The sequence below is a fragment of the Cupriavidus sp. GW821-FHT02F09 genome (assembly GCF_059421605.1).
This window is the reverse complement of record NZ_JBWKVH010000014.1, coordinates 116,620-173,273: the sequence shown is the minus strand read 5'-3', so window position 1 is coordinate 173,273 and position 56,654 is coordinate 116,620. Positions and strand designations below refer to the sequence as shown.

Here is a 56,654-nt window from a genome sequence, read left to right as displayed (position 1 = left end):
TGCCGCCGCCATCCGTTGCAGCCGCGCTCGCGCCGTCGCGGTGACGGCGCCCTTCACCGTGCGCACCCGAGGCACCCGGCACGCCGGAGGCGCCGGCCGCGCCGCTGGCGCCACCATCGCGGCGCCGTCCGCGCCCGCGCGGCGCGCTGGCCGGTACCAGCGCGGCTGCGCGCGCTGCCGGGTCCACGGTTTCCACCGTCATGCCTTCCTTGAGCCGGTCGGCACCGTCGACCACCACGCGCTGGCCGGGCTGCAGGCCCTTGGTCACCACGGTGCGATCGCCGTCGCTCGTGCCGAGCGCGACCACCTGGACCTTGACCTTGCTGCTGTCGTCGACGACATAGACAAAGGTGCCTTGCTGGCCGCGCTGGATTGCCGCCACCGGTACCACGGTGGCGTCCTCGATCGTGTCCACCTTGGTGCGCATGTTGACGAACTGGTTCGGGAACAGCAGGCCGTCCTGGTTCTGGAAGATCGCCTTGAGCTTGACCGTGCCGGTGGTGGTGTCGATCTGGTTGTCGGTGGTCAGCAGCGTGCCATCGGCCAGGCGGTTGCGGGCCTGGCGGTCCCAGGCCTGGACGGGAATGGTCTCGCCCGCGTGCAGCCGCTTGAGCACCGACGGCAGGTTGTCTTCAGGGATGGTGTAGAGCACCGCGATCGGCTGGATCTGGGTGATCAGGGCGATGCCGTTGGTGTCGCTGGTGCTGATGATATTGCCCGGGTCGACCTGGCGCAGGCCGATGCGGCCGGAGGCCGGCGCCATGATGCGGGTGTAGCCCAGTTGCAGGCGGGCGCTGTCCACGTTGGCCTGGTCGGTCTTGACCACGCCTTCATACTGGCGCACCAGGGCGTCCTGGGTGTCTACCTGCTGGCTGGAGATGGAATCCTGGCCGAGCAGCGTGCGGTAGCGCTTCTGGTCCAGGCGGGCGTTCTCCAGCAGGGCGCGGTCGCGCGCCAGCGTGCCCACGGCCTGGTCCAGCGTGGCCTGGAACGGGCGTGGGTCGATCTCGGCAAGCACGTCGCCGGCCTTGACCATCTGGCCCTCCTTGAACAGGACCTTGAGCAGAGGACCCGACACCTGGGCCCGCACGGTCACATTGGCCACGGGCGTGACATTGCCCAGGCCGTTGAGGATGACGTCCATATTACGCTTGGCCACGGTGCTGACCACCACCGGCGAGCGCTGGCCGCCGGGACCCCCAGGGCCGCCGGGGCCGCCAGGGCCACCACGGCTGCCGTTAGTGCCGCCGGGCGCGCCTGCGGCACCGGCTGCGGGCGTACGATGCTTGTACCAATACCAGCCGCCGCCGGCCAGCAGCAGGATCAGCGCGGCGGCGATCAGTTTGCGGCGGCGCGAGGCAGCCTTGGGCGGCGGTGGCAGCTTAGCCGGTTGATGTTCTTCGGGGTTGGCCATGACCGGATCCTGGGAGCGACGCGTCAACAAAAACGCGTTTGAACGATTTTCGGGGTATGAGAGGCAGAAGTATGCCGCAACGCCGTCGGCACGTGCCGCTGGCAGCACGCGGCTTCATGCGCGATTACGCGCTGGCCGGGCGGCGTCGGGCGGGGCCGTCCTGACCGGCGACCGCCGGCAACGGCAACATAAGCGAAGCATAATGCGCGCTGGCGGCACTCATGTTTCAGCGCGGGCGGCCAATCTTACAGATCATTACCAGCAGCCCGGGTGTAATGCCCTGAAACAATTCGCCCGGATTGCCGCGCCCAGCCTAGCTATCATCTGCCTATGCGAGCCAATCAGCCTACCCAGATCCTCGTCGTGGACGACGATCCCGAACTCCGCGACCTGCTGCGCGAATACCTCACCCAGCAGGGCTTTGCCGTGTCCGTGCTGCACGATGGCGAAGGCTTGCAGGCACGCCTGGAGCGCGAGCGCCCCGCCCTGATCGTGCTCGACCTGATGATGCCCAAGGTGGATGGGCTGACCGCATTGCGCAACCTGCGTGCCAAGAACGACGACATTCCCGTGATCCTGCTGACCGCGCGCAGCGACGAGATCGACCGCATCGTGGGGCTGGAGATCGGCGCGGACGATTATCTCGGCAAGCCATTCTCGCCGCGCGAGCTGCTGGCGCGGATCAATGCCGTGCTGCGCCGCAAGCTGGCCCGCCCCGCGGCCGCGCCGGAAGACCGCGAGGGCATGGCCTTCGGGCCATTCCGCGTCAACTTCCGCCAGCGCTCGCTGGTGCGCAGCGGCGACCCGGTGGCGATCAGCGATACCGAGTTCGCGCTGCTCAAGCTGCTGTTGATGCACCCGCTTGAGGTACTGTCGCGCGAGCGCATCGTGGAGCTGATGTATGGCACCGCGAGCGGCATCAGCGACCGCGGCATCGACGTCCAGATCTGGCGCCTGCGCCGCCTGCTCGACGAAGACGCCCAGCGTCCCCGCTACATCCAGACGGTACGGGGGCGCGGTTACACCTTCGTGCCCGACGAAGCCGAAGACATTGCCCAATGAAGCTGCGCATCGATACGCTGTTCGGACGCATCGCGCTGCTGATCGCAGCGGTGCTGGTGCTGAGCCATTTCTCCTGGCTCGCGATCCTGCGCATGGATCGCCGCCAGCAGCAGGTGGATTACTCCGTCGAGCAGATGATGTTCCAGTTCGAGAGCATCCAGCGCGCGCTTGCCGCTCAGCCGCCCATCAAGCTGCCAAGCCTGGTGGAAGTGGCCAGCGAGGCCAGCGCGGCCGAGCACACCGTGGCGGCCAAGGGCCGCGCGCGCCGGCTGGTCGAGCAGTTCTCTCAGCGCATGCCGCCTGGGACCCAGGTACGGCTCGAGGAAGACCAGACCACGCGCATCTGGGTCAAGCTGCCGCACCGGCAGGACTGGATCGCGATGCCGGCGCTATGGGTGGTCAACCCGCCGCCCGACAACCGCCTGCTGCCTGGCGTGATCCTGGTGGTCGGCGTGGCCATGGCAGTGGCCTTGCTGATTGCCTGGCAGATCCAGCGCCCGGTGCGCGACATGGCGGCTGCGGCCGAGCAGCTGTCGCGCCAGCACACCGTCAAGCCGCTGCGTGAGCGCGGCCCGCACGAGCTGCGCCAGTTGATCGTGCGCTTCAACCGCATGATGGCTGACCTGACCCGCATCGACCAGGAGCGCAATACGATGCTTGCCGGCATCGCCCACGATCTCAAGACGCCGCTGGCGCGGTTGCGGTTGCGCGCGGAGATGCTGGCCGACCCCAAGGCCGCAGCCGGCGTCACGCGCGATGTCGAGTCCATGTCCGCCATTGTCGAGCAGTTCCTGACCTTTGCCCAAAGCGGCGAACCCGCGGCGCGGCCGGTGCCGGTCGATCGCCGCATCGGCGAGCTGGCCGCCTCGCTGGCCGAGCAGGACAAGCCGGTGGAGGTCTCGCTGATGGCAGGCGAGGGCTTCCGCATGATCGCCACCCAGCTCGACCGTATCGTCGGCAACCTGATCGACAACGCCTATGCCTACGGGGCAGCGCCGGTGCTGCTCAGCACCTCGCGCCAGGCCGACGGCTGGCACATGGTGGTGGAGGACCATGGCGAAGGCATTCCGCCTGACGCTATGGAAAAGGTCACCCTGCCGTTCGTGCGGCTGGACCCGGCGCGCGGCGGCAATGCGCACTCGGGCCTGGGCCTGGCCATCGTCGACCGGCTGGTGCGCCAGGCGGGCGGCCGCCTGGTGCTGGCAAACCGGGACGAGGGCGGCCTGCGGGTGGAAATGGTGTTTCCGTTCGCGGCGCTGGCACAAGCGGCCTGAGCGTCGGCCGCCGGACGGCGGCGTCCCGGCTCGTATCAGATCTGGAACACATTCAGGCGGTTTTCCCCTGCACGGGGGCTGCCTGCTGACGCCATGGCCACGCCGGCCATACGCTGGCTCGCGTGGTACGCAGCTTGCTGCGAGTAGTTGCTCTATGCGCTTTGGCAACGCGTAGCGCCAATCCAGTGGATCAGGAGACGCATCATGGCAACTTTCGTCACGCTTCTAAACTTCACCGACCAGGGAATCCGTACCGTCAAGGACACAACCAAGCGCGCCGCGGCTGTTCGCGAAATGGCAAAGGCAAGCGGCATCGAAATGAAAGATATCTTCTGGACGCTCGGGCAATATGACCTGGTAGCGACCTTTACCGCGCCCGACGATGCCACCATGACCGCATTCGGCCTGGCCCTGGGCATGGCGGGCAACGTCCGCAGCCAGACGCTGCGTGCCTTCTCCACTGACGAGATGAACGGCATCCTCAGCAAGCTGCCGTAGCCACTTGCCAGCCGGCATCAAAAAGCCCGCATCATTGTGCGGGCTTTTTACTGTCTGACACGGCGCTCAGGCGCCTGGCGCCTTTTTCTTCTCGCCGATGCGGCTTTCCTTGCCGGCCAGCAGCTTTTCGATGTTGGCGCGGTGCCGCACCACCAGCAGCACGCTGATCGCGAATACCGCGCCGGCGAGCACGTCCACACCCGACATCAGGACATAGAAGAAAGGCGCAAAGACCGCCGACACCAGCGCCGCCAGCGACGAGTAACGGAAGAAGAAGGCCACGATCAGCCAGGTCGCCATCGTGCCCGCGCCCAGCAGCGGGTCGATGGCAAACAGGATGCCGGCCGCGGTGGCCACGCCCTTGCCGCCCGCAAAGCGGAAGAACACCGGGAACAGGTGGCCCAGGAACACCGCCACCGCCACCAGCGCGATGCCCGTGTGGTCGACCCCGTACGCCGGGCCGAAGCGCTGCGCCAGCCAGACCGCCAGCCAGCCCTTCAGGGCATCGCCGATCAGCGTCAGGATGGCGGCCTTCTTGTTGCCGCTGCGCAGCACGTTGGTGGCACCAGGGTTGCCGGAGCCATAGGTGTGCGGATCGGGCAGGCGCATGGCCTTGCTGACCACGACGGCAAAGGAAATGGAGCCGATCAGGTAGGCGGCTAGTGCGAAGATCAGATTGGCCATGTGGGAATTGGGGGTTTTAGGCTGGCGGGATTGTAGCGTGGAAGGGGGGTAGGGGGGATGGGGGGCTTTGAGGGTGGTGGTGCTTTTGTGGGCGGTGTTGGCTTTTGGGCCCAAGGGCCATACGACATCGCCCTGCGGGGTTGGTTGCTGCTTATTTCATCGGCGTTGGTTTTTGGACCCAAGGGCCATACGACATCCCCCTGCGGGGGCTGCCGGTCACTTTTCTTTGACCGGCAAAGAAAACTAACGAAAAGAAAGCCGCCCTGCCGGGGGCAGAGCAATCAGGCTTAAGTGGGGCAGTGGTTGCGTCGTACGGCCCGGAGTGTTGGCTGGCCGATCCTACCGGCCCCAAGGACATCGTACTTGCATGACCCAATAGTCACGTGGTGGTGCCCCTGATTGCTTTGCTCGGTGCGCGTTCGGGCATCTGCCGTTCGCGGTGCGCAGCGCCACGATCCTGCCTGCCTTGGTGGTTTCGTGGTTTTGTCTCTAGCGGCGGGTGCCCGGCCATTTGATGCCCTGCCGTACCGGCGCGAGCGGCGCCTTGCTTCACCCCCCTCTGGTTTCGTGGTGGGCACCGTGGCCCGTGCGCGAGGGCCGCGCTCACACCCACGGCGCTCGTCCTCCGAGACAAAACCACGAAACCAGCCACACCCGAAACGGCGCGGCACTTCGCACCGCGAACGGCAGATGTGGGAACGGGCACCGCACACGAGGTCAGGGGCCGCACCACGTAACCCATGGGCCATGCAGAAACGATGCCCTTGGGGTCGGTAGGATCGGCTAGCCAACACTCCGGGCCGTACGACGCAACCACCGCCCCACATAAGCCTGATTGCTCTGCTCCCGGCAGGGCGGCTTTCTTTTCGTTAGTTTTCTTTGCCGGTCAAAGAAAAGTGACCGGCAGCCCCCGCAGGGGGATGTCGTATGGCCCTTGGGCGCAAAAACCATCGCCGCTGAAAGAAACAGCAACCAACCAAGCAAGGGCGATGTCGTATGGCTCTTGGGTGCAAAAGCCATCGCCGCTGAAGGAAACAGCGACTCACCCGCAGGGCAATGTCGTATGGCTCTTGGGTGCAAACGCCATCGCCGCTCAAAGAAACAGCGACCACCCCATCCTCACCCTCATCAATCCCTCAACCCACACTCCACCACCTCCGCCCCCACCAACGTCTTCAAAACCTGCGGATCAATACTAACCAGATACCCCCTGCGGCCCCCATTGATATAGATCCGCTCCAGCGCCAGCACACCGGCCTCAACAAAAACCGGCATCCGCTTGCGCGTCCCGAACGGCGAGGTCCCGCCCACCAGATACCCGCTATGCCGCTGCGCCACCTCCGGCTTGCAGGGCTGCACGCTCTTGTGCCCGGTTTGCCGCGCCAGGTTCTTGGTAGACACCGAACAGTCGCCATGCATTAGCACAATCAGCGGCTGCGCACGCTCGTCTTCCATCACCAGCGTCTTGATCACCGCGTGCTCGTCCACGCCGAGCTGGCGGGCGGACTCGCCGGTGCCGCCATGCTCGACGTAGTCATAGGCATGCTCGCCAAAGGCAACGCCATGCCGCTTGAGGAACTGGGTGGCCGGGGTTTCCGAAACGTGTTTGGTCTTGCTCATGATGGATGACGGATCGCAATGACCGCGCGGGCAACCTAGCCGCGCGGATGGTGGTGCTGGTGCAGCTCGCGCAGGCGCTCGCGCGCCACGTGCGTGTAGATCTGCGTGGTGGAGATATCGGCGTGCCCCAGCAGCAACTGCACCACGCGCAGGTCCGCGCCGTGGTTGAGCAGGTGGGTGGCAAAGGCATGCCGCAAGGTGTGCGGTGACAGCGGCGCGTAGATCTCGGCTTCGCGGGCGTGGCGCTTGATCAGGTGCCAGAAGGCCTGGCGCGTCATGCCGTCGCCGCGCTGGGTGACGAACAGCGCTTCGCAGGCACGCTCGCCCAACAGCGCGGGCCGGCCTTCGGCCAGGTAGCGGCGCAGCCAGTCGCCGGCTTCGGTGCCAAACGGCACCAGGCGTTCCTTGTTGCCCTTGCCGCCCACCACGCGCGCCACGCCCTCGTTCAGGCTGATCTCGATGGTCTTCATCTGTGTCAGCTCGGACACGCGCAGGCCGCTGGCATACATCAGCTCCAGCATGGTGCGGTCGCGCAGGCCAAGCGGCGTGGCGGTGTCGGGTGTCTCCAGCAGCGCCTCGACCTGGGCTTCGGTCAGGGTCTTGGGAAAGCGCGGCGGCTGCTTGGCCGGGCGCAGCAGCAGGCAGGGATCGGCCGTGATCATGTGCTCGCGCAGCGCCCACTGGAAAAAGCGCTTGAACACCGTCAGCCGCCGGTTGGCGGACGAGGCGCGGGTTTCCAGGTGGCGCGAGGCGAAGTAGCCGTTGAGGGCGCTGTCGTCCACCGCCAGCAGCGCGCAGGTGCCCGAGGCATGCAGCCAGCGCGACAGCAGCGCCAGGTCGCGCCGGTAGGCGTCGATGGTGTTCTGCGCAAGGCCGTCTTCGAGCCACAGCGCGTCGCAGAAGCGGTCGACCAGGGCCAGGTCGGCGAGCAGGGCGGGGCTGTCCTCGGTGTCTTCGGTGTCGATGACGGCGTTGCTGTCTTCCATGTCGTCGATATGGCCGCTGTCGCCGCCGTTGTCACCGTCGTCAATCTGCGCAATGTCGTTCATGCCAGCATCACCCCTTCATGGCGCAGCAGCCAGCGTTTGATATCAAGGAAGAAGCCGTCGCCGTCATGGTTGGCAAAGCCGCCGATGCCGCTGGCGCCAACCACGCGATGGCAGGGAATCACCAGTGGGAAGAAATTCGCCCCGCACGCCTGCCCGACCGCGCGTGGCGCGCTGGCGATCTGCCGCGCCACCGCGCCATAGGTGGTGACCTTGCCACGCGGCACGTTCGAGATCGCTTGCCAGACCCGGCGCTGGAACGCGCTGCCGACCGGCGCCAGCGGGATATCGAAGCGTGCATCCGGATCGACGTAGTAGGCCTCCAGTTGCCGCGCCAGGCGTTGCGTGACCGCGTTGGCCGGCTCGACGAGCCGCATGCTCGCGGGCAGGTACACGATCTCGCGGACGAATTCACCGTCGGTGCGCACGCCGATCTTGCCGAAAGGGGCTGGGAGGATGGCGTCGAAGATGGAGTCCATGGCAGGGGTGGGAAGCGCGAGCCTGGATTTTAGAGCATGGCGGCGGCGCCGGGATGCGCGGTGGCGTGTGGGGCGCACCGCAGAGGGCCATGCAACCACTTGACTGGGGTTTCCCCTTCCTTGAGTTCTGGTCTGGCTTATTATTTAATTCAATCTGAATTAATTAATGCCGCAGCTAGATGCACCGCCGTCGCCACTCAGCGCGCAACGTGATGCAGGCGGCACTCATAACAGCATTCGGAGACCACATGAACAGTGCCAAGGCCGGCCGCGGCGTGAATTCCGCCAGTTTGCGGCTGTACAACGAGCGCGCGCTACTGCTGGCGCTGCGGCATGCCGGGGAGGCGTCCAAGGCGGATCTCGCCCGCATCGCGCAGCTCACCAACACGGCGGTGGGCAGCATCGTGCAGACGCTCACCGAGGATGGCCTGATCCATGTGGCCGGCCGCCGCCAGGATGGGCAGCGTGGCCAGCCGGCCAGCCTGATCCGCCTGCAGCCCAAGGGCGCGTTCGGCATCGGGGTCCGGCTGGACCGTGGCAGCATCGAGTGCGTGATGGTGGACTTCGGCGGCGAGATCCTCGCCAGCCGCGCCCACCAGATGGTCCTGCCCCACCCGGAGCAAGCGCTGGCATTGGTGCGCGACGATGTGGCCGAACTGCGTGCGCTGCTTACGCCGGACGAGCGCAAGCGCCTGCTTGGCATCGGCGTGGCCCAGCCCTATAACCTCGGTGCCTGGCTGCGCGAGCTGGACTTGCAGGACGAGGCATCGCAGGCCACCTTCCGCGCCTGGGATGCCGTGGACTTTGCCGCAGCGCTGTCGGATGCCACCGGCCTGCCGGTGTTTGGCGAGAACGACGGCACCGCTGCTGCCGTGGCCGAGCTGTTCTACGGCAGCCACCACGCGCAGAGCTTCCTCTATGTCTTCGTCGGCCCGGCCATCGGCGGCGGCGTGGCGCTCAACGGAGACTGCGTGCGCGGCGTGTCGGGCAATGCCGGCGACATCGGCATGATGCCGGTGCAGCCCAGCACCCTGGCCTCCGCGCCGCGCACCGGCAAGCGGCGCGACATCCTGCTGGCGCGCGCCTCGCTCAACGCGCTGACGCGCCACCTGCGCCACCACGGCGTGACCATCGACGGCCATGCCGATCTGGAAGCGCAGGTGCGCGTCCAGCACCCGGCGGTGGCGCAGTGGCTGGACGACTGCATCGATGCGCTGGCGCCCGCCATGCAATCGGCGCTGGCGGTGCTCGACGTGCCGCTGATCATCCTTGACGCCGATATCGACGGTGGCCTGGTGCAGGCGCTGATCGAGCGCCTGCAAGGCGAGCTGGACGACGGCGCGCCCGAGGCTCGGCGAGCGCCACGCGTGGTGCGTGGCTGCTTTGGTGCCAACGCCGGCGCGGTCGGTGCCGCGTCGCTGCCGATGTTCATGAATTTCTCGCCGCGGGCCGACATGCTCAAAGGCGCATCCGCCATGATTCCGGAGGCCAACCATGCCATCGTCTGATCTGTCCGCTTCGTCTATTTCACCTATTTCGCCCATTTCGGCTGCTTCGTCCGATACGTGCGATACGTGCGATACGTCCACCAAGGCGCCGCTGCTGGCGCTGCGCAATATCTGCAAGACCTTCCCCGGCGTGCGCGCGCTGCGCAATGTCGAGCTCACGGCCTACGCCGGCGAGGTCCACGCCTTGATGGGCGAGAACGGCGCCGGCAAGTCGACGCTGATGAAGATCCTGTCCGGCGCCTACACCGCGGACCCCGGCGGCGAATGCCATATCGACGGGCAACGGGTGCAGATCGATGGGCCGCAATCCGCGCGCGACCTTGGCGTGGCGGTGATCTACCAGGAGCTCAGCCTGGCGCCCAACCTGAGCGTGGCCGAGAACATCTATCTGGGCCGTGCCCTGCAGCGGCGCGGGCTGGTGGCGCGCGGCGAGATGGTGCGCGCCTGCGCGCCCACGCTGGCCAGGCTCGGCGCGGATTTCTCGCCCGCGGCGAACGTGGCAAGCCTGTCGATCGCGCAGCGCCAGCTGGTGGAAATCGCGCGGGCCGTGCACTTCGAGGCGCGCATCCTGGTGATGGACGAGCCCACCACGCCGCTGTCCACGCACGAGACGGATCGCCTGTTCGCGCTGATCCGCCAACTGCGCGGCGAAGGCATGGCGATTCTCTATATCAGCCACCGCATGGCCGAGATTGACGAGCTGGCCGATCGCGTGACCGTGTTGCGCGACGGCTGTTTCGTTGGCACGCTGGACCGCGCGCACCTGTCGCAGGCGGCGCTGGTCAAGATGATGGTGGGGCGCGACCTGTCAGGTTTCTACACCAAGACGCACGGCCAGGCGGTCGAGCGTGAGGTGATGCTGTCCGTGCGCGACGTGGCCGATGGCCGGCGCGTCAAGGGCTGCAGCTTCGACCTGCGCGCCGGCGAGGTACTGGGGCTGGCGGGCCTGGTCGGCGCGGGCCGCACGGAGCTGGCGCGGCTGGTGTTCGGGGCCGACATGCGCACGCGCGGCGAGGTCCGGATTGCCGACCCGGCCAACCCGGCCGGCACTGGCGGGCTGGTCACGCTGCCGGCCGGCGGCCCGCGCCAGGCCATCGATGCCGGCATTGCCTACCTGACCGAGGACCGCAAGCTGCAGGGCCTGTTCCTGGACCAGAGCGTGCACGAGAACATCAACCTGATCGTGGCCGCGCGCGACGCACTAGGCCTGGGCCGCCTGAACCGGAGCGCCGCGCGCCGCCGCACGGCCGAGGCCATCGACACGCTGGGCATCCGCGTGGCGCATGCGCAGGTCAACGTGGGCGCGCTGTCCGGCGGCAACCAGCAGAAGGTGATGCTGTCGCGGCTGCTGGAAATCCAGCCGCGCGTGCTGATCCTGGATGAGCCCACGCGTGGCGTGGACATCGGCGCCAAGTCGGAGATCTATCGGCTGATCAACGCGCTGGCCCAGAGCGGCGTGGCGATCCTGATGATCTCCAGCGAGCTGCCCGAAGTGGTGGGCCTGTGTGACCGCGTGCTGGTCATGCGCGAGGGCGCGCTGGCCGGCGAGGTGCGCCCCGCCGGCAGCGCGGCCGAAACCCAGGAGCGCATCATCGCGCTGGCCACCGGCGCGGCCGCGCAGCCGGCGCCCGCATGGGCGGACGTGCCGCGCGCCGCCGCCGGCCATGCAACTAGCATCACGCTGCATTGAGGCAGGGCGCAGCCTGTACGCCGCCCGCAAGAGACAGAACCATCGACGCCGGCCCGCAACGCTGCGCAGCCGCCGGCGCAGGAGACAACCATGCATGAATCCATCACACGTCCCGCCGCTTCCACTGGCGCTTCGTTGCCCGCGGCCACTCTCGGCCGCCTCACCACCCAGGAGCGCCTGCGCGCGCTTGGCATGCTGCCCGTGCTGGTGCTGCTGTGCATCGGTTTCTCGGTGCTGACCGAGAACTTCGCCGGCTGGCAGAACCTGTCGATCATCGCGCAGCAAGCCTCCATCAACATGGTGCTGGCCGCGGGCATGACCTTCGTGATCCTGACCGGCGGCATCGATTTGTCGGTGGGCTCCATCCTGTCGATCTCGGCGGTGGTGGCGATGCTGGTGTCGCTGATGCCGCAGCTCGGCATGCTGAGCGTGCCCGCCGCGCTCTTGTGCGGCCTGCTGTTCGGCATCGTCAACGGCGCGTTGGTCGCTTTCATGAAACTGCCGCCGTTCATCGTCACACTGGGCACGCTGACGGCGGTGCGCGGGCTGGCGCGGCTGGTCGGCAACGACAGCACGATCTACAACCCGGATATCGGCTTTGCCTTTATCGGCAACGGCGAAGTACTGGGCGTGCCCTGGCTGGTGATCATCGCCTTTGCCGTGGTGGCGGTGTCGTGGTTCGTGCTGCGCCGCACTGTGCTGGGCTTGCAGATCTACGCGGTGGGCGGCAATGCCGAGGCGGCGCGCCTGTCCGGCATCAAGGTGTGGGTCGTGCTGCTGTTCGTGTACGCGGTGTCCGGGCTGCTGGCGGGGCTGGGCGGCGTGATGTCTTCCGCGCGCCTGTACGCGGCCAACGGGCTGCAGCTTGGCCAGTCGTACGAGCTCGATGCCATCGCCGCGGTCATCCTGGGCGGCACCAGCTTCGTGGGCGGCACCGGCTCCATCGTCGGCACGCTGGTCGGGGCGCTGATCATCGCGGTGCTGTCCAACGGACTGGTGCTGCTGGGCGTGTCAGATATCTGGCAATACATCATCAAGGGGCTGGTGATCATTGGTGCGGTGGCGCTCGACAGCTATCGCCGCAAGGGCTCGGCGCGCACGTGAAGCGTGCGTGACCTGACCACCGGCTACTGGAGACACGATATGTCCAAGCAATACCTGGCGGCACTGGCGATGGCGGCAATGAGCCTGCTGTGCGCCGGCGCCGCCGCACAGAACGCGCCGGACGCCGCACCGGCGAGCGCGGCCGCGCAACGGCCGCTGAAAAAAGTCGGCGTCACGCTCGGCTCGCTCGGCAACCCGTACTTCGTCGCGCTGGCGCACGGCGCCGAAGCCGCCGCCAAGAAGATCAACCCGGATGCCAAGGTCACGGTGCTGTCCGCCGACTATGACCTCAACAAGCAGTTCTCGCATATCGATAGCTTTATCGTGTCGAAGGTGGACCTGATCCTGATCAACGCGGCCGACGCGCGCGCCATCGAGCCCGCGGTGAAGAAGGCCCGCAAGGCCGGCATCGTGGTGGTGGCGGTGGACGTGGCGGCGGCGGGTGCCGACGCCACGGTGCAGACCGACAACACGCAGGCCGGCGAGTTGGCCTGCGCCTTTCTCGCCGAGCGGCTGGGCGGGCGCGGTAACCTCATCATCCAGAATGGCCCGCCGGTGTCTGCCGTGCTGGATCGCGTGAAGGGCTGCAAGACGGTGCTGGGCAAGCACCCCGGCATCCACGTGCTCTCCGATGACCAGGATGGCAAGGGCTCACGCGAGGGCGGCCTCAATGTCATGCAGCTTTACCTGACCCGCTTCCCCAAGATCGACGCGGTCTTCACCATCAACGACCCGCAGGCTGTCGGCGCCGACCTGGCCGCGCGTCAGCTGAACCGCCGTGGCATCCTGATCGCGTCTGTCGATGGCGCGCCCGATATCGAGGCCGCGCTCAAGGCCAACACGCTGGTGCAGGCCTCGGCCAGCCAGGACCCGTGGGCCATCGCCCGCACCGCGGTGGAGATCGGCGTGGGGCTGATGCATGGCCAGGCACCCGCAAACCGCATCGTGTTGCTGCCGCCCACACTGGTCACGCGTGCCAATGTGAACGCGTACAAGGGCTGGGCCGCGCCGCGCTAGCCGGGCAGCGGTCCGCGCTCAACTTACAACCGAATCCCCTGATAGCCGATCAACCGATCAACCGACCAACCGACCAACCGACCAACCGACCAACCGACCAACCGACCAACCGACTGGTGAAACCATGCCAAACAATGCTGTAGGCGCAGTCCCCGAATTCGACTTCGTGCTGTTCGGCGGCACCGGCGACCTGGCCACGCGCAAGCTGCTGCCGGCGCTGTTCGATGCGCACTGCGTGGGCTCGTTGCACGCGCGCGGGCGCATCCTCGCACTCGGCAGCCAGCCGCTCGGCCAGGAAGCCTACCTGGCCATGCTCGAGTCCAAGGTGCGTCCGGCGCTGCCCGCTGCCGCCGCGGCCGAAGTCTGGCAGGCCTTTGTCGCGCGCATCCTCTACCTGCAGGTGGACGCCAACGCGCCGGAGGGTTTCGATGCACTCGCCGAGCTGGTCCGTGCCCGCGCCGCGCCGGTGGTGGTGTTCTACCTGGCCACCGGCCCGCAGTTGTTCGTGCCGATCTGCGAGCAACTGGCGCGCACCGGCCTTAACCACGCAGGCGTGCGCATCGTGCTGGAAAAGCCGCTGGGCCACGATCTGGCCTCGTCCGATGCCATCAACTCCGCGGTGGCGCAACATTTTGCCGAAGACCAGATCTACCGCATCGACCATTACCTGGGCAAGGAGTCGGTGCAGAACCTGATGGCGATGCGCTTTGGCAACGTACTGTTCGAACCGCTGTGGCGGCGCGAATGGGTGCGCGATGTGCAGATCACCATCGCCGAGGAAATCGGCGTGGAAAAGCGCGGCGCATTCTACGACGGCATCGGCGCGCTGCGCGACATGGTGCAGAACCACCTGCTGCAACTGCTGTGCATGGTGGCGATGGAGCCGCCGGCCAGCCTGTCGGAGGACGCGATCCGCGACGAGAAGCTGAAGATCCTCAAGGCGCTCAAGCCCATCGAGTTGAACGAGGTCGCCGAGAAGGTGGTGCGCGGGCAATACTGCCGTGGCGCGGCGGCCGGCGACGCCGTGCCGGGCTATGTGAACGAGCCGGCCGTCGCGCCCGATAGCCAGACCGAGACCTTCGTCGCCATCAAGGCGGAGGTTGCCAACTGGCGCTGGGCCGGCGTGCCGTTCTACCTGCGCACCGGCAAGCGCATGCAGTCGCGCGTGGCCGAGATCGTGATCCAGTTCCGCGACGTGCCGTACTCGCTGTTCCCGCGCCCGCTGGACCACGAGCCCGGCAACCGGCTGGTGATCACGCTGCAGCCGGAGGAAAGCATCCGCCTGCATTTCCTGGTCAAGCATCCCGGCGACACGCAGGCGCTGCAGCCCGCCACGCTGGACCTGCAACGCATGCTGCCGCGCGGCCAGGGCAATCGCAATGAGCGCAAGACTGGGGCTTACGAGCGGCTGCTGCTGGACGTGATCCGCGGGCGGCTCGGGCTGTTCGTGCGGCGCGACGAGCAGGCGCAGGCCTGGCGGTGGGTCGCGCCGATCCAGCAGGCCTGGGCGCAGAGCAATCTCGCGCCCAAGCTCTACACCGCCGGCACTTGGGGGCCGGCGGCGTCGAGCGCGCTGCCCTCGCGCGATGGCGCGGTGTGGCATGAAGAGCTGTGAGACGCGTTGTGAAGCCAGTCTGAAGCATGGCGACGCGCCGGCGGTTGCCGGCGCGGCGGCGAGTACAGGAGTTGATTCGATGTCCACGATGTCCCCGAAGTCCGATTTCCCAAGCACCTGGCAACGGCTTGAAGAGCATGCGCAGGTCATCCGCCATGCCCACCTGCGCGACTGGTTCGACGGCCAGCAGGGCGAAGCCCGTGGCGCCGGCTTCGTGGCCGAGGCGGCCGGCCTGACGCTCGACTACGCCAAGAACCGCGTCACCGACACCACCATGGCGCTGCTCTTCGCGCTGGCCGACGAGGCCGGCGTGAGCGCGCGGCGCGATGCCATGTACCGCGGCGAAGCGGTCAACACCACCGAGCGCCGCGCCGCGCTGCATATGGCGCTGCGCGCGTGGCCGCAGGACGGCTTTCACGCGCAGGGCGTGGCGGTGGCCGGCGACGTGGCTGCGGTGCTCTCCCAGATGGAGCGCTTTGCCGACGCGGTGCGCGGCGGCACGTGGCGCGGCTGGAATGGCCGCCGGATCACCGACGTGATCAATATCGGCATCGGCGGCTCGGACCTCGGCCCGCGCATGGTCTGCCGCGCGCTCGCGCACCTGGACACCGAAGGGCCGCGCCTGCATTTTGTCGCCAACGTGGATGGCAGCGATCTTGCCGCCGTGCTGGCGCGGCTGGACGCCGCCAGCACGCTGGTGGTGGTTTGCTCCAAGACCTTCACCACGCTGGAGACCATGGCCAACGCGCACACCGCGCGCACCTGGTTCCTGCGCCACGGCGTGCCGCACGCACAGTTGGCCAGCCACTTCGTCGCGGTCTCCACCAACCGGCAGGCGGTGGCCGCGTTCGGCATCGACCCCGCCAATATGTTCCCGTTCTGGGACTGGGTGGGTGGGCGCTTTTCGCTATGGTCCGCGGTGGGGTTGTCGATTGCGCTGGCTGTTGGCTTTGCGCGCTTTCGCCAGTTGCTCGATGGCGCCCGCGCCATGGACCGGCATTTCGCCGAGGCCGACGCGCCGCAGAACATGCCGATGATCCTCGGCCTGCTCGACGTGTGGTATCGCAGCTTCCTGGGCACCGGCAGCCGCTGCGTGGCGCCGTACTGCGAGCCGCTCGAGCTGCTGCCGGCCTTCTTGCAGCAGCTCGAGATGGAGAGCAACGGCAAGTCCGTGCAGCTCGATGGTGCCGCCGCCGCGCAAGGCACCGCGCCGGTGGTGTGGGGCACCACCGGCACCAACGGACAGCACGCCTACTTCCAGATGGTGCACCAGGGCTCGCACTGGATGCCGGTGGATTTCATCGCCGCGCTGGAGCCGGTGCACCCGATGCCGGGTCACCACGGCAAGCTGCTCGCCAACTGCTTTGCGCAAGGCGAGGCGTTGCTGCGCGGACGTACCGCGCAAGAGGTCAGGGCGCTCGGCGTGCAGGACGAAGCGCTGGTGCCGCACATGGTGTTCGAGGGCAACCGCCCCAGCAATACGCTGTTGCTGCAGCGGCTCGATCCGTATCATCTGGGCGCATTGATCGCGCTTTCGGAGCACCGCACCTTCGTGCAGGGCGTGCTGTGGAATATCAACTCGTTCGACCAGTGGGGCGTGGAGCTGGGCAAGCAACTTGCCGCGCCGATCGCCTGCGAGCTCGACGGCGGGCCGGCGCGCCCGCATGATGCTTCCACCGCCGGCCTGATCCGGCGCGCATTGGCCGCGGCATCGGCCTGGCAAGGCTGACGCGCGGCAGCGCACGCATACGGAAAACCGAGAAAGAGGATGCAATGACAACGACATCATGGCCAGCCTACGTCGTCTTTGGCGAGGCATTGACCGATATGGTCCACCAGGGCGGGCAGGACTGGCTCGGCCTGCCCGGCGGCTCGTGCTGGAACGTGGCCCGCGTGGGCGCGCGGCTGGGCGTGCCTACCGCCTTTGCCGGTGCGATCAGCGCCGACACGCTGGGCGACCAACTGGCCGAGGCCAGTGCCGAGGCTGGCCTGGACCTGCGCTTCCTGCAGCGCGTGGAGCGCTCGCCGCTGCTGGCGTTTGTCGGCGCGCAGCACCCGCCGCAGTACTTTTTCGTCGGCGACGACAGCGCCGATCTCTACTTCGACCCCGAGCGCTTGCCGCCGGGCTGGCGCCAGGCCGCGCGCACCGTGCACTTCGGCTCGCTCAGCCTCGCGCGCCAGCCGCTCGCCGCGCGCCTGTGCACGGAAGCCACGCAGGCCAGGGCCGCGGGCAAGCGCATTGCCTTCGATCCCAACTTCCGCACGCCCATGCGTGCACCGGAGTATCAGGCCGTCTTTGCGCACATGGCTGGCCTGGCGGACTACATCAAGGTATCGGACGAAGACCTGCGCGGCCTGTACCCCGCGCTGGACGAACACGCCGCGCTCGCCGCGCTCAGGGCGCTGGCGCCGCAGGCGTGCGTGCTGCTGACGCGCGGCGCGGATGGCATGACGCTGTTGCATGGGGACGGTGCTTGTGAGCAGCCGGTTTTCGCCGTCGAGGTGGTGGATACCGTCGGCTGCGGCGACGCTGCAATGGGCGGATGGATGGCGGGATTGTTGCTGGACCCCGAGGCGACGCTGGCGCGGCAGGCGCGATGGGCTGCCGCTACCGCGGCGGTGGCGGCCACGCGTGCAGGGGCGTATTCGCCGGCGGTGGCCGAGGTGAGCGTGCTACTGCGCGAGGCGGTGGTTCTGGCCTCTTTGGCCTGATCGCGTTGGGTCGGCGTTGCCGTGCTTCCTGCCGTGTTCCCTGTCGTGCTCCCCTCTCCCGCGTGCGGGAGAGGGGCTGGGGGAGAGGGCGGGCGCTCGTTACGCCGTCGTGCTGGACAACACCACGGGCTTCGCTTCAGGTGGCTCCTAGCTAAGCCACCCCTCTCCCCGGCCCTCTCCCCCTGAGGGGAGAGGGAGAGACAGCCGTCGTCATGGCGCGCGGCTTTGGCCCGCTCGCCGGCTTCGGCTAGTGCCGCGGGCTTGCCGCCAACATCACTGCTCCAGCTTGATGTTCTGCACCTTCACCAGCGTCTTCATCTTCTCGAATTCCTTCTTGATCTCCGCCGCATGCTCCGCCGGGGTGTTGCCCGAAGGTTCCGCGCCGGCAGTGCGCAAGCGCTGCTGGAAGTCCTTGTCCTGCAGCGCCTTGACCGCGGCTTCGTTCAGCTTCTTGATGACTTCGTCAGGCGTGCCGGCCGGGGCCACCAGGCCGTACCAGGCCGGGTCGTTCGGCTCTTTCAGGCCGAGCTCGCCAAAGGTCGGCACGTTCGGCAGGGAGTCGATGCGCTTGTTCCATGCCACCACGATCGGGCGCAGCTTGCCGGCCTTGATGTAGGGCATCGAGGAGGGCAGGTTGTCGACCATGATCGGCACCTGGCCGGCCAGCACGTCGTTCAGCGCCGGGCCCGCGCCGCGGTAGGGGATATGGACCATGAAGGTCTTGGTCGAGACCTTGAACTGCTCGCCCAGCATGTGGCCGAAGGCGCAGGTGCCGGAGGTCGCGTACGAATACTTGCCCGGATTGGCCTTGAGCACAGCCAGGAACTCCTTGTAGTCCTTGGCCGGGAAGTTCGGGTTGACCGCGATGACGTTGGCCACGTTGGCCAGGTTGGTGACGGGCTTGAAGTCCTTGATCGGGTCGTACGACAGCTTGGGGTTGCAGGCCGGGTTGACCGCCATGGTGGAGACCGTGGAGATGCCGATGGTGTAGCCGTCGGGCGCGGCCTTGGCGATGGCGTCGGCGCCGATCGAGCCGCCCCCGCCGGCGCGGTTTTCCACCACCACGGGCTGGCCCAGGATGCGGCTCATCTGGTCGGCCGCGCCACGGCCCACGATGTCCGTCGTGCCGCCGGGCGCAAACGGGATGATCAGCCGGATCGGCTTGGTCGGGAAGCTTTGCGCCTGCGCCACGGAGGCTGCTGCTGCCAGGCCAAGGGCCAGGGCGATTTTGCTGGTTTGCATGAGATCGTGTCTCCCGTCAAAGGACCGGGCGGGGATATCCGCCCAAGGTAAAGAACGCCGGCGACGCTGCCGCGGTGGCGGGGCTTTGAAGCCGGCGGCGTGAGTTCTGGCGGGCGGGCCTGGAGGCCGCCCGGGGGCTAACCGCCCAGGAGCCCGCGCTTGAGATCCCGGTCGACCGGATGGTCGCCAAGGAAGATGCGCAGCACGGCCTGGTAGAAATCTTCGCCCGGGATCGGCTTGCCGCGCGGCGTGCCGTTGATGGCGACCACGGTGCCGCCATCGGGCGAAAAGTCAAAATTGATCACATCGCCCTTGCGGGCGGTGCCCATCTGCTCCATGGTCTGGCGCAACTGGAACAGGCGCTCGGACAGCCTCTGGAACTGGACCTCGCTGTGGTTTTCGCGGAGCCCTTCGTTCAGGGCCTTGATAAAGGCATCGGGTGGCACCTCGCGCAGCGGCCGGATCTGCAGGCGCTTGGGGCCGTGGGCGCCCAGCACCACGGTCGCGTTGCGCGCCTTCTCCTGCAGGTAAAGGGCGGCCACATAGCCTTTGATGATGAACATCGAGCGCAGGCCGGTGCCGTTGAGCTGCAGCTCCTTGCCGCCGACCCGGGTGGCGTCGTCGATCCGCATGCCCTCGATTTCGTTGGCGCGCGCGCGCTCCGGCGGCATGGCCAGGGCCGCGCCCACGCAGAGGGTGAGCGCCAGCAGGCTTGCGCGGCGGGCGAGCGGTTCGCACGCGAACGGGGTACGACGGGAAAACATAAAGGCTGGACGGTACGACGGAACGTGCCATAGTCCACGATTTCTGAAACAATACCAATTGGTATCTGCCCTAGGCTGCACTTGGCGTGCGCGGCGGCCATCACAATAACTAAAACCAAGCGATGTCTTCTGCTCTCTTGTTGGTGCCGGATTTCAGCCTGATCCTGATCGGCTGGCTGCTGGTGCGCTATTCCCCTTTCGACCGCGCGTTCTGGGCTGGGGTGGAGCGCCTGGTGTACTTCGTGCTCTTCCCCGCGCTGCTGTTGCAGTCCACCAACAGCGCCAAGTTCGATTTCTCCTCCACGTCGGCCATGCTCGGCCTGGCATTGTTGACCACCGCGTTCGGCATGGTTGGCGGCTATGCCGTCAAATGGGCGATGCGGCTGGCGCCGCTGGATTTCGCCTCCGGCCTGCAGACCGCATTCCGCTTCAATTCCTATATCGGGCTGGCGTTGGCCGCGCGCCTGGGCGGCAGCGAGGGCCTGGCCATGATGGCGGTGATCGTCGGCTGCACGGTGCCGCTGTGCAATGTGGCCGCGGTATGGGCGCTGGCCCGTCACGGCGAGACCCGGCTGTGGCGCGAGCTGGCGCGCAACCCGCTGATCCTCGCCACCGCAGGGGGCTTGCTGACCAACCTGGTGGGCCTGCACCCGCCCGAGGTGGTGGGCATGACGCTGGCCCGGCTGGGCTCCGCGTCCACCGCGCTGGGGCTGATGACAGTCGGCGCGGGTCTGCAGATGAGCGGGGTGACGGGGGCGGTCGGGCCGGTGGCGTGGTGGAGCGGTGTCAAGCTGGTGGCCATGCCCTGCTTTGCCTGGGCGGTGGGGCGCTTGCTGCCGCTGACCGAGCTGCAGTCGCAGATCGCGGTGCTGTTTGCCTCGCTGCCGACCGCGTCGAGCGCCTACATCCTGGCCGTGCGCATGGGCGGCAACGGCCCGATGGTGGCGGCGACGATCTCGGTCATGACCGTGGCGGCCATCGTCACCACGCCGTTCTGGCTGTCTCTCGTCAGTTAGCTCGTCAGTTAGCGGGCGCCTGGGCCAGCGCCCAGTCGATATGCTCGCGCACCAGCGGGCTGGCCTCGGCCTGGCGCGCGCCGAGCGCGGCGCGGATGCGCGTGGCCAGCGCCATATCGCCGCTGGCGATGGCCGCGCGCAGGCTGTTGCCCAGCCCTACCGCCAGGTTGCGCAGCCAGCGCTCATGGCCGATGCGGCGGATCGGGCTGCCTTCCAGCCGCTGGTTGAATTCCGCCTCCGTCCAGCCGAACAGCTCGGCCATGTCGGGCGCGTCGAAGCCATTGCGCACGTCGAAGTCCGGCAGGGTGGCGCGGTGGGCGAACTTGTTCCACGGGCACGCCAGCTGGCAGTCGTCGCAGCCGTACACGCGGTTGCCCATTGGCGCGCGCAGTGCCTCCGGGATCGCGCCCTTGTGCTCGATGGTCAGGTAGGAGATGCAGCGGCGCGCGTCGATCCGGTAGGGTTCCAGGATGGCCTGGGTCGGGCAGATATCGATGCAGCGGCGGCAATTGCCGCAGTGGCCGGGTTCCGGCGCGTCGGCGGGGAAGGGCACATCGACCAGGATCTCGCCGAGGAAGAACATCGAGCCGCCATCGCGGTCGAGCAGCAGCGTGTGCTTGCCGCGCCAGCCCAGCCCGCCCTGCGCGGCCAGCGCCACCTCCATCACCGGCGCCGAGTCGGTGAAGACACGATAGCCGAACGGGCCGATGGCGGCTTCGATGCGGCTGGCGAGCTGCTGCAGGCGGTTGCGCAGCACCTTGTGATAATCGCGGCCCCGCGCGTAGAGCGAGACCATGGCAGTGGCGGGGTCGTCGAGCCGGGCAAGTTCATGGGCGCGCCAGTCGTGCGGGCCCGCGGCGGGCAGGTACGGCATGCGTGCCACGATGGCGCGCACCGTGCCGGGCACGAGTTCGGCGGGACGGGCGCGCCGCAAGCCGTGGTTCGCCATATAATCCATGTCGCCGTGGTAGCCCTGCGCCAGCCACGCCAACAATCCTGCTTCAGCCCGGCTCAGATCCACGTCGGCAATGCTGAGCGCATCGAAGCCGAGCTCCGTGCCCCAGGCCCGGATCGAGCCCACCAGCGCCTCCAGCCCGGCAGCGTCCGTGCCTGCATGCACAACGGACGACGCCGGGGGCGGCGCAAGGCCAGGCGCTGCCCCGTGGGCGGCGCTGCTGGCAGGAGGGGGCGAGGCGGTTGGCGCCTGGGCTGCTCGGTCGATCATTCCCGAATTGTACGCAATGCCCCTGCTCCAAGAACGCACACTCAACCTGCCTGACGAAGCGGCCACCGCCCGGCTGGGCGCGGCGCTGGCCGAGGCCGTGCGCAACCTGCCGCCCCAGACCGTGCACCTGCAGCTCTCGGGTGACCTTGGCGCCGGCAAGACCACGCTGTCGCGCGCCATCCTGCGCGCGCTAGGCCACGCGGGCAAGGTGCGCAGCCCCACCTACACGCTGTGCGAGCCGTATTCGGTCACGCGCGCCGATGGCTCGCCGCTGACCGCCTACCACTTCGACCTGTACCGATTCGCCGATCCGGAGGAGTGGGCCGATGCCGGTTTTCGTGATTGTTTTGCCGAACCGGCCGTGAGCCTGGTGGAGTGGCCGGAGAAAGCCGGGCGCTTGCTTGGGGAACCGGACCTTCACTTGTTGCTCCAATCGGACATCAGCGACGCCGATGACGCGGCCGAACGCCGTATCGTTACGCTTCGTGCCTATACTCAGACTGGACTTACCCTGCTTTGCGCATGCTGATCAAGCGACTCGCCACCGACCGACCCGACGATATCCAGCTGGCCCGCCGCAAATGGCTGGCGCAGTGCCTCAAGGCCGGCGCCGGCAGCGTGGTGCTCACGCTGGCCGGGCCACAGATCGCCTTTGGCGCCGGCATCGTCGCGGTGCGGGTCTGGCCCGCCGAGGAATACACCCGCGTCACCATCGAATCCGATGAGCCGCTAGCCGCCGTCCACCAGATGATCCACGGCCCCGACCGGCTGGTGGTGGACATCGATGGCCTCGATCTCTCGCCCACCCTGCGCGAGCTGGTGGCCAAGATCACCTCCAACGATCCCTACATCCAGACCGTGCGCGTGGGCCAGAACCGGCCGCGCGTGGTGCGGCTGGTGTTCGACCTGAAGGAAAACGTCTCGCCGCAGGTGTTCACGCTGGCGCCGATTGGCAGTTACCGCAACCGCCTGGTCTTTGACCTGTACCCCGTCAATCCGCCGGATCCCTTGTGGACCCTGGTGCGCGACACCGAGGACAAGCAGCGCAGGTTTGCCGCCACGCAGCCCCCGGCCGGCGCGGACGGCGTGTCCGGCGCGCCTGCCTCCGGCGAGGAAGACGCCATTGGCGCACTGGTGCGCAAGTTCGAGGACAAGGGCGCCAACCCGGTGCCGGCCCTGCCACCGATGGCAGCCGTCAAGCCCAGGCCGCCGGCGCCTTCCTCACCAGCCGTGCCATCGGCACCGCCGCTGGCGCAGAACAACCCGCCTGCGGCCCTGCCTGCCAACAACCCGCCGGCGGACCGTTCCTTCAAGATGCGCCGCCTGCTGACCGTCGCGATCGATCCCGGCCATGGTGGCGAGGATCCCGGCGCCACCGGCGCGTCCGGCTCGCGCGAGAAAGACGTGGTGCTGCAGATCGCGCAGCGGCTGCGCGCCAAGATCGACTCCCAGCCCAATATGCGCGCCATGATGACGCGCGACGCGGACTTCTTCGTGCCGCTCAACGTGCGCGTGCAGAAGGCGCGCCGGGTGCAGGCCGACCTGTTCGTGTCCATCCACGCCGATGCCTTCCTCTCGCCGGAAGCCAAGGGCGCCTCGGTGTTCGCCTTGTCCGAGCGCGGTGCGTCCAGCACCGCCGCGCGCTGGATGGCCAACAAGGAGAACGCCTCCGACCTGATCGGCGGCGCCAACATGGGCAACAAGGATGCGCAGGTGGCGCGGGTGCTGCTGGACTTGTCCACGACCGCGCAGATCAATGACAGCTTGCAGGTGGGCAAGGCGGTGCTGGCGGAGATCGGCGGCGTCAACCGGCTGCACAAGGGCAGTGTGGAGCAGGCGGGCTTTGCGGTGCTGAAGGCACCGGATATCCCGTCGATCCTGGTCGAGACCGCTTTCATCAGCAATCCCGAGGAAGAGCGCAAGCTCAACGACGAGAGCCACCAGGAGCAACTGGCCAACGCCATCCTGCGTGGCATCAAGAACTACTTCGCGCGCAATCCGCCGCTGGCGAAGAATCCGTCGGTGTAAGAGTAAGAGGCGGCGCCTGAAAACAAAACGGCCGGCAACATCGTTGCCGGCCGTTTGCCATGCAGCGCGCTGACACTCTGACACTCAGGCGCGGGCGGTAGCCCCGTCGGGCAGCGCGTCGCGGCTGGCGTAGCGCGAGGCAATCACCGAGCACACGATTAGCTGCAACTGGTGGTAGACCATCAGCGGCAGCACCAGCAGGCCCAGCGCCGGATGGCCGGCAAACAGGATCTTGGCCATCGGGATGCCGTTGGCCAGGCTCTTCTTGGAGCCGCAGAACACCGCGGTGATCTCATCTTCCACCGAGAAGCCGAGGCGGCGCGCGGTGAAGGTGGTGGTGGCCAGGATCACCACCAGCAGCACGGCGGCGAGCGCCATCACGGCACCGATGGTTTCCCAGCTGTACTTGTGCCACAGGCCGGCGGCGGTGGCGTCGCAGAACGACGAATACACAATCAGCACGATCACGCCGCGGTCGATCTTGTTGGTGATCTGCTTCTTCTTGGCCAGCCAGCTGCCGATCAGCGGGCGGGCCAGCTGGCCGAGCGCGAACGGCAGCAGCAGTTGCAGCGCCACGCCGGTCAGCGCCTTGCCCAGCGGCATCGAGGCGCCGCTGGCGCTGATCACCAGGCCCATCAGCAGCGGCGTGACGGCCATGCCGATCAGGCCCGAGATGGTGGCATTGAAGATCGCGCCGGGCACGTTGCCGCGCGCCATCGAGGTCATCGCCACGGACGACGACACGGTGGATGGCAGCGCGCACAGGTAGAACACGCCCAGCAGCAGCTCGGCGGGCAGCAGGTTGCGCAGGCCGAACATCAACGCCAGCCCGACCACCGGGAAGACGATGTAGGTGAAGCTCTGCACGAAGGCATGCAGGCGCCAGTGGCGCGCGCCGGCCACCAGCTTGTCGCGCGACAGCGCGGCGCCGTGCAGGAAGAACACCAGGGCCACGCCCAGGTTGGTGACCATGCCCAGGTGCAGCGGGCCGTCGCCGGCGCCGATTTGCGGGGCCAGCAGCGCGATGCCGATGGCGCTCAGCATGATCAGCACGAACCCGTCGATCAGGTCGTAGATTTTCTTGAAGGGTGAGAGGATGGCGGACATGACGGCAAGGTTGGATTAGGGTTTCGCCTAGCATTGGACGTCAGTGACGCCTAGAATGCAAATTCATTTATCGCATCCATTCATCTCATAGACGCATGAATTACACGTTGCGCCAGTTGCGGGTCTTCCTCGCCGTGGTCGGGCATGGCAGTTTCAGCCGTGCCGCGGACGCTGTTGGCCTGACGCAGCCCGCGGTCAGCCGGGGCGTTGCCGAGCTGGAAGAGGCACTTGGCGTGCGCTTGCTAGACCGCACCACGCGGGAGGTGGTGGTGACCGACGCGGGACAGGCCCTGGCGCCTGCAATCGAGCGCCTGCTTGGCCAGTTGGACGATACGCTGGAAGAAACGCGCCAGCTTGGCGAGCGTTATCGCGGCCGGGTTGTGATTGCCAGTGCACCCACGATTTCCGCGCGGCTGATGCCGCTGTACGTGTCGACCTGCGCGCGCCAATATCCGGATATCCGCCTCAGCGTGCGCGACAACGTGCAGGCCGACGGCCTCGAGCAGATCCGCGCGGGGGCCGTGGACTTTGGCGTATTGATTGATCCGTTGGCGCCGGAAGGCTTGACCATCGCGCCGCTGGCGACCGATCCGTTTTGCTTCGTGTGCCGGCGTGATCACCCGCTGGCCAATGCCGACTCGGTGCCGTGGTCCGCACTGGACGGCATGCCGCTGGTGCTGCTGGATTTCGCCTCGGGCAGCCGGCCCCTGATCGACCGCATTTTCGCCAGCCATGGCGTGGCGCCGAGCGTGGTGCAGGAGCTGGGGCATTCGGCCAGCGTGTTTGGCATGGTCGAGGCCGGCATCGGCGCTTCGGTCCTGCCCTCGTTCTCGCTGCCGTTGCCGGCGGCGTCTCCTCTGGTCTGGCGGCCGCTCACGCCGCGCGAGGAGCGGCGCATCGTCATGGTCTGCCGGGAGGACCGCTCCTTGTCGCCTTCGGCCGCCGCCGTGTGGCAGATGGTACAGAGCCTGCCATTGCCGGCCGAGCCGGCCATGGCGCAATGAAGGGCACCCGCCTGGCTTGGCTGCTTAGCTGCTTAGCTCCTTAACGGCTTAACTGCTTAACTGCGCGTTGCCGTGACCATCACCGCTTCCAGCGCAAAGCTGCCGTCGGCCTTGACGAGGTAGTGGTCGCGTACTTCCGCCGACGCCAGTTGCCACAGGTGCTGGATGGCGGCTACCGCCACGGGCGGCGTGCGCATGCGCTGCACCCAGGTGGCGAACTCCAGCTCGATGCGCCAGGCCGGCGAGACGCTGGCCGTGAAGCCCGCAGCCTCCAGCATCGCTTTCCACTCGGTACCGGTGTAGTCGCGGATATGCGACGGGTCGCGCAGCAACTCCACCGATTGCAGCCAGGTATCGGGCAGCGGGTCGTCCGAGCCGGCGATATCGATCAGCACGACCTTGCCGCCCGGCTTGAGCACCCGGTACATCTCCGCCAGCGCCGCCGGCACATTGCGCCAGTGGTGAGCGCTCATGCGCGAGATCACCGCGTCGAAGCTGGCATCGTCAAAGGGCAGCGATTCCGCGGCGCCCTGGCGGGTGCGGATGTTCGCCAGCCCCTTGTCGCGCGCTGCGCCTTCCACAACCGCCAGCATTTCCGCCGACAGATCGTAAGCCGTCACTTGCGCTGCAACCCCCGCTGCGGCAAAGCTGGCGTGGCCCGCGCCGCAACCCAGGTCGAGCACCTGCGCCGCCGGCAGCGCCGCCAGTTCCTGTGCAAGCTGCTGCAGGTCCGCGCCCTGGGCGTGGACCGCGCTGGTGAGGTAGGCGCTGGCGGTGGCGCCGAACTGGGCGGCAACGAGTTCTTGTTGTTGCATGTGGCTCTCCTGGCGGCAATGGCCGCTAGTGGGTTCTGGTGACCGGGGACCGGGGGATTAGTGACGGGGGCTTGCCCGCGTAACGGGTTCGACGTACTGTAGCAGCCTGTTTTCCCGGTACAAGTCAGGGTTTTATCCTGGTATAAAACGCACCAGCTTTTTAGTTTTTAAGTTTTTGAGCTTTTACCTGGCTATCTGCATTGCCCGCTCAGCCCTCCATGACAGAATACGCGCCCCCCGATCCCGCCAAGCCACACGAACTCACGCGCGAAGCTGTGCTGGGCCGCTTCCTGCGGGCGCACCGCGAGCGCCTTGCCCCGGCCGAAGTTGGCCTGGCCCCCGGCCGGCGGCGGCGCACGCCCGGCTTGCGCCGCGAGGAGCTGGCGCAGCTCGCCGGCCTGAGCGCCACCTGGGTGACGTGGCTGGAGCAGGGCAGGCCGGTGGCGCTATCGGCCCGCGCGCTGGCCAGCCTGGCCGGCGCACTGCGGCTGTCGCGCGCGGAACGGGCCTACCTGTTCGAGCTGGCGGGCCGGCGCGACCCTATGCAGGCGCAGGACGAACACGCGCCAGCAGCTGTCCTCGCGAGCGTGGAGGCCATCAACGGCCCGGCCTACCTGCTGGACCGGCAATGGAGCGCGCTAGCTTGGAATGCCGCCGCCGCCGACCTGTTCGTGGGCTGGCTCGATCCCGCCAGCGAAGACCGCAACCTGCTGCGCAGCATGTTTTTATCGCCGGGTTTGCAGGCATTGGTGGAGGACTGGCCGCACCGGGCGGCGCGGCTGGTGTCGGAGTTTCGCGCGCACAGCATCCGCCATGCCGACGATCCGCCGATGCGCGCGCTGGTGGAGGGCCTCATTGCCCAGAGCCCGGTGTTCCGGGTCGACTGGCTGTCGCAGGATGTGGAAGAGCGGCAGGGCGGGCGCCGCGGCTTTCGGCATCCAGTGCGCGGGCTGTTGCATTTCGAGCAGCTCACGCTGGTGCCGGCTGCCGCGCCGGGCCTGACGCTGGTGATGCTGATGCCGGCGTGAAGGGCGGCCGGCAAAGGCCGGGACGGCGTTACTTCGGCTGCATGCGGATGGCGCCGTCGAGCCGGATCACTTCGCCGTTGAGCATGGGGTTGGTGATGATGGACCCCACCAGCTTCGCATACTCGGCCGGGCGGCCCAGGCGCGACGGGAACGGCACCATTTTGCCGAGCGCGTCCTGCACTTCCTGCGGCATGCCCAGCAGCATCGGCGTCTCGAACAGCCCCGGCGCAATCGTCATGCAGCGCACGCCGTCGCGCGACAGGTCGCGAGCGATGGCCAGCGTCATGGCGACCACGCCACCCTTGGAGGCCGCGTAGGCGGCTTGCCCGATCTGGCCGTCGAAGGCCGCCACCGATGCCGTATTGACGATCACACCACGCTCGCCTTCCGCGTCGGGCGTGTTCTGCACCATGGCCGCGGCAGCCAGCCGGATCATGTTGAAGGTGCCGATCAGGTTGACGCGGATGGTCTTGTCGAAGGCGTCGAGCGGGTGCGGGCCGTTCTTGCCCACCGTCTTGTTGGCGGTGGCAATGCCGGCGCAATTGACCAGCCCGGCCAGGCGGCCCAGCGCGGTGGCTGCCGCCACGGTGGCTTGCCCGTCGGCCTCGCTGCTGACGTCGCAGCGCACGAACTTCCCGCCCAGCTCGGCGGCCAGCGCGGTGCCGGCGGCTTCGTTAAGATCGGCGATCACCACCTTGCCGCCCGCGGCGGCCAGCATGCGGGCGCTACCCTCGCCGAGCCCGGAGGCGCCGCCGGTGACGATAAATACGTTGTCGCGGATTTCCATCGTTGTCTTCCTCGCTTGGATGTGTGGTCTCATGGTTTTCTGGCGCTGCAGATACGGCATGTTGGCATAACGTTTACGTAAACGTCAATTCGGCGATGCTATCTCCGCGGATGGCGGCGGCAATAAAAAAGGCGACCCGAGGGTCGCCTTTTTTACCTGCAGCGCTGAATGCGCGGCTTACTTCAGTGCTTCGAACACACGCGAAGTGATATCTTCCACGCTGCCAACGCCCGCGATCTTGCGGTACTGCGGCGGTGCCACCTTGGCGGCGGCGTCGCCATTGGCGGCCCACTTGGAGTAGTAATCCACCAGCGGACGGGTTTGCTGGGAGTAGACGTCGAGGCGCTTCTTGACGGTCTCTTCCTTGTCGTCGTCGCGCTGGATCAGCGCTTCGCCGGTGATGTCGTCCACGCCTTCCACCTTGGGCGGGTTGTACTTGACGTGGTAGGTGCGGCCCGATGCCACGTGCACGCGGCGCCCGCTCATGCGCTCGATGATGGCATCGAAGGGCACGTCGATTTCCAGCACGTAGTCGATCGCCACGCCCGCTTCCTTCATGGCCTCGGCCTGCGGAATGGTGCGCGGGAAGCCATCGAACAGATAGCCGTCCTTGCAATCGGCCGCCTGCAGGCGGTCCTTGACCAGGCCGATGATGATGTCGTCCGACACCAGGCCACCTGCGTCCATCACCTTCTTGGCGGCCACGCCTAGCGGCGTGCCAGCCTTCACCGCGGCGCGCAGCATGTCGCCAGTGGAGATTTGGGGGATGCCGAACTTCTCGCAGATGAACTGGGCTTGCGTGCCTTTGCCGGCGCCAGGCGCGCCCAACAGGATCAAACGCATTACGGGTCCTCAGAGTTTTGAATCTTGTATGGCAGGGGGAATGGAAGGAGGGTAACGCCGAAACTTGACGCGAGGCTTACCAACGCCGTCGGGACGGCGCGCCTCAGGTCGGAGTCTGGTCTGTTGACGACCGGCACGCTGACGCCTCTGCCGCTGGCGGCGGGCGGGTACCGATCGGGCTCACTTTTCATCTCCCCACCGAGCCTTGGCCGGGCGCCCGGGCGCCCGACGGCTCTGTATCGTCAAGCATTATGCCATGAGGCGGCGCGAAATCGGCTTGCCGCTGCGGTGACATCTGTCATGACTTATGTCGTAAGTCATGCGATGACCGCCGCAGCCGGCGGCCATCGCCAAGTGCGCTCAGGGGCCTTCCTGCGCCATGGCCTGCGCCCAAAGCGCACGCACGCGGTCCAGGTCGGCCTGCGTGTCAACGCCCGGCGCGGGCACAGCCGCTGTTTCCAGCACGCCGATGCGCTCGCCATGCCACATCGCACGCAGCTGCTCCAGGGCTTCCGTCTGCTCCACCGGCGACAGCGCCAGCGTGGGAAAGCGCCGCAGGAATCCGGCGCGGTAGGCGTACAGGCCGATATGGCGCAATACCGGCATGGCCGGTAATGCCACCTGGGCGGTGGCTGCCGCCGCGGCCGGCACGCCGGCCCAGGCGTCGCGGGCCCAGGGGATCGGCGCGCGGGAGAAATACAGCGCGCGGCCGGCGGCATCGCACACCACTTTCACCACATTGGGGTTGAACACCTCGGCAATCTCGCTGATCGGATGCGCGGCGGTGGCGATGGCGCAATCGGCATGGTGCGCCAGGTGCAGCGCCACCTCGTCGATCAGGCTGGGCTCGATCAGCGGCTCATCGCCCTGCACATTGACCACGATGGCGTCGTCCGGCAGGCCTAGCCATGTTGCCACTTCGGCCAGGCGGTCGGTGCCCGAGGGGTGGTCGGCACGCGTGATCACGGCTTCGATGCCATGCGCCGCGCAGGCTGCCGCCACTTCGGGCGCGTCGGTGGCGACCACCGTGCGCTGCGCCGACGAGGCATGGGCGCGCTCGGCCACGCGCACGATCATGGGCTTGCCGCCGATATCGGCCAGCGGCTTGTTGGGCAGCCGGGTGGAGGCCAGGCGCGCCGGGATGACGACGGTAAAAGCGGGCAGCGACATGGTGCGAGCCGCTTATTCCGGCGAGACCAGCCGGCCCGGCACGGTCTGGCGTGCCTCATCGGCCAGCATGATGGGAATGCCGTCGCGGATCGGATAGGCCAGTTTGTCGACCTGGCAGATCAGTTCCTGGGCGGCGCGGTCATGTTCCAGCTTGCTCTTGCACAGCGGGCAGACCAGGATTTCAAGCAGCCGGTTGTCCATCTTGCGTTTCCTTGGTGTGGCCGGCGGCGGTCGCGGCGCCCGGCGCTGTGGGAGCGGCCTGGGCATGCGCGGCGACGGCGCGGCGAATTTTTTCGATCAGGCCCGCGTCGATCACGGGCGTGGTGGGGACGACCCAGATCCGCGGGTCCAGCGGGTCACTGAGGCGCTCGCATTTTACGGCATCCTTCTCGGTGATCAGGATCGCATCGGCCGCTTGCGCGACAGGATCGCCGGCGAACGGGTCTTCGGCGAAGTCGTAGTGGTCCGGCAGGGGCATGGTGCCCGGCGCGAGGCCGGCTGCGCGCAGGCTGGCGAAGAAGCGCTCGGGGTTGCCGATGCCGGCCGCGGCCAACACGCGCTGCCCGGCAAACGCCGACAGCGGCTTGGCCATGGTCGGGTCGGCCAGCTGCCAGGCATCGTCCAGCACCAGGCGCATGCCATAGACATCCGGCTGGCTCGGGCTGGGGCGGAAGTCCGGGTCGTTGATCAGGGTGGCGTCGCGACGGCGCGAGAGCGATTCGCGCAGCGGGCCGGCCGGCAGCAGCAAGCCGTTGCCGCCCATGCGCGAATCGAACATCACGATCTCGAAGTCGCGTTGCAGCTTGTAGTGCTGCAGGCCATCGTCGAGCAGCAGCACGTTGACGCCGGGATGCGAGACCAGCATGGTCTGCGCGCACAGCGCCCGGTCGGGGAAGACCCAGACCGGCACGTCGGTGGCGCGCGCAATCAAGAGCGGCTCGTCGCCCACGTCCTTGGCCTGCGAGGTGGGCTTGACCCGGCGCGGATGCTTGAGCTTGACGCCGTAGCCGCGCGAGACCACGCCCGGGCGCAGGCCGGCCTCGGCCAGTGCATGGGCCAGCGCGATCACCGCGGGGGTCTTGCCGGTGCCGCCCACGGTCACGTTGCCGACCACCACCACCGGCATCGGCAGGCGCGTCGAGCTGTACCAGCCGCGCCGGTATGCCAGGCGCCGCCAGCCGCTGACCAGGCCGAACACCCACGACAGCGGCAGCATCAGCCAGGCGAACCAGCCGCGGCGTTGCCACTGGGCGGTCACGAAGTCGGCAAGTGTGTTGCGGGGAGCGGGCATGGGCGTGGTAAGCAGGGCTGGGCGGTAATGCTGCGTTGAAAAGAGCAGGCGTGGGGCCGGGGACGGTAGCACGGCGCGCCGGCACGATGGCCTCATCGCGTCATCGCGAGGCCGCGCAAGCGAGCTACCCAGTCATTATGGGCACCTTGCGGCGCCCGCCGCAAGGTGCGGCTCGCAGCGGGGGATTGCATCCCCGCGCCGGGCCGCTCAGCGCGCCTGCGAGCTCTGCGTGGCGAAGGTCAGGCGGGGCAGCCCGGCCAGGCGGGCGGCTTCCATGACGTTGATCACGGACTGATGCGTGGCCTGCGCATCCGCATTGACGATCAGCACGGGCGGCTGGCCATCGGCCGGGCCGGCTACCTCGCGCAGGCGCTGGGCCAGGCTGGTCACGTCCTGCTGGTCCATGACCTGCTTGTTGATCGAATAGACACCCTTGGCGGATACGGATACCACGATCTCGCCGGGGCGCTGCTGCGCCTTTTCGGCGTCGGCGGTCGGCAGCTGGATCTGCAGCTCGGTATAGCGCGAGTACGTGGTCGTGATCATCAGGAAGATCAGGATCACGAGCAGGACGTCGATCAACGGGATGAGGTTGATCTCCGGTTCTTCACGCCGCTGGCGGGATCGGAAGTGCATGGCGTATCAGGCGCGGCGCTGCGGCAGGATGGCGTCCAGGAAGGCGGTGGCGCGGAATTCCAGCTCAGCCACGTAATCGTCCACGCGCCGGCGGAAGTAGCGCCAGAAGATCAGTGCCGGAATCGCGATGATCAGGCCGAAGGCGGTGTTATAGAGCGCCACCGAGATGCCATGTGCCAGCTGCTCGGGGCTGGCGCCGGCGCCACCCTGGCTGCCGAAGATCTCGATCATGCCGATCACGGTGCCCAGGAGGCCCATCAGCGGTGCGACCGAGGCGATCGTGCCTAGTGCGTTCAGGTAGCGCTCCAGCTCGTGCGCCACGGCGCGCCCGGCTTCCTCGACCACTTCCTTGGCGGCATCGCGCGACGTCTGGGGCTGCAACACCACATGGCGCAGGCCAGCGGCCAGCACGCGGCCCAGCGGGGAGTTCTGCTCCAGCGTGTTGACCACCTCCGGCGTGGCGCGGCGCTGGTGCGCCACCGACAGAGCTTCGTCATACAGCTTGGGCGGCAGCACCTTGCTGCGCTTCAGGCTGAGGAAACGCTCGACGATCAGCGCCAGGGCGATGACCGAGGCGAGCAACAAGGGCCAGATCGGCCAGCCGGCAGCTTGAATGATGGAAAACACGTGGAACCCCGAGTCAACGGCTTGTGTGCTCATGCCAAGCGCCGCGGCCGTGCGCGCGCTGGCTATGTTCGAAAATGTTCGAAAAAATCAGGCGCCACTCTAACCCGCAGCACCGGGCGGGGCAAGACGCAGCATCGCGGTGTGTCTGCCGAGCATCGTGCGCGCAAGGCGCTGGAGGCGGCGACTGGCGGGATGTCCACATGGAACAGGGACAGTGCTGTGGATGAATTGTGGACAGAGGGCTGACAAGGCGGTCAAGTCACTGATTGATAAGGAAAAATTGTGTGCCGCTTAAAAAACGGGCAAACGGCGGGTGACGAGGACATCCTCCGCGCGCGCGCGAACCGCGCAAAACCGGAGTCCGCTCTATCCACATTAAAACAGGACAGTGCTGTGGACCGTTTGTGGACAGACGCCTGAAAAGAATGCTAAGTCATTGATTGGAAAGGTGAGTATACATAGTGCCTAAATAATGTGCAGGGCACGCCAGATGGGCTTCGCGGGGGCCTCCAACGCCCCGTGAATGAAAAAATCCCGCCATGTCTCCCCCTTTCCACATTCCGCCGGGACAGTCTTGTGGACGGGTTGTGGAAAACTATCTGAGAAGCTACTTAAGTCATTGATTGAAAAGCGCTTCATACGTGCTGATTAAAAAATGGGCAACAGCCATTTGTACGGTGTTTTCCAGTCTCCGTGCTCATGCTCAGGACATGGCCATGCCATGTCGCGACAAGGAGGCCTTGCGATCTCTTTTGGCTGCCGGATGGGCGTTTCCGGCGGGCAGGAAATAGTTCTCCACAGGCAGCGCGTTCTACCCAAGGTTGTCCAGAGTTCCTGTGGATAACTTTGTGAACAAGCCGGGGGTGCGGCCGGTAAGTGTTTGACGCATAAGGGGTTTGCTTACATTGCCTAAAAAATAAGACAGCCGAAAGCGCATAAGAATCAAAGGCTTGTGTCAAGTCATGGGGCTTTGCGGGGTTATTGCCTCCCCCACCCCAAGAGACTTGACAGACCAGTTATGCTGTGGACATGTCAATTCCACGCCGCTTGCCCGGCCGTGCGCCATGTCAGAACCGCTGAACTTTTCGCGTGAAACCCAGCCTATGGCCCCTCCCGGGGCGCGTGAGGCGATTCCCGTCGGAGAGCTGAACCACGCGATCGCCCAGGTACTGGAACGTAGTTTCCCGCTGACCTGGGTCCGGGGCGAAATCTCAAATTTCACACGCGCCGCCAGCGGCCACTGGTATTTCTCGCTCAAGGATGCGCGCGCCCAGATCCGCTGCGTGATGTTCCGCGGGCGCAACCAGCATGTCGACTTCACGCCGCGCGAGGGCGAGGCGGTCGAGGTGCGGGCGCTCGTATCCATGTACGAGGCGCGCGGCGAGTTGCAGCTCGGCGTGGAGGGCATGCGCCGCGCCGGCCTTGGCAATCTGTACGAGGCATTCCTGCGCCTGAAGGAAAAGCTCTCGCAGGCCGGGCTGTTCGCGCCCGAGCGCAAGCGGCCGCTGCCAGTCCACGCCCGCACCATTGGCGTGATCACCTCGCTGCAGGCGGCGGCCCTGCGCGACGTGATCAGCACGCTGCGCCGGCGCGCCCCGCATGTGCCCGTCGTGGTTTACCCGGTGCCGGTACAGGGCGCCGGCGCTGCGGCGAAGATCGCCGCCATGATCGACACCGCCAGCGAGCGCAACGAATGCGATGTGTTGATCCTGTGCCGCGGCGGCGGCAGCATCGAGGACCTGTGGTCGTTCAATGAGGAGAGCGTGGCGCAGGCCATTGCGCGCTGCGCCGTGCCGGTGGTCTCCGGCGTGGGCCACGAGACCGATTTCACCATCGCCGACTTCGTCGCCGACGTGCGCGCGCCCACGCCCACCGGCGCCGCCGAGCTGGTCAGCCCGGACCGCAGCCATATGCTGATGCAAGCCAGCCGCGCGCGCGACGCGCTGGCCCAGTGCATGCAGCGCCAGCTCGACCGGCGCGCCCAGAACCTCGACTGGCTGGCCCGCCGCCTGCGCAGCCCGCAAGCGCAGCTGCAGGAGCGCCGCCTGCAGGTCGACAACCTCATGCGTCACCTGCGCTCCGCGCTGCGCGATACCGTGGCCGCCCAGCGGCACCGCCAGCAGGTGCTGGCCATGCGCTGGGCGGCTGGCCGGCCCGATCTGGCCCAGGCCCAGGCCGAGTTGCGCCGCACCGCGCTGCGCCTGCGCGACGCCACGCAGCGCCAGGTTGAGCGCGCCGGCCAGCGCTGGCAGCGTGCCGCCGGCACGCTCGAGGTGCTGGCGCCGCAGCGCACCCTGGAGCGCGGCTATGCCGTGCTGCTGGACCAGCGCGGACGCGCCTTGCGCTCACCGTCGGAGCTGCGCGCGGGCACCGTGATCGAAGTCCACCTGGCCGAAGGCGTGGCCGATGCCAGCCTCGCCAGCGTTCAGCCCCGGCTGGTGGAACGCTAAGCCCGGCGCGCGTCGGCGGACCGCCGACAGCGCTTGCATATCGATCAAACTAATATGATCGAAGGGGCTTTGTTTGCCGCGTTTGCGCGGGTATGGCAAGTCCCCTACAATCGACAATTCCTGATCTTCAACCCCACAGAAAGAGACAGAACAATGGAACATACTCTCCCCCCGCTGCCTTACGCTCATGATGCGCTCGCTCCGCACATCTCCAAGGAGACCCTGGAGTTCCACCACGACAAGCACCACCAGACCTACGTCACCAACCTGAACAACCTGATCAAGGGCACCGAGTTCGAAAACTCGACGCTCGAAGAGATCGTCAAGAAGTCCTCCGGCGGCATCTTCAACAACGCTGCCCAGGTGTGGAACCACACCTTCTACTGGGACTCGCTCAAGCCCAACGGCGGCGGCCAACCGACCGGCGCGCTGGCCGATGCCATCAACGCCAAGTTCGGCTCCTTCGACAAGTTCAAGGAAGAATTCACCAAGACCGCGGTCGGCACCTTCGGTTCGGGCTGGGCCTGGCTGGTGAAGAAGGCCGACGGCTCGCTGGACCTGGTCTCGACCTCCAACGCCGCTACCCCGCTGACCACCGACGCCAAGCCGCTGCTGACCTGCGACGTGTGGGAACACGCTTACTACATCGACTACCGCAATGCCCGCCCGAAGTATGTCGAGGCATTCTGGAACGTCGTGAACTGGGACTTCGCCAGCAAGAACTTCGCTGGTTGATCTGGCGAGCGGTTGCCGCTGCACAAGACATTGAAAAATGGCCCCTGGGATTCAGGGGCTTTTTTTTGTCTCGATGGCGGACACGTGCCAGCGTTGGGGGCGCTACCCATGCCGGCGACCGCGGCAGTCGCTCGAAACAATACATTCTGGTGTCTCCGAGCATACTTAAAGATGCATCGAACGATGCGCTCCCCGAACGGTTGGAAGATCACGAATTGTCCTGCGCCCAGCGCTCCACCAGCTCGGCGGGGATTGCCTGGAACACTTCATCGAAGCGCTTGCCGGTCAGCCGCTCGGCTTGCCTGAGCAGTAGCGCCACGGGGCTGCTGGGTTCATGTAGTTCGAACCATTGACGAGCGGTGCGCACGCCGGCCAAGGCGGCATCGCGGTCCCGCGGCATGGCGGCGGCGGCATGCTCGGTGGTCGCTATAGGGGAAAGACCACCTGCGGCACCGTCGCCTGTCGAGGCCGCGACGCTCAAATCGGGCCGCGGCGCGGCGGCGGCCACGACATTGCCCGTCATCGTGCCGAGTAGCTTGAGCAGCGGGCTCAGGTCAGGGCGGTCGTTCTGGAGGTTGGCTTTTGCCCAGTCGTCGATGGCAGCGGCATATCCTGCGGCTTCGTCCAATGCGAGGAGGGCGGGGCTGTGCTGCTGGCGCAAATCCTGCAATTGCAGGCGCACCGATTCCGGCGCCGGGGCGTCCACGGGCCGTGGCACACCGAGCGAACGCTCGACGTCCCGGACCTGCAGCCGTAGTGCGGCATTGCCCGTGATCGTCAACGCCCGCACGTCCCGCATCAGCCCGTCCGGGTCGGCCAGTGCGGCCAGTGCGTTGGCGCGCATGGCAGGATCGGCTTCGCCATCGACCATCAACTGCGGATGGATCGCATCCGGCCATTTCGTCAGCAGTTGCGCCAGCGCCTCGAGGCCGTCTCTCAGCCCGGCCGTCTGGGCTAGCCGAGTATGGCACCGCAGCTGCAGCGCCAAAATGCGGATGTCGCGCGTTCGCAAGAGCAGGCGCTGGCAGTCGCGCTCCAGCTCGGCCCAGTTGCAGGCTTCCGGCTCACTGACGAAGTCGCCGTACTGTGCGTCCGCCTTCGGAGCGGCCTTGGCCAGAAGCACGACGAATTCAGGGTCGTACTCCAGGTCATCGCCGCATGGCCTGTCGGGAGAGACCGGTTCCAGCAGCTCCGGGAAGGGAAATTCAGGTCTTGGCGCCGGTACGGGCTTGGTTTTGGCTTTCATGGTCAATGTGTCGCGTAGTGTTCGGGCTCGAACACCATGCCGGTGATGGCGCGGCTGCGATCCGGTTCGCCCAGCCACGTAGACCAGCCCAGGCGTTCCTGTGAGCCCAGGATGGCGGGTGGCGCCGAGTCAGGGATCACCTGCAGCTCGGCTTCCCAAACGAATTCATGGCCTACGAAGGCGCGCACCCATTCAATGAGCGTCGGAAGGTCCCGGCCGTTGGGCGTAAAGTTCAGGTACTGCTGCAGCCCGAGCGGACCGATCACCAGGCGGAACTTGTGCTGCCGGTCCGGTACCATCTCGCCAAGCATGGCGCCTTGCCCCATGACGCTGGGGGCGCCCGGATGCCCCAGGCGGCTGTGTTCGGCCGGATCGATGGCGATCCAGTGCAGCACATATTCTTCCAGCCTGACGGATACCCCGAAGAAGTGCGAGAGCGTGGCCGCAATGCCATCGGGATTGCGTGCTTCGCGCACCTGATGCGCACCGGCGGCGAGCCGCGCGTGCGGGGGCAGGGGACTGTGCGCGATCTCTTCGGCTTCGTTGCCCGTCAGCCAGCCGATATAGCGGGAGAACACCTCGTCGTCGCGCCGATCGAGGCCCGCTGCGGCTTGCGAGCCTGCCCAGGCACGGTAGAACTGCGTGAAAGCGCGATGGTGGAACAGATCCAGAAAATCCGCGGTGGTGCTGTCCCGGTATGTTTCACTGCGCTCCCGTACGATTTCCGTCAGGTGGATCGGCAGTGCCCCATTCGGCCCCAGCATGCCCAGGCCAAACAACTGCACCTTGAGCCGGTCAGGCAGCGGCTGCACCTGCGCGATCTCGCGGGGCGCGAATGTGAGCGCGGCCTGCTGGCCAGCCCGGAATGGCTCGTCGCGCGGCCGGCTGGCCTGCCCGATCGGGGGCAAGTCAGGGTGCCGGGCGGACAGATGCCGCAGGAGCCCCAGAAAGCTCAGCTTCCACGGCGCCTGGCCGGCGTAGCTTCCCGGCGCCGTGGCCGTTAGCGCTGGCGGCGCATTGTCGTCGTGTCCTTTGTACATGGCTACACGGCGCTACGGCCGCCCATGCGCACGGGCCAACGATGCACCAGGCCGCGTTGCATCGAGTGCAGTTCGGTCTGCGTGAAGACGTTGACCGACACGTGACGCGCCAGGAAATGCTCCAGCACCACGCCAAACAGGTATGGGCTGATGCCGGAGAAGCCGCCTTCGTCCACGGTAAGCTGGCACTGGATACCACGGCCGTAGATCAACGGGCCGTTGCCCGGCAGCCGTCGCATGACCGGCTCCACCTTCGAGCCGATCAGGCTCTGGATCTGCGCCTGGTGCGCCAGATCGTCGCTCGCCACGAAAAGCCGCAGCATGTCACGCAGGCCCTGGCCGCCCGAGCGATGTTCCAGGTCGGTCAGCGACAGGTAGTTGAAGCCCAATAGCCGGATCAGCCGCCAGGCCATTTCGCCGTCCGCATAAGGTGGCCGAGGTGCCGACGGCGCGCGGATCAGGCCGATCCCGTCCACGGGGATGGATGCCGCCGGGGTCAGGTCGTGCAGGCCATTGCGCGGTACCAGATTAGGCAAGTCGCGATTGGTGGCCAGCGACTCCACCGACAGGTAGCGCAAGGTGTCCGGGTAAGGGGCCTCGTGCTGGTCCACCAGCGACACGAACAGCTCGGTACCGACGTAAGCGGTGCGAGTGCCGTACTTGCGAGCCTGCTCCGAGAGCATCCGGCGCTCGCGCCGCAGGGAAAAGTAGCGGCCGTGATTACCCTCGTCACTGTTCAGCGTGGCAAAGAGCGGCTGAAAGGCGATGCTGGCGCTGTGCTCGGACTTTTGCCCGGATAGCTGCTTGACGGTGTAGATTTCGTAGTCGAGCGGATGCTGTCGGTCGGCGACCAAATGGAAGTCGGTGCGCCCGGGTGTGATCTCGATGCGATCGGTGCGTTTCGGGAACAGATTGACCACCGGTGTGCAAAAGAGCGCGAACTGATCCCGGTCGACCTGGCTGGTCAGATTGCCAGGCGGCTTTGACAGCAACACGACGATCTCGGCCTCCTTGCCGCGGATCCGGCCGAACCCTTGTGCCAGCTTGTTGAGGCCGAAGAAGTAGAAGCGCTGCGGGCATGCGAAATACTCATGCAACAGGTTGTGCCCAAAGAAGTTGTTCCACGGCAACGGCAGCGCGCCCTCGCCCGGACCCATGCCCACATAGCTGACGGCATCCTCTGTCACCGCGTAGGGGCGTTCGCTCATGGCGCCGGGCAGTCCAATCAGCGTGGCGACGCCGGCGCTGTGCAAGAGCTCGAACAGGTGCGAGGCGATCTGGTCGTCCCCGCACAGATAGACTGGCAACTGGTCCAGGCCGGGCAATTGATCGAAGTTGGCCTCGCGCGTGCAGCGCAGGCGTAGGCGCAGCGCTCCCTGTACCGTCAGGTGGGCAGGCACATAGCGCTCCAGCCCGCGAATGTCCGGTGGAATGCCAGTGAGCCGGGCTTCGGTGATTTCGAGCGGCCACAGCGTCAGCGGTTGCGTGGTCCTGAACTGGCAGGCCGTCTTCTCGCCCGGCGCCGGCGCGGCATCGAGCTGCGCGCCGCGCGGCACCTCCACGCCGCGGGCAAGATTGCCCGCGATCCGGCTGGGGCGGAACTGTGCGACAGCAATCGACGGCGTCGGCGCAACGTAGTTCGGGTAGACCACCTCCAGCAGCCGCTGCGTAAAGCGCGGAAACTCCGCATCGAGCTTGATCTGGGTGCGCGCCGACAGAAAGCAGAACGCCTCGATCAGGCGTTCCACATAGGGGTCGGCCACCTCGGTGCCATGCATGCCCAGGCGCCTCGCCACCTTCGGGTGCTGATTGGCGAATTCCCCGGCCAGCTCGCGCATGTAGACGAGCTCGCGGTTGTAATAGTCGAGCAGTTGCGGATCCATGGCGTCAGGTGGTGTGAATCGATTGGACGCTCATCCGGCTGGTTTCCAGGTCGAGCGAGCTTTGGGCAGTGAATGCCATCGGGTACGGGTCCATATGGATCAGGCCCTTGATCTCGAAAACCAGGGTGTTGTAGCGCTGCGGCGCGTCTTCCTTCAAAAGCGGCTTCACGTCCAGCGAGCCGGGAATGAGCCGGGACTCGAAGTCCAGGATGGCGCGCCTGACGATGTTGACGATGTCGTTCCACTTGTGCTCGGACAGGTAACTGCCGGCGACCGGTGGTACCCCGTAGTTGATCGTCGATGCCGCGGCAGCGGGATAGCGCTCGCGGTCAATCTCATCCTCGCGGTTGGTGGTATTGAGCAGATAGGTGAGATCGCGCTGGATGATCTCGCGCATCTGGGCGCGCGTGACGGTGTATTCGTTCGCGCTTTCGGTCTGCCGTTGGGGCGCGTCGTCGCGCAGCCGGTCAAAGAGCGTCGGCAGCAGCTGCGTATTCGGGCGGCGTGGTACCCGCGGCGGGCGGTGGTCAGCCATGCCCGGCTACCAGAGTGAGGGTCGCCACATCGAGCATGGCCACATCGCCCGCATCCGTCATCCAGGTCTTCTGGCCGAATCCGATGACACCGGTTTCGCCCACTTCGGCCCAGTTGGTTTCGCGGGCGAGCCGGATGGCGTCGCTACCCTGCTCAGAGTTGGGGTAGCGCACCGGCATGAAGCCACGGCTGACCACACCGTCGGAGAGCGTCACGGTGGCCGGGCGCCACAGCAGATCGAGCAAGCCGGCAGGCTCGGCCAGCTCAAGCTTTTGCATCTGGGCAAAAGGCAGCCAGGCGTAGCGGCCCGCCGCCACGATTTCGCAGGTCGGGCCCAGGCGCGTGTCGGTGTCGGTGATCCACGCGAAGCGTACACCGTCGTGCATGCCGGGCGAGGCCGGGACCTCCGACAGTGCCAGGTTGCGGCTGCTATCGGCGGCGGCGATGTCACCGGCTTCGGTTTGTACGAGCGCGACGTGCAGCCCGGGCATCCAGGCCGGGGCCGGCAGCAGGGTGCCGGGGGCGCGCCGGCCTGCGAAGACCTCGCACCGGAACACCTCCGCGCGGATCAAGTCGCGGTAGACATGCGCGGTTTGCGCAAAGTCGGGTGCGAGCTGCGTGGCCACCTGCAGTTGCCGGAGCGCGCGCGTCCAGTCACCAACCACGCACAGCCACTGGAATAGCTGCCAACGGGAGTCAAATGAGCCGGGCTGCAGGCGCACCAGGCCTTCCGCTGCGCAGAGCGCGCCGGCGGCCGATCCGGTTCGGCGCAGGACTGAAGATAGCCCGGCGTCGCGTGTGCTTTCGGGGGCTTGCGTATCAAGCGCCATGATCGGGCTCCGGCGTTGGCGTTGGCGTTGGCGTTGGCTTTTGCGTTTGTGCCTGTGCAGGGCGGTAGGCGCTATCCATCGAGACGAGGTGGTGTTCGCGGCGGGTAAGGGGAGCGGCGACGTCACGGCGCCTGGTGGGCACGATGTCCCCTGCGAAGAGCCAGAGCACGTCCGGCGCAGGCGGGATCACAAAGAACGGGTAGTCATCCAGGGTCTGCGGGGAGCCAATCAGGGCGTTGATGTGGCCGGCGGTGGCAAGCATGTCCATCAAGCTGTGGGTATGGTCGGCCTCGCGTGCGAGCCTCTGCAGCGGGTTCCGAGCGGTCTCCGCCGGTACAACCGATGCCGCCCCAGTGGTGGCCCCCGGGTGGGCGCTCAGGTAGTCGGGATCGCGCAGCGCCGCCTCGGCCTCGCGTTTGAGCTGCTCGATCACGTCAGTCCGATCGGGGGCAGCAGTTTGCGCTGTGCGCTCGCCAGCGGCTGGTCTCAGCACCGAGAACGGATCGGCAGTGCCCGGGTGCATTCCGCCGAGCGCATCCCAAGGCCAGGGCGTATCGCTATCGCGGTCGAATCCGGGGTCGGTGGCGCCGGTCCCTGCCGGGAGGGGCTGCGAGTCGCTCATGACCTTGCCTCGCTAGTGATAGGTTCAGGAATGGACCCGATGATAATCGAAAATCACGGCTAGACAAAATGCAAACGGATGTCATTAATTGCGGTCTGCGCGATGGCTTTGAATTAAGGATCCGTTGTCCTAATGTTTTTAGGACTTGTCCTATAAAAACGCCGATATTGTCCTATAAAACGCCGAAATTTTTCGGAATCAATATTGGGAAATTTCCGAATCTTTCATGTCTCGGTTCGTGAGCGTCGTAAATTACTGCGCCTCCATGCTGGACGTGATAGACGCACACGTATTGGTCACTTTTGGCTATTTGACTACCAAGGATCCACGGCGATCAGGCTTCCTGTCTGGTCACGGAAGCCGCACTGCGATGATCACGGAAGGGGTTTACGCATCTAATGTTTTTGCCATATCCTAAAAAGGGGTTAATCAAGAACTCCATCGCAAGAACTCCATCGGGCAAGCGCAGTCGATCGCAGTCGATCATTCAAAAAAGAGCAAGGCATCAAATGGACATTTCGCGTCAGGCGCTGTTCGGCCGACTCAATCCCACCCTATTCAAGGCGATCGAAAGCGCGACCGCCTTCTGCAAACTCCGCGGCAACCCGTACGTGGAGCTTGTGCATTGGCTGCACCAGTTGCTGCAGGCCCCCGATGGCGACCTGCAGCGGATCCTGCGCCATGCCGGCGCCGACCTGCCCGCCCTGGAAGCCGACCTGACGCGCGCGCTGGGCTTGCTGCCAGCCGGCGCCACGTCGATCAGCGACTTCTCGTTCCAGATCGAGTCCGCCATGGAGCGGGCGTGGGTCTACGCGACACTGGCCTTCGCCGATGACCACGTGCGCGGCGCCTACCTGCTGAGCGCACTGCTCAAGACGCCGGAATTGCGCCGTACGGTGCTGGGCATCTCGAATCAGTTCGCGAAGGTACGTGCCGATGACCTGGTCGAAGCCGTTCCCGCGTTGGTCGCGCAGTCGCCCGAAAGCCGGGAAGCGGCCTACGACGGCAGTGGCCTCGCACCGGCCACGCCTGGCGAGGCCAGCGGCGCCTTGGCGCCCACGGGTTCCGGCAAATCTGCCCTTGGCCAGTACTGCCTCGACCTGACCGAGGAGGCCCGCGCCGGCCGGCTGGATCCGGTGATTGGCCGCGAGCACGAGATCCGCACCATGACGGACATCCTGCTGCGCCGCCGCCAGAACAATCCGCTCTTGACGGGAGAGGCTGGGGTTGGCAAGACCGCCGTCATCGAGGGACTCGCCCAGGCCATCGCTGCGGGCACGGTGCCGCCGAGCTTGAAAGATATCCGGCTCCTGAGTCTCGACGTCGGGGCGCTGCTGGCCGGCGCCAGCATGAAAGGTGAATTCGAGGCGCGGCTGAAAGGCGTGCTGGAGGAAGCCGCCAGGTCCCAGAAGCCGGTGATCCTGTTCGTGGATGAAGTCCACACGCTGGTCGGCGCCGGCGGCCAGGCCGGCACGGGCGACGCTGCCAATCTGCTCAAGCCGGCGCTGGCGCGAGGCGCGCTGCGCACGATCGGTGCTACCACCTGGAGCGAATACAAGCGCCACATCGAGAAGGATCCGGCGCTCACGCGCCGGTTCCAGGTCCTGCAGGTGATGGAGCCAGAAGAAGCCAAGGCTGTCGCCATGGTGCGGGGGCTGGTCGCCACCTTCGAGGCGCACCACCGGGTGTTCATCCGCGACGAAGCGGTGCGTGCCGCCGTCAAGCTCTCCCATCGTTATATCCCCTCCCGGCAGTTGCCGGACAAGGCCATCAGCCTGCTCGACACGGCTTGTGCCCGCGTGGCGCTGTCACTGCACGCCCCACCGGCAGAAGTCGAGCACCTGCGCCAGCAACTGGCCGCTGCCGACGCCGAATGTGCGCTGCTCGCCAAGGAAGCCGGCTTCGGCAAAGCAGATGCCGAGCGGATAGCCGGCGTACATGCCCGGCGCGCGCAGATCGATGCCGACCTGGCGCAGGCCGAAGCGCGCTGGGAGCGCGAACGAAGCCTGGCGAGCGACCTGGTTGCACGCCGGCAGGCGCTGGTCCAACGCGCGGCGATCGAGCCGGTGATCGAGCCGGCGAGCACGGCGCAGCCTCAGCAGTCTCTGGCTGAGCTCGAAGCCGACCTGCGTGCGGCGCAAGGGGAGGCGCCGCTTGTGTACACGGAAGTGGACGAAGCCGTGGTCGCGGCCATTGTCGCCGACTGGACGGGCATCCCGGTTGGGCGCATGGTCGCGGACGAGGTGGCCACGGTCATGCGGTTGCCGCAGACCCTTGGCACTCGCGTCATCGGCCAGGACCACGCGCTGGCCCAGCTCGGCGAGCGTGTCCAGACCGCCCGTGCGCAGTTGACCGATCCCGGCAAGCCGGTCGGCGTGTTCCTGCTGGTAGGCCCCTCCGGCGTCGGCAAGACCGAGACGGCCCTGGCGCTGGCCGATGTCCTCTATGGCGGCGAGCAGAACCTCATCACCATCAACCTCTCCGAATTCCAGGAGCCGCACACGGTGTCGACCCTCAAGGGCGCACCGCCAGGCTATGTCGGCTACGGCGAAGGGGGCGTGCTGACCGAAGCGGTGCGCCGCAGGCCCTACAGCGTGGTGCTGCTTGACGAGGTCGAGAAGGCGCATGCCGACGTCCACGAAGTCTTCTATCAGGTGTTCGACAAGGGCTACATGGAAGACGGCGAAGGGCGCCACATCGACTTCAAGAACACCATCCTGCTGCTGACCAGCAACGCTGGCTCGGATCTCCTGGCGAATCTCTGCGAGGACCCGGCACTGATGCCGGAGCCCGCCGCGCTGCGCGACGCGCTGATGCCGGCGCTGCGCAAAGTCTTTCCGGCGGCGTTCCTCGGCCGCCTGGTGATCGTGCCCTACCTGCCGCTTGCCGCCGAACACCTCGGCCGCATCGTGCGCCTGCACCTGGGCCGCGTCGTGGCCCGCATGCACGACCAGCACGGCATTGCGCTCACCTATGGCGACGCCGTGGTCGAGTTCATCGTGGCGCGCTGCCCGGTTGGCGAAACCGGAGCTCGCCGTTTGATCAGCTTTATCGAGCAGGTCGTCCAGCCGCAACTGGCTCGCCTGTGGCTGTCGGCGATATCGGAGAAGCGCCAGCTGGCTGCGATCGACATCCGGCTGGCGGGAGAACCGCCAGATGCGCCCGTACTGACCTATCACACCGAGTACCGTGCCGGCCGCGACGCTGTTGGGCCGGAATATCCCGAAGCCGAAGCGGCCTGACGCCGTGCGGCACGTCCTTGCAACCCCTCTTGTCACCCGTTGAGGAGACCTATGTCTGTTGTGAACAGTTCGCAGAAATTCATCGCGCGCAATCGTGCGCCGCGTGTGCAGATCGAGTACGACGTTGAGGTCTATGGCTCGGAGAAGCGCATCGAGTTGCCCTTCGTGATGGGCGTCCTGGCCGATCTGTCGGGCAAGCCCGCCGAGCCGCTGCCGCCGGTCGCCGACCGCAAGTTCCTCGAGATCGATATCGACAACTTCGACGAGCGCATGAAGGCGATGAAGCCTCGTGTTGCGTTCGCTGTTCCCAATACGCTGGCCGGCGGCGGCCAACTGATGGTCGACATGACGTTCGAGAGCATCGAGGACTTCTCGCCAGCGGCGGTGGCCGGCAAGGTCGATGCGCTGCGGCAATTGCTGGAAGCCCGCACGCAACTCGCGAACCTGCAGACGTACATGGATGGCAAGTCGGGTGCCGAATCGCTGATCAATCAACTGCTGCAGGACCCCGCGCTGCTGCAGTCGCTCGCCAAGGCGCCCAAGCCCCAGGCTACCGATGGCGACGCCCAGGCGTCCCAGTCCTGACCGGAACGGCTTCTTGCCTACCTGAACAACCTTATCAAGCAAGGATTCCATGGCTTCCGCCCAACAAAAGCAACAGCAAGCCCTCGCGACCGTAGAGCAATCGGACTTCGCCGCACTGATCAGCCGCGAGTTCTCGCCCAAGACCGACCAGGCCCGCGAGGCCGTCGATCTCGCCGTCAAGACCCTGGCCGAGCAGGCGCTCGCCAGCGCGTTCACCATGAGCGACGATGCGTACAAGAGCATCGAGGCCATCATCGGCGCCATCGACACGAAGCTCTCCGAGCAGATCAACCTGATCCTGCACCACGAAGCCTTCCAGAAGCTGGAGTCGGCCTGGCGCGGCCTGCATCACCTGGTCTCGAACACCGAGACCGATGACAAGCTGCGCATCCGCGTGATGGATGTGTCCAAGGAGGACCTGCGTCGCACGCTGCGCCGGTACAAGGGCATCGGCTGGGACCAGAGCCCGTTCTTCAAGCGCATCTACGAAGAGGAATACGGCCAGCTCGGCGGCGAACCGTACGGCTGCCTGGTCGCCGACTACTACTTCGACCACACCCCGCCCGACGTGGAACTGCTGGGTTCGCTCGCCAAGATCTCGGCGGCCGCCCATGCGCCATTCATCGCCGGCGCATCGCCGTCCGTGCTGCAGATGGACTCGTGGCAGGAGCTGGCCAATCCGCGCGACCTGTCCAAGATCTTCCAGAACCAGGAATACGCGCCGTGGAACAGCCTGCGCAACTCGGAAGACGCACGCTACGTGGGGCTGGCCATGCCGCGCTTCCTGTCGCGCTTGCCATACGGCATCAAGACCAACCCGGTTGATGAATTCGACTTCGAGGAAGACACCGACGGCGCCGACCACCGCAAGTATGTGTGGAGCAACGCCGCCTACGCAATGGCGGTGAACATCAACCGCTCGTTCAAGCTGTACGGCTGGTGCACGCTGATCCGCGGCGTGGAGAGCGGTGGTGTGGTGGAGAACCTGCCGTGCCACACCTTCCCGACCGACGATGGCGGCCTCGACATGAAGTGCCCGACCGAGATCGCCATCTCCGATCGCCGTGAAGCCGAGTTGTCGAAGAACGGCTTTATCTCGCTGGTCCACCGCAAGAACACTGACTATGCGGCCTTCATCGGCGCGCAGTCGATGCAGAAGCCGGCCGAGTATTACGACGCCGACGCGACGGCCAACGCCAACCTGTCGGCACGGCTGCCGTACCTGTTTGCCTGCTCGCGCTTCGCCCACTACCTGAAGTGCATCGTGCGCGACAAGATCGGGGCCTTCAAGGAGCGCGAGGACATGCAGCGCTGGCTCAACGAATGGATCATGAACTACGTTGACGCCGACCCGGCCAACTCCTCGCAGGAGACCAAGGCCCGCCGTCCGCTCGCGGCCGCCGAAGTGGTCGTCGAGGAAATGGAAGGCAACCCCGGCTACTACAGCGCCAAGTTCTTCCTGCGCCCGCACTTCCAGCTCGAAGGCCTGACGGTGTCGCTGCGACTGGTGGCGCGCCTGCCATCGGTCAAGGACGCCGCCTGAGCGTCGTCCGAGGCCTGAAATGTACCGGTAGTCCCGCATCAGGCACCCCCGCCCCTGATCCCTTGGGGGCGGGGGCCTTGTTGTGGCTCTTGTCTGCAGTACCTGTCTTAACGTGAAGGAGTTTTGCAATGGCACAGGACATTTTCCTGAAGATCAACGGCATCGACGGCGAGTCGCAGGACACCTCGCACAAGAACGAAATCGAAGTGCTGGCCTGGGACTGGAGCATCGAGCAGCAGTCCACCATGCACGCGGGTAGCGGCGGCGGCGCCGGCAAGGCGACCGTGTCGGACCTGTCCTTCGACCACTTCATCGATCGCGCTTCGCCCAACCTGATGAAGTACTGCCTGACCGGCAAGCACATCAACGAAGCGGTGCTGGTCGTGCGCAAGGCCGGCGGCAATCCGCTCGAATACCTGAAGCTCACCATGACCGACGTGGTCGTCACCAAGGTGAGCCCGAAGGGTTCGGTGGATGACGAGTTGCGCATGCGCGAGAAGGTCTCCCTGTCGTTCTCCAAGATCAAGCAGGAGTACGTGGTGCAGAACGCCCAGGGCGGCAGCGGCGGCGCCGTGACCGCGGGCTACGACATCAAGGGCAACAAGGAAGCCTGATTGTCTTGACCGTGCCCGCCGGCCACGCTTGACGTAGCCGGCGGGATCGCTGACCTGATCTGACCATCAACGGACATGGCTCTCTCACTGCGCTTCGATGACCTCTGGCATGCCTATCCGAAGCCCGAGCACGGCGACGAGGCCGCCCTGCGCCGGTCCCGGCTGGCTTTGTTCCGCCAGATTGGCTGGGAAAGCCGCGTTGACGATCCGGCCTGTGAGAACGCCTGCGCGATCCGAATGAGCCTTGCGTTAATGGCGTGCGGCGTCCATGTGGACGGCAACGATCCGATTCTGCTCGGCCGGTACAAGGGCATGAAGATCGAGACCAGCCGGGCACGCCTGGCCGAGCGGCTGAGCGGTCCGGCTTACCTGGGCGCCCCTCGTCGGCTCGATGTCACGAACCTGCGGGGTCTGATGACATGGACCGAGCAGGGGATCATCGCCTTTGACGAGACGCCCGGCTACGACGGCGGGCACATTGACTTGCTGCGAAACGCCTGGCTGGCCTCGGCGTTCGAATCGCATGACCTGAATCGTGTGCTGGCAGCTTCGACGCGGCGCATGGGGTGGCGCATGGCGTGGCGCGACAACAAGCTCGGCTACGAGGACATGGGCTACGCCGACACGGCCGATGCGGATGGCAGCTACGGGTTCCGCTCAACGCTTTACTTCTGGCCACTGGCCTGAGAGATGACCTCATGAGCATGCGAAATGATGTGGAGAACCTCATGGGAAGACGGCGCCGGACAGTCAGCGTCTCCAGTGCAGCCATCCCCGATCTGCTCGGGCAGCCGCAGCTGGAATTTGTGCGGCTCTCCGGCCATGAAGGCTTGAGCGAACTGTTTACCTACAAGGTCGATCTGCGAGCGGTCTCGCCAGCGGCCGAGCAGTTCCTCGCCGAGGCGGACCCCGATGAAATGATCGGGCGCGAGATGACGGTGACGATCGAGCTCGATGGCATGGGCACGGGCCTGCTGGGCGGTGTTGGTGCCGGGCAGCGGGAGATCACCGGTGTCATCTCGGAGATCGAACAGGTTGGCGGCGCTGCGGAGAATCGCCTGTACCGGTTCACGTTGCGGCCCTGGTTGTGGCTCGCCACACAGACTTCGGATTTCAAGCCCTTCCAGAAAAAGACAGTCATCGAGATCCTGGATGAGGTCCTGGCGGACTATCCGTTCTCGGTGGAGAAGCGTCTTGACGTATCGATCTACCCCAAGCTGGTCTGGGAAGTGCAGAGCGGGGAAACCGATGCCCATTTCATCCAGCGCCTGACCGAAGAATATGGCATCACGTACTTCTTTGAGCACGACGGCGGGCACCATCGGCTGATCCTGGCCTCCGAAACGGGCGCGTATCGCAGTTTCCCCAGTGAGGCCTATCACACGCTGCCCATCTATCCGCATGGATTCAAGGTGGATCAGGAACATCTGGTGCGCCTCGACCCGGTCAACCGCTTGCGCACGGGCAAGGTCACGCTGAAAGACTATGACTTCCGCAAGCCGCGGGCGGACCTGACCACCGACAACAGCCAGCCACGCGAAACCGGCTTTGCCGACTTTGAGCGCTACGAGTACCCGGGCGACTATGTGGAGCCGGCGGTAGGCGACATGCGGGCGAGGATCCGCATGGAAGAGCGCCGTGCCCGGGGCCGGCGCGTGCGCGGTGTCGGTGCCTTGCGCGGCGTGGCGCCGGGCTGCACCTACACGGTGAGCAATCACGGCAATCCCGCGTTGAACCGGGAGTTCCTCGTGACCAGCACGACGTTCGACCTGGAGGACGTCGGCGGCGAGTCCGGCAGCCGGCAGCGGTTTGCCTGCCGCGTGGCTTTTGAAGGCCATCCCACCGACGAAGTCTTCCGGCCGCCGCGTACGGTCGGCAAGCCGCGCGTCGCCGGCCTGCAGCGCGCGGTCGTGACCGGGCCGAAGAACCAGGAAATCTGGTGCGATGAGCACGGGAGCGTGAACATCCAGTTTGAATGGGACCGCTATGGGAAGCACGACGAGAACTCTTCACCGTGGATTCGTGTCGTCAACGGCTGGTCCGGCGAGCAGTTTGGCGCCATGCATATTCCGCGTATCGGCCAGGAGGTCATTGTTGCCTTCCTCAACGGCGATCCGGATTGCCCGCTGATCGTCGGGCGGGCACCGAACCAGCTCAATATGCCGCCGTGGGCGCTGCCGGGGCAGCATGCGCTGTCGGGGATTCGAAGCAAGGAGTTGTTTGGCGGGCGCCACAATCACCTGTTGATGGACGATACGCAGGACCAGATACAGGCGCAACTGTCCTCCGATCACCAGGCCTCGCAGCTGAATCTGGGCTATCTGACCGGGGTGCCGGACAATGCCGGGCGCAAGGACAAGCGCGGCGAAGGCTTTGAGCTGCGCACCGACGGCCACGGCGCCGTACGCGGCGGGAAGGGCTTGTTCTTTACCGCGGAAGGGCAGGCCGCCGCAGTGGGTGGGCACCTGTCGCGCGACGAGTTCATCCGCTGCATGGAAGCGGCGCTGGAGGCGGCCAGGTCGTTGGGCGACTATGGCCATGCGCATGAAGGGTTGGCCGCCGACACCGAGCCGCAGGCCAGGCTCACGCAGGCCGTCAAGGAATGGCACGCTGGCGCCAACAATCATCAGGATGCGCCAGGCGAGGGAGGTCAGCCCCTGATCGGAGCCTATGCGCCGGCGGGTATGGCGTTCGCCACGCCCAGGGTGCTGACTACCTATGCCGGCAAGCATATCGACACCGTCTCCAGGCTCAACCAGCACCTGACGGCGGGGCAGCGGTTCATCGTCAACGCGGGTCAGGGGATCAGCAGCTTTGCGCACAGCGGTGACATCCGCACCCTTGCCCACAAGGGCAATGTCATGACGCAAGCGCAGGGCGGCAGCGTCATGACCAATGCGTTGAACGACATCACGATGACGGCCACCCATGGCGCGATTCTGCTCAACGCCAAGGCCAGCATCACCTTCATGAGCGGCAATGCGGGTATCCGTATCGCCGATGGCTGCGTCGATGTCTTCGGGCCGACGCGCGTGCACCTTAACACCGGAGACTTCGACGTGCCGGGCGCGCAGAGCATCCATGGTGCCTTGCCGCGATTCGAAGCCGCCGATACGGGCCGCTTGTTCCGACTGGTGCGCCCGCTTGACAACCAGCCGGTGGCGAACATGCCTTACCGGATCGTGAAGGCAGACGGCAGCGTGGTGACGGGAGTCAGTAATGCCAAAGGCGAAACGGATCTCTACGCATCCGACGCGGCGGAAGCGCTCTCGATAACGTTCGGTAAAGAGCCGTCCGGCGATGGCGGACCGGTTGCCGTGCAAATGCCGCAGGCAGGGGCGAACGGCGAGGGGACTGAACGTGCATAGATTCTCAGCTGGCGCGGATCGGGACGTCTCCGAGGGCCGGTTGCGCAATGTTGACCGCGAGAAGTTTCCCGCTCAGCCCTGCCATGACGCACCGCCAGCTTCCGTCCACCGCCGCCATGTCATTTCCATTGCATCGTGAGCCACACATGATCCAACAAGCCGACTACAGTGCCGAATCACTGACCCTGCCCGGAAGCCCGCGGCAGGATGTGGATTATCCCGCGCGCCTGCCCGGCGTGGTGATCTACGTGCATGGCGTCAACTCCATGGGCGAATGGTTTGACGACAGCGAGGCCGGGCTGTGCGCCGGCATCAACACCCGGCTGCAGCGCAACACCGATCAGGTGTTCCGCCTCAGGGGCAGCGGGCAAATGCAGCCGGCCATCTATCAGGGGGAGCTGAGCGACGACGGCTTCATTCCCGACGATCTGAGTGCCGACAGCTTTGTGCAGATGGATGGCTACAGTCCCGTGATCCGCTTCCGCTGGGGCTACAAGGCCAGCAAGGAGGAGCTGGCGACGGTGGGTGGAAACATCCTGCTCGATGAGGCGGACGCCTGGGGTGGCGGCCCGTTCGCCAACGGCTGCTCGGCACTGCCCGACATGTTTGGCGGCGGTGTCGATACCGGGCTGTTTCTCGGGGTGGCGTTGCAGGATATGAACCCCAGCGACCGGCTGATCTATGACTGTCCGCCTCGCCACTACCAGGCCTTTGCCGCCTGGCGCCTGGCCAAGCTGGTGGCGCGCGTGCGCGAGCTGCACCGCGCCCGGTATGACGGCAAGGACTGCCCGGTCACGGTGGTCTGCCACAGCCAGGGCAATATGATCGGCATCGGCTCGGCATTTTTCGGGGCCAATCACCCGGATCTCGGGGGGCTGGGCGTGGCGGATACCTACGTGCTGGCGAACGCGCCCTACAGCCTGCAGAAGATCAGGGTCGACAATTTCTCCCAGTACGACCTGACGACCATGCGCGGACGGGTCACGCATGAAGCGCGGGCCCAGAGCCTGGCGGCCTTTTTCGACATGGTGCGCAATGGGCCGGGTAAGCATGCCGATGACAAGGAAGTCAATCGCGAGGTCATGAACTGCGCCCCGCGCAACGGCGACGCGGCATGCAAGGCGGACAAGGACCGGACTGCACGCGCCACGCGCAAGCGGGTCTTTCTCTACTGCAATCCGCACGACCGGGTGATCTCGGTGTCGACGGTGCAGGGCATGGGCTGGCTGGGCCTGAGCCCGGATGAAGTGAAGGCCACCAAGGCCGAGGGCGTGCTGTACCAGCGGGTCTGGGCGCAGGCGGTCCTGCCGGGCGGAGAGCCGTTCAAGGTGGGGGCCTGCTCCGGATTCGGCTACAACTACTGGAAACATACGATCGGGGCCCGGCTGGAGAAAAACCAGTTCTGGGAGCCCCAGGCCGACCGGCTGGGCATCCAGATCCAGGAGATCTGGGAGGACCCGCGTGGCAGCGTGCTGGGCAAGGCCGGGGTGACTCTGCTTGGCGGCTTCGCGCATCTAGTGCTCAAGGGCATCACTGCCGCGGGAGGCAAGGTGGCGTATGTCAACGCAGACCCGGAGAAGCAGTGGTCGGTGGAGGTCAACGCGCCCGCGGTACCCAGTGGTGGCATCGAACCCCGCGCACTCTACCTGGCGCGGGGGAACGGACAGAAACGGGAAGGCGAAACCCCGAGCGGGCTCAAGACGGCCACCGGCGCGGACGACCCGCGCGTGAGAGGGCCATTCAACCGCCACAAGGAGTCTGCCGCCGATGCCTTGAAGGCGGCCCATACGTCGGGCAGCGACGACCCGTATGCCGGGCAGCGTGCCAGCGGACATGGCGATGCCGCCAGCGAGGCCGCAATGCGCTACGACCAGAACGCAGCCATCCGGCAGAAGGCGCGGCGGCATATCTATGCCGAGGATGGGAGCCTGCAGTCGGACTCGCCCTACAGCGAGGCAGATGTGAAGAAGCTCAACGCCAAGCAAAACGGCGAAATCGGGAACACCAGGTTTGGGGACTATGCACAAGAGACCCGCATGGGCCTGTTGGCCAAGGGCGTGGACCAGCAGGCCACCAACCACTCGACCATCCTGACCAACCCGGCGCATAGCGAACACGTGCTGGCCTATGACGTGGATGTAGGGGTGTGCTACTTCAACGCGGCGGAACTGAATCAGTTGCGGCGTATGGCCGATTGGCGGTGGTGCATGCCCAGGGAGGATGACGTGGGTAGTGACAAGGACAATGAATATCAGTACTACGCGTCTGCAGCGATAGGTGGCACGAACCTGAGGGAATTGCCCAAGTACAACAGCCAGCTAGTCGGAGAGGGGGAGGGGAATTGCCTTGATACATTGCGGATCAATGGCGAACGCAACACCTGGCCGCTGCAGGCCAACAATGACGCGGGTGGCAATGGCCCCCGCGTCGCCTAGGTGCCGATAATGTGCCTGCTGCCCAATTCGCGCCGTCTCCGAATGCGCCTTGCCGCCAGGGTCGTGACGTGCCTCTGCCTAGTTCTATCTGCCTGTCAGTCCGGATCCCACATGTCTAACTATTCTCGCAAGCCCGTGGCATGGCCGCGCCCGTCAGCGGCTGCCGCCAATACCGATCCCTCGTCCGCGCCGGCCGCGCTGGTGCTGGGGGTGCAATGGCTGAACCCGCTGATGCGTCGCAGCTACCCGACTCAATGGAACCTGCTGTGGGCACAGGGGCTGGCGCAGCCCAATGCAAACGACACGGAGGCCGCGCGCTTCAAGCTTGGGGATGCCGTGGGCCGGCTGGTCACCGGGATCAGCCCGGGCAGGCGCGTCGAGGACATCCCGAATCTTCAGATTCGCTATAGGAAGGGCTTGGGCAATTTGCTCGATATCCCACTTCGTACGCTCGATACCTACGCGAGCGACCCAGATTATTTTTATTCGGTGCGCCAGGGGACTGACCGGCCGGACTACATGGACACGCGCGTCTTTGCGGGTATGGCACAGCGCTGGATCGGCACGCCAACCTATCTCAGCGAAACGCCGAATTCGACTGAACGCGAGGTGCTCTGGATGCAGAGCCGCGCGGGTGTGCCAGCGCCAAGTGTGATCGCCTACGATGCGGCACACGCGGAGGAACGCATGCGCGACTACTGGGTCACCATGCATATAGGCCTGGATGGCAAGCCAATGCGCGGAGTACCGGCGTCCGAGGAGATGATCATCGGCGAGCGGACCCTGACCATCAACGCAGCGCGCCGACTGGTGTTCGATCGTGTGGCCTTTGCGGCCTCGTGCAAGAGCGTGCTGCTCAATCCGACCGGCAAGCTGCCCACGGTGACGGTGGCAGCCGGCACGGAAACCGTGGGCTTCTATACGCTCCGCGAAGCGCTGGCCTACCTGCAAGCTAATCCGAAGCGCCTGGTATGGGTCTGGAACATGGACGCACCCAACTATCCGCTGGGCGCGCAGACCAACGAGAACTCGGCCTTCCTGATCCTGGGGCATCCCAGTGCGGACTGGGGCTACGCGCCGCTGGCGGCCATCTACGCGCCGCAGCAGCGCGAGGGCGGCATCCACGCCAACGCGGCCAATCCCGGCGGGGCATGGAATGACCTGCTCAAGGCAGCGGCCGCGCAGGCGCCGCAGGCCAGCCCGGTGCAGCGGGTCTATCACGACGTGCATCCCAAGTCGCCGCAGATCGTGGCGCAGACCCGGGCCTTGCGCGAGGCGCTGCACCGTCAGTGGCCGGATCTGGACCAGGCCGATGCGGTGCACAGCGTATCGGAGCAGATGGTGGGGCCAGCCGGCGCGGCCAGCTTCGCCGTCAACGCGGCGTTTGCGGCGGCCTACGCCAACCAGAGCGGCAAGAGCGCGGTGGTGACCAGTCTGGCCAACCCGGACGATGCATGGGCGGTGCTGATTGCGCCGCCGCCGGGCTGGCAGCCGCAGCCGCCGGTGAAGACATGGGACCGCGCGCGTGGCGAGGGCAGCGCGTACTGGCCGTGGTTTGGCAAACGAGCGGGGTGACAATGAGGCAAAGGGATATCCGCACCCTCGTGCATCGGGGCAGGCAGGCATCAGGCAAGAGCCATCTTGTCGCGCGCGTGTGCATTGCGACAAGTGTCTGTTTCTTGCTGGCCGCTTGCAAGTCGTCCGGCGTCAACTATTCTCGCAAGCCCGTCGCATGGCCGCGCCCATCAGCGGCTGCCGCCAATACCGATCCCGCCACCGCGCCGGCTGCGCTGGTGCTGGGGGTGCAATGGCTGAACCCGCTGATGCGTCGCAGCTACCCGACCCAATGGAACCTGCTGTGGGCGCAGGGGCTGGCGCAGCCCAATGCGGACGACACGGAAGCGAAGCGCTTCAAGCTTGGGGACGCCGTGGGTCGGCTGGTCACCGGGATCAGCCCGGGCAGGCGCGTCGAGGACATCCCGAATCTTCGGATCAGTTATGGGGAGAGCCTGGGCGATTTGCTCGATAACCCACTTCGTACGCTCGATACCTACGCGATCGACCCAAACTACTTTTATTCGGTGCGCCAGGGGACTGACCGGCCGGACTACATGGACACGCGCGTCTTTGCCGGCATCGCGCAACGCTGGATCGGTACGCCGACCTATCTCAGTGAGACACCAACTTCGAGTGAACAGAGGATGTTGGGCAAACAGAAAGC

General features: G+C 66.3%; 49 protein-coding genes (2 of these 49 only partly in view). 26 read left to right on the top strand and 23 right to left on the bottom strand.

Annotated elements, in window-relative coordinates:
• Positions 1–1,414, bottom strand: the 5' portion of a protein-coding gene (locus tag AC07XB_RS18160; protein ID WP_493688087.1) for an MdtA/MuxA family multidrug efflux RND transporter periplasmic adaptor subunit. 44 nt of this gene lie to the left of the window's left edge; only the first 1,414 of its 1,458 coding nucleotides appear in the window; the start codon lies at positions 1,412–1,414; its stop codon lies off the left edge, out of view.
• Positions 1,415–1,744: 330 nt separating this feature from the next.
• On the opposite strand from AC07XB_RS18160, the gene AC07XB_RS18155 reads away from it, so the two are divergent.
• From AC07XB_RS18155 to AC07XB_RS18145, 3 genes are all read left to right on the top strand, one after another.
• On the top strand, positions 1,745–2,476 hold the full coding sequence (locus tag AC07XB_RS18155) for a response regulator (protein ID WP_492376134.1): 732 nt from the start codon (positions 1,745–1,747) through the stop codon (positions 2,474–2,476).
• Positions 2,473–3,750 carry an ATP-binding protein gene (locus AC07XB_RS18150; protein ID WP_492833190.1) on the top strand — a complete coding sequence of 426 codons (1,278 nt, stop codon included), beginning with the start codon at positions 2,473–2,475 and terminating at the stop codon, positions 3,748–3,750. Before AC07XB_RS18155 ends, AC07XB_RS18150 begins: the two co-directional genes overlap by 4 nt.
• A 204-nt stretch (positions 3,751–3,954) precedes the next feature.
• Positions 3,955–4,248 (top strand): GYD domain-containing protein, encoded by a 294-nt coding sequence (locus AC07XB_RS18145; protein ID WP_492376131.1) that lies wholly within the window; start codon positions 3,955–3,957, stop codon positions 4,246–4,248.
• Positions 4,249–4,314: 66 nt separating this feature from the next.
• Here the strand turns inward: AC07XB_RS18145 and plsY are convergent, their stop codons facing one another.
• The 4 genes from plsY to AC07XB_RS18125 form a co-directional block, all read right to left on the bottom strand.
• Positions 4,315–4,932 carry a glycerol-3-phosphate 1-O-acyltransferase PlsY gene (plsY, locus tag AC07XB_RS18140; RefSeq protein ID WP_492833188.1) on the bottom strand — a complete coding sequence of 206 codons (618 nt, stop codon included), beginning with the start codon at positions 4,930–4,932 and terminating at the stop codon, positions 4,315–4,317.
• A gap of 1,128 nt (positions 4,933–6,060) precedes the next feature.
• Entirely contained in the window at positions 6,061–6,552 is a 492-nt protein-coding gene (locus tag AC07XB_RS18135; protein WP_492376669.1) for an aminoacyl-tRNA deacylase, read from the bottom strand.
• A gap of 35 nt (positions 6,553–6,587) precedes the next feature.
• A complete protein-coding gene (gene xerD / locus AC07XB_RS18130) occupies positions 6,588–7,538 on the bottom strand; it encodes a site-specific tyrosine recombinase XerD (protein ID WP_492830645.1) in 951 nt (316 codons plus the stop codon).
• Between the two features lie 59 nt (positions 7,539–7,597).
• Positions 7,598–8,077 (bottom strand): methylated-DNA--[protein]-cysteine S-methyltransferase, encoded by a 480-nt coding sequence (locus AC07XB_RS18125; protein WP_492830608.1) that lies wholly within the window; start codon positions 8,075–8,077, stop codon positions 7,598–7,600.
• Between the two features lie 248 nt (positions 8,078–8,325).
• Here AC07XB_RS18125 and AC07XB_RS18120 point away from each other — a divergent pair, with 248 nt between their 5' ends.
• The 7 genes from AC07XB_RS18120 to AC07XB_RS18090 all read left to right on the top strand — a co-directional run bounded on the left by AC07XB_RS18120 (position 8,326) and on the right by AC07XB_RS18090 (position 17,723).
• Entirely contained in the window at positions 8,326–9,585 is a 1,260-nt protein-coding gene (locus tag AC07XB_RS18120; RefSeq protein WP_492376668.1) for an ROK family transcriptional regulator, read from the top strand.
• A complete protein-coding gene (locus AC07XB_RS18115) occupies positions 9,572–11,275 on the top strand; it encodes a sugar ABC transporter ATP-binding protein (RefSeq protein WP_492830609.1) in 1,704 nt (567 codons plus the stop codon). The genes AC07XB_RS18120 and AC07XB_RS18115 overlap by 14 nt, the downstream gene beginning before the upstream one ends.
• A 90-nt stretch (positions 11,276–11,365) precedes the next feature.
• Positions 11,366–12,379, top strand: a complete 1,014-nt coding sequence (locus AC07XB_RS18110) for an ABC transporter permease subunit (protein ID WP_492376666.1) — start codon at positions 11,366–11,368, stop codon at positions 12,377–12,379.
• A gap of 78 nt (positions 12,380–12,457) precedes the next feature.
• Positions 12,458–13,396 carry an ABC transporter substrate-binding protein gene (locus AC07XB_RS18105; protein WP_492813194.1) on the top strand — a complete coding sequence of 313 codons (939 nt, stop codon included), beginning with the start codon at positions 12,458–12,460 and terminating at the stop codon, positions 13,394–13,396.
• A gap of 124 nt (positions 13,397–13,520) precedes the next feature.
• Positions 13,521–15,011, top strand: coding sequence for a glucose-6-phosphate dehydrogenase (zwf, locus tag AC07XB_RS18100; RefSeq protein ID WP_492376665.1), 1,491 nt, complete (start codon positions 13,521–13,523; stop codon positions 15,009–15,011).
• 79 nt (positions 15,012–15,090) lie between these two features.
• Positions 15,091–16,740 (top strand): glucose-6-phosphate isomerase, encoded by a 1,650-nt coding sequence (gene pgi, locus AC07XB_RS18095; RefSeq protein WP_492830610.1) that lies wholly within the window; start codon positions 15,091–15,093, stop codon positions 16,738–16,740.
• A gap of 44 nt (positions 16,741–16,784) precedes the next feature.
• Positions 16,785–17,723 (top strand): carbohydrate kinase family protein, encoded by a 939-nt coding sequence (locus tag AC07XB_RS18090; protein WP_492830611.1) that lies wholly within the window; start codon positions 16,785–16,787, stop codon positions 17,721–17,723.
• A gap of 273 nt (positions 17,724–17,996) precedes the next feature.
• Here the strand turns inward: AC07XB_RS18090 and AC07XB_RS18085 are convergent, their stop codons facing one another.
• Positions 17,997–18,965, bottom strand: a complete 969-nt coding sequence (locus AC07XB_RS18085; RefSeq protein WP_253930730.1) for a tripartite tricarboxylate transporter substrate binding protein BugE — start codon at positions 18,963–18,965, stop codon at positions 17,997–17,999.
• Positions 18,966–19,102: 137 nt separating this feature from the next.
• On the bottom strand, positions 19,103–19,729 hold the full coding sequence (locus AC07XB_RS18080; protein ID WP_492373326.1) for a chalcone isomerase family protein: 627 nt from the start codon (positions 19,727–19,729) through the stop codon (positions 19,103–19,105).
• Between the two features lie 122 nt (positions 19,730–19,851).
• Between AC07XB_RS18080 and AC07XB_RS18075 the strand changes: the two genes are divergently transcribed.
• Complete coding sequence (locus AC07XB_RS18075) at positions 19,852–20,745, top strand: AEC family transporter (protein WP_492373327.1); 894 nt, start codon at positions 19,852–19,854, stop codon at positions 20,743–20,745.
• 4 nt (positions 20,746–20,749) lie between these two features.
• Here the strand turns inward: AC07XB_RS18075 and queG are convergent, their stop codons facing one another.
• Complete coding sequence (gene queG / locus AC07XB_RS18070) at positions 20,750–21,970, bottom strand: tRNA epoxyqueuosine(34) reductase QueG (RefSeq protein WP_492373328.1); 1,221 nt, start codon at positions 21,968–21,970, stop codon at positions 20,750–20,752.
• A gap of 16 nt (positions 21,971–21,986) precedes the next feature.
• Here queG and tsaE point away from each other — a divergent pair, with 16 nt between their 5' ends.
• Positions 21,987–22,499 carry a tRNA (adenosine(37)-N6)-threonylcarbamoyltransferase complex ATPase subunit type 1 TsaE gene (tsaE, locus tag AC07XB_RS18065; protein WP_492830612.1) on the top strand — a complete coding sequence of 171 codons (513 nt, stop codon included), beginning with the start codon at positions 21,987–21,989 and terminating at the stop codon, positions 22,497–22,499.
• On the top strand, positions 22,493–23,998 hold the full coding sequence (locus tag AC07XB_RS18060; RefSeq protein ID WP_150988779.1) for an N-acetylmuramoyl-L-alanine amidase: 1,506 nt from the start codon (positions 22,493–22,495) through the stop codon (positions 23,996–23,998). Before tsaE ends, AC07XB_RS18060 begins: the two co-directional genes overlap by 7 nt.
• 84 nt (positions 23,999–24,082) lie before the next feature.
• Here AC07XB_RS18060 and AC07XB_RS18055 read toward each other — a convergent pair whose 3' ends face one another.
• A complete protein-coding gene (locus tag AC07XB_RS18055; protein ID WP_492830613.1) occupies positions 24,083–25,105 on the bottom strand; it encodes a bile acid:sodium symporter family protein in 1,023 nt (340 codons plus the stop codon).
• Between the two features lie 95 nt (positions 25,106–25,200).
• On the opposite strand from AC07XB_RS18055, the gene AC07XB_RS18050 reads away from it, so the two are divergent.
• On the top strand, positions 25,201–26,109 hold the full coding sequence (locus tag AC07XB_RS18050; protein ID WP_492373330.1) for a LysR family transcriptional regulator: 909 nt from the start codon (positions 25,201–25,203) through the stop codon (positions 26,107–26,109).
• A gap of 56 nt (positions 26,110–26,165) precedes the next feature.
• Here the strand turns inward: AC07XB_RS18050 and AC07XB_RS18045 are convergent, their stop codons facing one another.
• Positions 26,166–26,924 (bottom strand): class I SAM-dependent methyltransferase, encoded by a 759-nt coding sequence (locus tag AC07XB_RS18045; protein WP_492830614.1) that lies wholly within the window; start codon positions 26,922–26,924, stop codon positions 26,166–26,168.
• A gap of 218 nt (positions 26,925–27,142) precedes the next feature.
• On the opposite strand from AC07XB_RS18045, the gene AC07XB_RS18040 reads away from it, so the two are divergent.
• A complete protein-coding gene (locus AC07XB_RS18040) occupies positions 27,143–27,952 on the top strand; it encodes a helix-turn-helix transcriptional regulator (RefSeq protein ID WP_492373332.1) in 810 nt (269 codons plus the stop codon).
• 28 nt (positions 27,953–27,980) lie between these two features.
• Here AC07XB_RS18040 and AC07XB_RS18035 read toward each other — a convergent pair whose 3' ends face one another.
• The 7 genes from AC07XB_RS18035 to AC07XB_RS18005 all read right to left on the bottom strand — a co-directional run bounded on the left by AC07XB_RS18035 (position 27,981) and on the right by AC07XB_RS18005 (position 33,306).
• On the bottom strand, positions 27,981–28,739 hold the full coding sequence (locus tag AC07XB_RS18035; RefSeq protein ID WP_492373333.1) for a 3-hydroxyacyl-CoA dehydrogenase: 759 nt from the start codon (positions 28,737–28,739) through the stop codon (positions 27,981–27,983).
• A 177-nt stretch (positions 28,740–28,916) separates the two neighbouring features.
• Positions 28,917–29,582, bottom strand: coding sequence for an adenylate kinase (gene adk / locus AC07XB_RS18030; protein ID WP_174426009.1), 666 nt, complete (start codon positions 29,580–29,582; stop codon positions 28,917–28,919).
• Positions 29,583–29,942: 360 nt separating this feature from the next.
• Complete coding sequence (gene kdsB / locus AC07XB_RS18025) at positions 29,943–30,752, bottom strand: 3-deoxy-manno-octulosonate cytidylyltransferase (protein WP_492373334.1); 810 nt, start codon at positions 30,750–30,752, stop codon at positions 29,943–29,945.
• 12 nt (positions 30,753–30,764) lie between these two features.
• Positions 30,765–30,953, bottom strand: coding sequence for a Trm112 family protein (locus AC07XB_RS18020; RefSeq protein WP_043344047.1), 189 nt, complete (start codon positions 30,951–30,953; stop codon positions 30,765–30,767).
• Complete coding sequence (gene lpxK / locus AC07XB_RS18015; RefSeq protein ID WP_492830615.1) at positions 30,934–32,043, bottom strand: tetraacyldisaccharide 4'-kinase; 1,110 nt, start codon at positions 32,041–32,043, stop codon at positions 30,934–30,936. Before lpxK ends, AC07XB_RS18020 begins: the two co-directional genes overlap by 20 nt.
• A gap of 207 nt (positions 32,044–32,250) precedes the next feature.
• Positions 32,251–32,679 carry an ExbD/TolR family protein gene (locus AC07XB_RS18010; protein WP_043344052.1) on the bottom strand — a complete coding sequence of 143 codons (429 nt, stop codon included), beginning with the start codon at positions 32,677–32,679 and terminating at the stop codon, positions 32,251–32,253.
• A 6-nt stretch (positions 32,680–32,685) separates the two neighbouring features.
• The gene (locus AC07XB_RS18005; protein WP_492813192.1) at positions 32,686–33,306 is read right to left on the bottom strand and encodes a MotA/TolQ/ExbB proton channel family protein; all 621 of its coding nucleotides are present in this window, start codon (positions 33,304–33,306) and stop codon (positions 32,686–32,688) included.
• Between the two features lie 1,064 nt (positions 33,307–34,370).
• Between AC07XB_RS18005 and xseA the strand changes: the two genes are divergently transcribed.
• Together xseA and sodB are read left to right on the top strand one after the other, a co-directional pair.
• Positions 34,371–35,756 carry an exodeoxyribonuclease VII large subunit gene (xseA, locus tag AC07XB_RS18000; RefSeq protein WP_416047708.1) on the top strand — a complete coding sequence of 462 codons (1,386 nt, stop codon included), beginning with the start codon at positions 34,371–34,373 and terminating at the stop codon, positions 35,754–35,756.
• A gap of 153 nt (positions 35,757–35,909) precedes the next feature.
• Entirely contained in the window at positions 35,910–36,491 is a 582-nt protein-coding gene (sodB, locus tag AC07XB_RS17995) for a superoxide dismutase [Fe] (RefSeq protein WP_006157940.1), read from the top strand.
• 208 nt (positions 36,492–36,699) lie between these two features.
• On the opposite strand, the gene AC07XB_RS17990 is transcribed toward sodB, so the two are convergent.
• The 6 genes from AC07XB_RS17990 to AC07XB_RS17965 are packed head-to-tail and all read right to left on the bottom strand — an operon-like array spanning position 36,700 to position 42,646.
• Positions 36,700–37,737, bottom strand: a complete 1,038-nt coding sequence (locus AC07XB_RS17990) for a type VI secretion system protein TssA (protein ID WP_492830616.1) — start codon at positions 37,735–37,737, stop codon at positions 36,700–36,702.
• Positions 37,738–37,739: 2 nt separating this feature from the next.
• A complete protein-coding gene (tssG, locus tag AC07XB_RS17985) occupies positions 37,740–38,777 on the bottom strand; it encodes a type VI secretion system baseplate subunit TssG (RefSeq protein WP_492830617.1) in 1,038 nt (345 codons plus the stop codon).
• Between the two features lie 2 nt (positions 38,778–38,779).
• Entirely contained in the window at positions 38,780–40,660 is a 1,881-nt protein-coding gene (gene tssF / locus AC07XB_RS17980) for a type VI secretion system baseplate subunit TssF (RefSeq protein WP_492830618.1), read from the bottom strand.
• Positions 40,661–40,664: 4 nt separating this feature from the next.
• Positions 40,665–41,195 carry a type VI secretion system baseplate subunit TssE gene (gene tssE / locus AC07XB_RS17975; protein ID WP_492830619.1) on the bottom strand — a complete coding sequence of 177 codons (531 nt, stop codon included), beginning with the start codon at positions 41,193–41,195 and terminating at the stop codon, positions 40,665–40,667.
• Positions 41,188–42,024 carry a type VI secretion system accessory protein TagJ gene (locus AC07XB_RS17970; RefSeq protein WP_492830620.1) on the bottom strand — a complete coding sequence of 279 codons (837 nt, stop codon included), beginning with the start codon at positions 42,022–42,024 and terminating at the stop codon, positions 41,188–41,190. The genes tssE and AC07XB_RS17970 overlap by 8 nt, the downstream gene beginning before the upstream one ends.
• The gene (locus AC07XB_RS17965; protein WP_492830621.1) at positions 42,014–42,646 is read right to left on the bottom strand and encodes a TagK domain-containing protein; all 633 of its coding nucleotides are present in this window, start codon (positions 42,644–42,646) and stop codon (positions 42,014–42,016) included. The genes AC07XB_RS17970 and AC07XB_RS17965 overlap by 11 nt, the downstream gene beginning before the upstream one ends.
• Before the next feature lie 509 nt (positions 42,647–43,155).
• Here AC07XB_RS17965 and tssH point away from each other — a divergent pair.
• From tssH to AC07XB_RS17920, 9 genes are all read left to right on the top strand, one after another.
• Positions 43,156–45,888 (top strand): type VI secretion system ATPase TssH, encoded by a 2,733-nt coding sequence (tssH, locus tag AC07XB_RS17960; RefSeq protein WP_492830622.1) that lies wholly within the window; start codon positions 43,156–43,158, stop codon positions 45,886–45,888.
• Positions 45,889–45,939: 51 nt separating this feature from the next.
• Positions 45,940–46,473 carry a type VI secretion system contractile sheath small subunit gene (gene tssB / locus AC07XB_RS17955; protein WP_492373355.1) on the top strand — a complete coding sequence of 178 codons (534 nt, stop codon included), beginning with the start codon at positions 45,940–45,942 and terminating at the stop codon, positions 46,471–46,473.
• 49 nt (positions 46,474–46,522) lie between these two features.
• The gene (gene tssC, locus AC07XB_RS17950; protein WP_492373356.1) at positions 46,523–48,016 is read left to right on the top strand and encodes a type VI secretion system contractile sheath large subunit; all 1,494 of its coding nucleotides are present in this window, start codon (positions 46,523–46,525) and stop codon (positions 48,014–48,016) included.
• 128 nt (positions 48,017–48,144) lie between these two features.
• Positions 48,145–48,630: an Hcp family type VI secretion system effector gene (locus AC07XB_RS17945; protein WP_043344077.1), complete on the top strand. Its 486-nt coding sequence runs from the start codon at positions 48,145–48,147 to the stop codon at positions 48,628–48,630.
• Between the two features lie 75 nt (positions 48,631–48,705).
• The gene (locus AC07XB_RS17940; protein WP_492830623.1) at positions 48,706–49,317 is read left to right on the top strand and encodes a T6SS effector amidase Tae4 family protein; all 612 of its coding nucleotides are present in this window, start codon (positions 48,706–48,708) and stop codon (positions 49,315–49,317) included.
• An 11-nt stretch (positions 49,318–49,328) separates the two neighbouring features.
• Positions 49,329–51,998, top strand: coding sequence for a type VI secretion system Vgr family protein (locus tag AC07XB_RS17935; protein WP_492830646.1), 2,670 nt, complete (start codon positions 49,329–49,331; stop codon positions 51,996–51,998).
• 146 nt (positions 51,999–52,144) lie between these two features.
• On the top strand, positions 52,145–54,433 hold the full coding sequence (locus AC07XB_RS17930; RefSeq protein WP_492830624.1) for a T6SS effector phospholipase Tle3 domain-containing protein: 2,289 nt from the start codon (positions 52,145–52,147) through the stop codon (positions 54,431–54,433).
• A 9-nt stretch (positions 54,434–54,442) separates the two neighbouring features.
• Entirely contained in the window at positions 54,443–56,008 is a 1,566-nt protein-coding gene (locus tag AC07XB_RS17925) for a hypothetical protein (protein WP_492830625.1), read from the top strand.
• Between the two features lie 2 nt (positions 56,009–56,010).
• Positions 56,011–56,654: the 5' portion of a hypothetical protein gene (locus AC07XB_RS17920; protein ID WP_492830626.1), read on the top strand. The gene runs 940 nt beyond the window's last position; only the first 644 of its 1,584 coding nucleotides appear in the window; the start codon lies at positions 56,011–56,013; the stop codon falls past the right edge of the window.

Coding starts and splice junctions, on each gene's coding strand:
- AC07XB_RS17945 (WP_043344077.1), top strand. CDS start 48,145: ATGGCACAGGACATTTTCCTGAAGATCAACGGCATCGACGGCGAGTCG.
- pgi (WP_492830610.1), top strand. CDS start 15,091: ATGTCCACGATGTCCCCGAAGTCCGATTTCCCAAGCACCTGGCAACGG.
- AC07XB_RS17935 (WP_492830646.1), top strand. CDS start 49,329: ATGAGCATGCGAAATGATGTGGAGAACCTCATGGGAAGACGGCGCCGG.
- AC07XB_RS18080 (WP_492373326.1), bottom strand. CDS start 19,729: ATGTTTTCCCGTCGTACCCCGTTCGCGTGCGAACCGCTCGCCCGCCGC.
- AC07XB_RS17970 (WP_492830620.1), bottom strand. CDS start 42,024: ATGGCGCTTGATACGCAAGCCCCCGAAAGCACACGCGACGCCGGGCTA.
- AC07XB_RS18075 (WP_492373327.1), top strand. CDS start 19,852: ATGTCTTCTGCTCTCTTGTTGGTGCCGGATTTCAGCCTGATCCTGATC.
- AC07XB_RS18110 (WP_492376666.1), top strand. CDS start 11,366: ATGCATGAATCCATCACACGTCCCGCCGCTTCCACTGGCGCTTCGTTG.
- AC07XB_RS18090 (WP_492830611.1), top strand. CDS start 16,785: ATGACAACGACATCATGGCCAGCCTACGTCGTCTTTGGCGAGGCATTG.
- AC07XB_RS17925 (WP_492830625.1), top strand. CDS start 54,443: ATGTGCCTGCTGCCCAATTCGCGCCGTCTCCGAATGCGCCTTGCCGCC.
- AC07XB_RS17940 (WP_492830623.1), top strand. CDS start 48,706: ATGGCTCTCTCACTGCGCTTCGATGACCTCTGGCATGCCTATCCGAAG.
- AC07XB_RS18060 (WP_150988779.1), top strand. CDS start 22,493: ATGCTGATCAAGCGACTCGCCACCGACCGACCCGACGATATCCAGCTG.
- tssC (WP_492373356.1), top strand. CDS start 46,523: ATGGCTTCCGCCCAACAAAAGCAACAGCAAGCCCTCGCGACCGTAGAG.
- AC07XB_RS18050 (WP_492373330.1), top strand. CDS start 25,201: ATGAATTACACGTTGCGCCAGTTGCGGGTCTTCCTCGCCGTGGTCGGG.
- tssH (WP_492830622.1), top strand. CDS start 43,156: ATGGACATTTCGCGTCAGGCGCTGTTCGGCCGACTCAATCCCACCCTA.
- lpxK (WP_492830615.1), bottom strand. CDS start 32,043: ATGCCCGCTCCCCGCAACACACTTGCCGACTTCGTGACCGCCCAGTGG.
- kdsB (WP_492373334.1), bottom strand. CDS start 30,752: ATGTCGCTGCCCGCTTTTACCGTCGTCATCCCGGCGCGCCTGGCCTCC.
- AC07XB_RS18115 (WP_492830609.1), top strand. CDS start 9,572: ATGCCATCGTCTGATCTGTCCGCTTCGTCTATTTCACCTATTTCGCCC.
- AC07XB_RS18055 (WP_492830613.1), bottom strand. CDS start 25,105: ATGTCCGCCATCCTCTCACCCTTCAAGAAAATCTACGACCTGATCGAC.
- adk (WP_174426009.1), bottom strand. CDS start 29,582: ATGCGTTTGATCCTGTTGGGCGCGCCTGGCGCCGGCAAAGGCACGCAA.
- tsaE (WP_492830612.1), top strand. CDS start 21,987: ATGCCCCTGCTCCAAGAACGCACACTCAACCTGCCTGACGAAGCGGCC.
- zwf (WP_492376665.1), top strand. CDS start 13,521: ATGCCAAACAATGCTGTAGGCGCAGTCCCCGAATTCGACTTCGTGCTG.
- AC07XB_RS18020 (WP_043344047.1), bottom strand. CDS start 30,953: ATGGACAACCGGCTGCTTGAAATCCTGGTCTGCCCGCTGTGCAAGAGC.
- AC07XB_RS18125 (WP_492830608.1), bottom strand. CDS start 8,077: ATGGACTCCATCTTCGACGCCATCCTCCCAGCCCCTTTCGGCAAGATC.
- AC07XB_RS18150 (WP_492833190.1), top strand. CDS start 2,473: ATGAAGCTGCGCATCGATACGCTGTTCGGACGCATCGCGCTGCTGATC.
- tssB (WP_492373355.1), top strand. CDS start 45,940: ATGTCTGTTGTGAACAGTTCGCAGAAATTCATCGCGCGCAATCGTGCG.
- tssF (WP_492830618.1), bottom strand. CDS start 40,660: ATGGATCCGCAACTGCTCGACTATTACAACCGCGAGCTCGTCTACATG.
- xseA (WP_416047708.1), top strand. CDS start 34,371: ATGTCAGAACCGCTGAACTTTTCGCGTGAAACCCAGCCTATGGCCCCT.
- tssG (WP_492830617.1), bottom strand. CDS start 38,777: ATGTACAAAGGACACGACGACAATGCGCCGCCAGCGCTAACGGCCACG.
- xerD (WP_492830645.1), bottom strand. CDS start 7,538: ATGGAAGACAGCAACGCCGTCATCGACACCGAAGACACCGAGGACAGC.
- AC07XB_RS17990 (WP_492830616.1), bottom strand. CDS start 37,737: ATGAAAGCCAAAACCAAGCCCGTACCGGCGCCAAGACCTGAATTTCCC.
- AC07XB_RS18045 (WP_492830614.1), bottom strand. CDS start 26,924: ATGCAACAACAAGAACTCGTTGCCGCCCAGTTCGGCGCCACCGCCAGC.
- tssE (WP_492830619.1), bottom strand. CDS start 41,195: ATGGCTGACCACCGCCCGCCGCGGGTACCACGCCGCCCGAATACGCAG.
- AC07XB_RS18010 (WP_043344052.1), bottom strand. CDS start 32,679: ATGCACTTCCGATCCCGCCAGCGGCGTGAAGAACCGGAGATCAACCTC.
- queG (WP_492373328.1), bottom strand. CDS start 21,970: ATGATCGACCGAGCAGCCCAGGCGCCAACCGCCTCGCCCCCTCCTGCC.
- plsY (WP_492833188.1), bottom strand. CDS start 4,932: ATGGCCAATCTGATCTTCGCACTAGCCGCCTACCTGATCGGCTCCATT.
- sodB (WP_006157940.1), top strand. CDS start 35,910: ATGGAACATACTCTCCCCCCGCTGCCTTACGCTCATGATGCGCTCGCT.
- AC07XB_RS18040 (WP_492373332.1), top strand. CDS start 27,143: ATGACAGAATACGCGCCCCCCGATCCCGCCAAGCCACACGAACTCACG.
- AC07XB_RS18155 (WP_492376134.1), top strand. CDS start 1,745: ATGCGAGCCAATCAGCCTACCCAGATCCTCGTCGTGGACGACGATCCC.
- AC07XB_RS17965 (WP_492830621.1), bottom strand. CDS start 42,646: ATGAGCGACTCGCAGCCCCTCCCGGCAGGGACCGGCGCCACCGACCCC.
- AC07XB_RS17930 (WP_492830624.1), top strand. CDS start 52,145: ATGATCCAACAAGCCGACTACAGTGCCGAATCACTGACCCTGCCCGGA.
- AC07XB_RS18135 (WP_492376669.1), bottom strand. CDS start 6,552: ATGAGCAAGACCAAACACGTTTCGGAAACCCCGGCCACCCAGTTCCTC.
- AC07XB_RS18120 (WP_492376668.1), top strand. CDS start 8,326: ATGAACAGTGCCAAGGCCGGCCGCGGCGTGAATTCCGCCAGTTTGCGG.
- AC07XB_RS18145 (WP_492376131.1), top strand. CDS start 3,955: ATGGCAACTTTCGTCACGCTTCTAAACTTCACCGACCAGGGAATCCGT.
- AC07XB_RS18085 (WP_253930730.1), bottom strand. CDS start 18,965: ATGCAAACCAGCAAAATCGCCCTGGCCCTTGGCCTGGCAGCAGCAGCC.
- AC07XB_RS18035 (WP_492373333.1), bottom strand. CDS start 28,739: ATGGAAATCCGCGACAACGTATTTATCGTCACCGGCGGCGCCTCCGGG.
- AC07XB_RS18105 (WP_492813194.1), top strand. CDS start 12,458: ATGAGCCTGCTGTGCGCCGGCGCCGCCGCACAGAACGCGCCGGACGCC.